This is a genomic window from Pseudomonas sp. NY8896, assembly GCF_039634505.1.
The window spans coordinates 4,408,953-4,464,073 of sequence record NZ_CP132350.1 but is presented as its reverse complement, the minus strand read 5'-3'; the positions used below and the strand labels follow the sequence as shown (position 1 = coordinate 4,464,073).

At 62.9% G+C, this 55,121-nt stretch carries 54 protein-coding genes, 1 pseudogene and 2 riboswitches (2 of these 57 cut by a window edge); of the genes and pseudogenes, 17 read left to right on the top strand and 38 right to left on the bottom strand.

Going from position 1 to position 55,121, the window contains the following annotated elements; all coding sequences use genetic code 11:
* Positions 1-152, top strand: the final stretch of a protein-coding gene (locus Q9451_RS19990) for a CusA/CzcA family heavy metal efflux RND transporter (protein WP_012271696.1). The gene continues 2,995 nt to the left of window position 1, outside the view; the window shows 152 of its 3,147 coding nt (coding positions 2,996-3,147); its start codon lies off the left edge, out of view; it ends in the stop codon at positions 150-152.
* Between the two features lie 116 nt (positions 153-268).
* Here Q9451_RS19990 and Q9451_RS19985 read toward each other — a convergent pair whose 3' ends face one another.
* The 7 genes from Q9451_RS19985 to Q9451_RS19955 form a co-directional block, all read right to left on the bottom strand.
* The gene (locus tag Q9451_RS19985) at positions 269-1,606 is read right to left on the bottom strand and encodes an MFS transporter (protein ID WP_012271697.1); all 1,338 of its coding nucleotides are present in this window, start codon (positions 1,604-1,606) and stop codon (positions 269-271) included.
* A 151-nt stretch (positions 1,607-1,757) separates the two neighbouring features.
* Entirely contained in the window at positions 1,758-2,516 is a 759-nt protein-coding gene (locus Q9451_RS19980) for a hypothetical protein (protein ID WP_012271698.1), read from the bottom strand.
* Positions 2,517-2,669: 153 nt separating this feature from the next.
* The gene (locus tag Q9451_RS19975) at positions 2,670-4,820 is read right to left on the bottom strand and encodes a TonB-dependent receptor (RefSeq protein WP_012271699.1); all 2,151 of its coding nucleotides are present in this window, start codon (positions 4,818-4,820) and stop codon (positions 2,670-2,672) included.
* A gap of 66 nt (positions 4,821-4,886) precedes the next feature.
* A complete protein-coding gene (locus Q9451_RS19970; protein ID WP_012271700.1) occupies positions 4,887-5,297 on the bottom strand; it encodes a DUF2946 family protein in 411 nt (136 codons plus the stop codon).
* A gap of 115 nt (positions 5,298-5,412) precedes the next feature.
* Positions 5,413-6,189 carry a ParA family protein gene (locus tag Q9451_RS19965; RefSeq protein ID WP_012271701.1) on the bottom strand — a complete coding sequence of 259 codons (777 nt, stop codon included), beginning with the start codon at positions 6,187-6,189 and terminating at the stop codon, positions 5,413-5,415.
* 104 nt (positions 6,190-6,293) lie between these two features.
* Positions 6,294-7,865 carry a sensor domain-containing diguanylate cyclase gene (locus Q9451_RS19960; protein ID WP_012271702.1) on the bottom strand — a complete coding sequence of 524 codons (1,572 nt, stop codon included), beginning with the start codon at positions 7,863-7,865 and terminating at the stop codon, positions 6,294-6,296.
* Positions 7,866-7,923: 58 nt separating this feature from the next.
* Positions 7,924-8,403 carry a hypothetical protein gene (locus Q9451_RS19955; RefSeq protein WP_012271703.1) on the bottom strand — a complete coding sequence of 160 codons (480 nt, stop codon included), beginning with the start codon at positions 8,401-8,403 and terminating at the stop codon, positions 7,924-7,926.
* Positions 8,404-8,534: 131 nt separating this feature from the next.
* Here Q9451_RS19955 and Q9451_RS19950 point away from each other — a divergent pair, with 131 nt between their 5' ends.
* Together Q9451_RS19950 and Q9451_RS19945 are read left to right on the top strand one after the other, a co-directional pair.
* Complete coding sequence (locus Q9451_RS19950) at positions 8,535-9,032, top strand: GNAT family N-acetyltransferase (protein WP_041166460.1); 498 nt, start codon at positions 8,535-8,537, stop codon at positions 9,030-9,032.
* Between the two features lie 122 nt (positions 9,033-9,154).
* A complete protein-coding gene (locus Q9451_RS19945; protein WP_345960716.1) occupies positions 9,155-9,478 on the top strand; it encodes a hypothetical protein in 324 nt (107 codons plus the stop codon).
* Positions 9,479-9,524: 46 nt separating this feature from the next.
* On the opposite strand, the gene Q9451_RS19940 is transcribed toward Q9451_RS19945, so the two are convergent.
* The 10 genes from Q9451_RS19940 to lpxO form a co-directional block, all read right to left on the bottom strand.
* Positions 9,525-10,862 carry an OprD family porin gene (locus Q9451_RS19940; RefSeq protein ID WP_012271706.1) on the bottom strand — a complete coding sequence of 446 codons (1,338 nt, stop codon included), beginning with the start codon at positions 10,860-10,862 and terminating at the stop codon, positions 9,525-9,527.
* Complete coding sequence (locus tag Q9451_RS19935) at positions 10,859-11,293, bottom strand: pseudoazurin (RefSeq protein WP_012271707.1); 435 nt, start codon at positions 11,291-11,293, stop codon at positions 10,859-10,861. Before Q9451_RS19935 ends, Q9451_RS19940 begins: the two co-directional genes overlap by 4 nt.
* Positions 11,294-11,310: 17 nt before the next feature.
* On the bottom strand, positions 11,311-12,099 hold the full coding sequence (locus Q9451_RS19930; RefSeq protein WP_012271708.1) for an ABC transporter ATP-binding protein: 789 nt from the start codon (positions 12,097-12,099) through the stop codon (positions 11,311-11,313).
* Positions 12,096-13,112: an iron ABC transporter permease gene (locus Q9451_RS19925; protein ID WP_345960715.1), complete on the bottom strand. Its 1,017-nt coding sequence runs from the start codon at positions 13,110-13,112 to the stop codon at positions 12,096-12,098. The genes Q9451_RS19930 and Q9451_RS19925 overlap by 4 nt, the downstream gene beginning before the upstream one ends.
* Positions 13,112-14,122 (bottom strand): ABC transporter substrate-binding protein, encoded by a 1,011-nt coding sequence (locus Q9451_RS19920; RefSeq protein ID WP_012271710.1) that lies wholly within the window; start codon positions 14,120-14,122, stop codon positions 13,112-13,114. The genes Q9451_RS19925 and Q9451_RS19920 overlap by 1 nt, the downstream gene beginning before the upstream one ends.
* A 110-nt stretch (positions 14,123-14,232) precedes the next feature.
* Positions 14,233-14,432: riboswitch (cobalamin riboswitch) on the bottom strand.
* 28 nt (positions 14,433-14,460) lie between these two features.
* Positions 14,461-15,627, bottom strand: coding sequence for a DUF1624 domain-containing protein (locus Q9451_RS19915; RefSeq protein WP_012271711.1), 1,167 nt, complete (start codon positions 15,625-15,627; stop codon positions 14,461-14,463).
* Positions 15,628-15,768: 141 nt separating this feature from the next.
* Entirely contained in the window at positions 15,769-17,895 is a 2,127-nt protein-coding gene (locus tag Q9451_RS19910) for a TonB-dependent receptor (protein ID WP_012271712.1), read from the bottom strand.
* 108 nt (positions 17,896-18,003) lie between these two features.
* Positions 18,004-18,212: riboswitch (cobalamin riboswitch) on the bottom strand.
* A 64-nt stretch (positions 18,213-18,276) separates the two neighbouring features.
* Entirely contained in the window at positions 18,277-18,846 is a 570-nt protein-coding gene (locus Q9451_RS19905) for a GNAT family N-acetyltransferase (RefSeq protein WP_012271713.1), read from the bottom strand.
* 78 nt (positions 18,847-18,924) lie between these two features.
* Entirely contained in the window at positions 18,925-19,269 is a 345-nt protein-coding gene (locus Q9451_RS19900) for a carboxymuconolactone decarboxylase family protein (protein ID WP_012271714.1), read from the bottom strand.
* A 133-nt stretch (positions 19,270-19,402) separates the two neighbouring features.
* Entirely contained in the window at positions 19,403-20,302 is a 900-nt protein-coding gene (lpxO, locus tag Q9451_RS19895; protein WP_012271715.1) for a lipid A hydroxylase LpxO, read from the bottom strand.
* 158 nt (positions 20,303-20,460) lie between these two features.
* Here lpxO and thpR point away from each other — a divergent pair, with 158 nt between their 5' ends.
* Positions 20,461-21,006 (top strand): RNA 2',3'-cyclic phosphodiesterase, encoded by a 546-nt coding sequence (gene thpR, locus Q9451_RS19890; protein ID WP_012271716.1) that lies wholly within the window; start codon positions 20,461-20,463, stop codon positions 21,004-21,006.
* A gap of 7 nt (positions 21,007-21,013) precedes the next feature.
* On the opposite strand, the gene Q9451_RS19885 is transcribed toward thpR, so the two are convergent.
* The 4 genes from Q9451_RS19885 to Q9451_RS19870 all read right to left on the bottom strand — a co-directional run bounded on the left by Q9451_RS19885 (position 21,014) and on the right by Q9451_RS19870 (position 25,699).
* Positions 21,014-23,443, bottom strand: a complete 2,430-nt coding sequence (locus tag Q9451_RS19885; RefSeq protein WP_012271717.1) for a TonB-dependent receptor — start codon at positions 23,441-23,443, stop codon at positions 21,014-21,016.
* 93 nt (positions 23,444-23,536) lie between these two features.
* Positions 23,537-24,511 carry a FecR family protein gene (locus Q9451_RS19880; RefSeq protein ID WP_012271718.1) on the bottom strand — a complete coding sequence of 325 codons (975 nt, stop codon included), beginning with the start codon at positions 24,509-24,511 and terminating at the stop codon, positions 23,537-23,539.
* Positions 24,508-25,014: a sigma-70 family RNA polymerase sigma factor gene (locus tag Q9451_RS19875; RefSeq protein ID WP_012271719.1), complete on the bottom strand. Its 507-nt coding sequence runs from the start codon at positions 25,012-25,014 to the stop codon at positions 24,508-24,510. The genes Q9451_RS19880 and Q9451_RS19875 overlap by 4 nt, the downstream gene beginning before the upstream one ends.
* A gap of 88 nt (positions 25,015-25,102) precedes the next feature.
* Positions 25,103-25,699, bottom strand: coding sequence for an NAD(P)H-dependent oxidoreductase (locus Q9451_RS19870; protein ID WP_012271720.1), 597 nt, complete (start codon positions 25,697-25,699; stop codon positions 25,103-25,105).
* 92 nt (positions 25,700-25,791) lie between these two features.
* Between Q9451_RS19870 and Q9451_RS19865 the strand changes: the two genes are divergently transcribed.
* Positions 25,792-26,388: a TetR/AcrR family transcriptional regulator gene (locus Q9451_RS19865; RefSeq protein WP_012271721.1), complete on the top strand. Its 597-nt coding sequence runs from the start codon at positions 25,792-25,794 to the stop codon at positions 26,386-26,388.
* A 49-nt stretch (positions 26,389-26,437) separates the two neighbouring features.
* Here the strand turns inward: Q9451_RS19865 and Q9451_RS19860 are convergent, their stop codons facing one another.
* Positions 26,438-27,343 (bottom strand): AraC family transcriptional regulator, encoded by a 906-nt coding sequence (locus tag Q9451_RS19860; protein ID WP_012271722.1) that lies wholly within the window; start codon positions 27,341-27,343, stop codon positions 26,438-26,440.
* A gap of 181 nt (positions 27,344-27,524) precedes the next feature.
* On the opposite strand from Q9451_RS19860, the gene calA reads away from it, so the two are divergent.
* Complete coding sequence (gene calA / locus Q9451_RS19855) at positions 27,525-28,577, top strand: vanillin reductase (protein ID WP_012271723.1); 1,053 nt, start codon at positions 27,525-27,527, stop codon at positions 28,575-28,577.
* A gap of 79 nt (positions 28,578-28,656) precedes the next feature.
* On the opposite strand, the gene Q9451_RS19850 is transcribed toward calA, so the two are convergent.
* Positions 28,657-29,973: a hypothetical protein gene (locus tag Q9451_RS19850; protein WP_012271724.1), complete on the bottom strand. Its 1,317-nt coding sequence runs from the start codon at positions 29,971-29,973 to the stop codon at positions 28,657-28,659.
* A 204-nt stretch (positions 29,974-30,177) separates the two neighbouring features.
* Here Q9451_RS19850 and Q9451_RS19845 point away from each other — a divergent pair, with 204 nt between their 5' ends.
* On the top strand, positions 30,178-31,377 hold the full coding sequence (locus tag Q9451_RS19845; protein ID WP_012271725.1) for a sugar transporter: 1,200 nt from the start codon (positions 30,178-30,180) through the stop codon (positions 31,375-31,377).
* A gap of 50 nt (positions 31,378-31,427) precedes the next feature.
* On the opposite strand, the gene Q9451_RS19840 is transcribed toward Q9451_RS19845, so the two are convergent.
* Genes Q9451_RS19840 through Q9451_RS19830 form a run of 3 tightly spaced genes read right to left on the bottom strand, consistent with a single transcriptional unit; the run spans position 31,428 to position 33,865 of the window.
* Entirely contained in the window at positions 31,428-32,012 is a 585-nt protein-coding gene (locus Q9451_RS19840) for a LysE family transporter (RefSeq protein ID WP_012271726.1), read from the bottom strand.
* A gap of 50 nt (positions 32,013-32,062) precedes the next feature.
* Positions 32,063-32,893 carry an AraC family transcriptional regulator gene (locus Q9451_RS19835; protein ID WP_080516246.1) on the bottom strand — a complete coding sequence of 277 codons (831 nt, stop codon included), beginning with the start codon at positions 32,891-32,893 and terminating at the stop codon, positions 32,063-32,065.
* A 48-nt stretch (positions 32,894-32,941) separates the two neighbouring features.
* Positions 32,942-33,865, bottom strand: coding sequence for a LysR family transcriptional regulator (locus Q9451_RS19830; RefSeq protein ID WP_041166461.1), 924 nt, complete (start codon positions 33,863-33,865; stop codon positions 32,942-32,944).
* 103 nt (positions 33,866-33,968) lie between these two features.
* Between Q9451_RS19830 and Q9451_RS19825 the strand changes: the two genes are divergently transcribed.
* From Q9451_RS19825 to Q9451_RS19815, 3 genes are all read left to right on the top strand, one after another.
* Entirely contained in the window at positions 33,969-34,622 is a 654-nt protein-coding gene (locus tag Q9451_RS19825) for an oxygen-insensitive NAD(P)H-dependent nitroreductase NfsB (RefSeq protein WP_012271729.1), read from the top strand.
* 109 nt (positions 34,623-34,731) lie between these two features.
* Positions 34,732-35,181 carry an antitoxin Xre/MbcA/ParS toxin-binding domain-containing protein gene (locus tag Q9451_RS19820; RefSeq protein WP_012271730.1) on the top strand — a complete coding sequence of 150 codons (450 nt, stop codon included), beginning with the start codon at positions 34,732-34,734 and terminating at the stop codon, positions 35,179-35,181.
* Positions 35,178-35,615, top strand: a complete 438-nt coding sequence (locus Q9451_RS19815) for an RES family NAD+ phosphorylase (RefSeq protein WP_012271731.1) — start codon at positions 35,178-35,180, stop codon at positions 35,613-35,615. The genes Q9451_RS19820 and Q9451_RS19815 overlap by 4 nt, the downstream gene beginning before the upstream one ends.
* A gap of 7 nt (positions 35,616-35,622) precedes the next feature.
* Here the strand turns inward: Q9451_RS19815 and Q9451_RS19810 are convergent, their stop codons facing one another.
* Together Q9451_RS19810 and Q9451_RS19805 are read right to left on the bottom strand one after the other, a co-directional pair.
* The gene (locus tag Q9451_RS19810) at positions 35,623-36,777 is read right to left on the bottom strand and encodes an aminotransferase class V-fold PLP-dependent enzyme (protein ID WP_012271732.1); all 1,155 of its coding nucleotides are present in this window, start codon (positions 36,775-36,777) and stop codon (positions 35,623-35,625) included.
* Positions 36,778-36,971: 194 nt separating this feature from the next.
* Complete coding sequence (locus Q9451_RS19805) at positions 36,972-37,898, bottom strand: LysR family transcriptional regulator (protein ID WP_012271733.1); 927 nt, start codon at positions 37,896-37,898, stop codon at positions 36,972-36,974.
* 140 nt (positions 37,899-38,038) lie between these two features.
* On the opposite strand from Q9451_RS19805, the gene Q9451_RS19800 reads away from it, so the two are divergent.
* From Q9451_RS19800 to Q9451_RS19790, 3 genes are all read left to right on the top strand, one after another.
* Positions 38,039-39,268, top strand: coding sequence for an acyl-CoA dehydrogenase (locus tag Q9451_RS19800; RefSeq protein ID WP_012271734.1), 1,230 nt, complete (start codon positions 38,039-38,041; stop codon positions 39,266-39,268).
* Positions 39,269-39,566: 298 nt separating this feature from the next.
* On the top strand, positions 39,567-40,967 hold the full coding sequence (locus tag Q9451_RS19795; RefSeq protein ID WP_012271735.1) for a PAAR domain-containing protein: 1,401 nt from the start codon (positions 39,567-39,569) through the stop codon (positions 40,965-40,967).
* A complete protein-coding gene (locus Q9451_RS19790; RefSeq protein WP_345960714.1) occupies positions 40,960-41,400 on the top strand; it encodes a hypothetical protein in 441 nt (146 codons plus the stop codon). Before Q9451_RS19795 ends, Q9451_RS19790 begins: the two co-directional genes overlap by 8 nt.
* On the opposite strand, the gene Q9451_RS19785 is transcribed toward Q9451_RS19790, so the two are convergent.
* Positions 41,372-42,352: an IS5-like element ISPa41 family transposase gene (locus tag Q9451_RS19785; RefSeq protein ID WP_014003920.1), complete on the bottom strand. Its 981-nt coding sequence runs from the start codon at positions 42,350-42,352 to the stop codon at positions 41,372-41,374. The genes Q9451_RS19790 and Q9451_RS19785 overlap by 29 nt on opposite strands.
* A gap of 169 nt (positions 42,353-42,521) precedes the next feature.
* Here Q9451_RS19785 and Q9451_RS19780 point away from each other — a divergent pair.
* Both Q9451_RS19780 and Q9451_RS19775 read left to right on the top strand, forming a co-directional pair.
* A pseudogene (locus tag Q9451_RS19780) lies at positions 42,522-43,319 on the top strand (PAAR domain-containing protein); the annotation flags it as partial.
* Complete coding sequence (locus tag Q9451_RS19775; protein ID WP_049773230.1) at positions 43,312-43,704, top strand: hypothetical protein; 393 nt, start codon at positions 43,312-43,314, stop codon at positions 43,702-43,704. The pseudogene Q9451_RS19780 and the gene Q9451_RS19775, both read left to right, overlap by 8 nt.
* A 6-nt stretch (positions 43,705-43,710) precedes the next feature.
* On the opposite strand, the gene Q9451_RS19770 is transcribed toward Q9451_RS19775, so the two are convergent.
* The 7 genes from Q9451_RS19770 to ribBA all read right to left on the bottom strand — a co-directional run bounded on the left by Q9451_RS19770 (position 43,711) and on the right by ribBA (position 51,759).
* Positions 43,711-44,775, bottom strand: coding sequence for a TerC family protein (locus tag Q9451_RS19770; RefSeq protein WP_012271738.1), 1,065 nt, complete (start codon positions 44,773-44,775; stop codon positions 43,711-43,713).
* Positions 44,776-44,941: 166 nt separating this feature from the next.
* Positions 44,942-46,249: a substrate-binding domain-containing protein gene (locus Q9451_RS19765; protein ID WP_012271739.1), complete on the bottom strand. Its 1,308-nt coding sequence runs from the start codon at positions 46,247-46,249 to the stop codon at positions 44,942-44,944.
* 113 nt (positions 46,250-46,362) lie between these two features.
* Positions 46,363-47,511 (bottom strand): ABC transporter ATP-binding protein, encoded by a 1,149-nt coding sequence (locus Q9451_RS19760; protein ID WP_012271740.1) that lies wholly within the window; start codon positions 47,509-47,511, stop codon positions 46,363-46,365.
* Positions 47,512-47,528: 17 nt separating this feature from the next.
* Positions 47,529-48,335, bottom strand: coding sequence for an ABC transporter permease (locus tag Q9451_RS19755; RefSeq protein ID WP_012271741.1), 807 nt, complete (start codon positions 48,333-48,335; stop codon positions 47,529-47,531).
* Positions 48,336-48,341: 6 nt separating this feature from the next.
* The gene (locus Q9451_RS19750; RefSeq protein ID WP_012271742.1) at positions 48,342-49,259 is read right to left on the bottom strand and encodes an ABC transporter permease; all 918 of its coding nucleotides are present in this window, start codon (positions 49,257-49,259) and stop codon (positions 48,342-48,344) included.
* Positions 49,256-50,281, bottom strand: coding sequence for an ABC transporter substrate-binding protein (locus Q9451_RS19745; protein ID WP_012271743.1), 1,026 nt, complete (start codon positions 50,279-50,281; stop codon positions 49,256-49,258). Before Q9451_RS19745 ends, Q9451_RS19750 begins: the two co-directional genes overlap by 4 nt.
* 356 nt (positions 50,282-50,637) lie before the next feature.
* Positions 50,638-51,759, bottom strand: a complete 1,122-nt coding sequence (gene ribBA, locus Q9451_RS19740) for a bifunctional 3,4-dihydroxy-2-butanone-4-phosphate synthase/GTP cyclohydrolase II (RefSeq protein WP_012271744.1) — start codon at positions 51,757-51,759, stop codon at positions 50,638-50,640.
* Between the two features lie 78 nt (positions 51,760-51,837).
* On the opposite strand from ribBA, the gene Q9451_RS19735 reads away from it, so the two are divergent.
* Positions 51,838-52,131, top strand: coding sequence for a DUF1330 domain-containing protein (locus tag Q9451_RS19735; protein WP_012271745.1), 294 nt, complete (start codon positions 51,838-51,840; stop codon positions 52,129-52,131).
* A gap of 64 nt (positions 52,132-52,195) precedes the next feature.
* Here Q9451_RS19735 and Q9451_RS19730 read toward each other — a convergent pair whose 3' ends face one another.
* Complete coding sequence (locus Q9451_RS19730) at positions 52,196-53,215, bottom strand: alpha/beta hydrolase (protein WP_012271746.1); 1,020 nt, start codon at positions 53,213-53,215, stop codon at positions 52,196-52,198.
* A gap of 146 nt (positions 53,216-53,361) precedes the next feature.
* On the opposite strand from Q9451_RS19730, the gene Q9451_RS19725 reads away from it, so the two are divergent.
* Complete coding sequence (locus Q9451_RS19725) at positions 53,362-54,246, top strand: LysR family transcriptional regulator (RefSeq protein ID WP_041166463.1); 885 nt, start codon at positions 53,362-53,364, stop codon at positions 54,244-54,246.
* A 7-nt stretch (positions 54,247-54,253) separates the two neighbouring features.
* On the opposite strand, the gene Q9451_RS19720 is transcribed toward Q9451_RS19725, so the two are convergent.
* Positions 54,254-55,121, bottom strand: partial view of a cyclopropane-fatty-acyl-phospholipid synthase family protein gene (locus Q9451_RS19720; protein ID WP_012271748.1) — the 3' portion only. 395 nt of this gene lie beyond the right edge of the window; only the last 868 of its 1,263 coding nucleotides appear in the window; its start codon lies off the right edge, out of view — the gene reads right to left on this strand; the stop codon is at positions 54,254-54,256.

Sequence of the window (55,121 nt, the reverse complement as noted above, 5' to 3'; positions counted from 1 at the left end):
TGGCCTTGGCCACGGGGACCGGGGCTGAGGTGCAGCGGCCGCTGGCGACGGTGGTGATTGGTGGGATCCTGTCTTCTACTGCGTTGACGTTGCTGGTTCTGCCTGCGTTGTATCAGTGGGCGTATCGGCGGGAAGAGGCGCAAGAGGGCTGAGAGCCAGGGGCCGCTTTGCGGCCCATCGCGACACAAGGCCGCTCCTACAGGATTGCGTATTTCCCTGTAGGAGCGGCCTTGTGTCGCGATGGGCTGCAAAAGCAGCCCCGACAATCTCAGACAGTACTACGAACTCCAGACTGCACGCCGTCTACCCCCCCCTCATCATGCAACGAAATCCGCGAAGTCTCCGGCAACGCCAACCCGCCCACCAGCGCCACCAGCGCAATCACCACCAGGTAAAACGCCGGTGCCAGGCTGCTGCCGGTCTGCCCGATCAGCCAGGTCGCCACCAGCGGCGCGGTGCCGCCAAACAGCGTATAGGCCACGTTGTAGGTAATCGCCGAAGCGGTGTAGCGGGTGCGGGTTGGGAAGCTTTCGGACAGCAACGCCGCAGTGACCACGCCACTGCACAACGCGCCCACCGCCAACAGAATCACCCCCAGCAGTGCACCCGACATCGAGCCAGAGCTGGCCAGCCAGTATGCCGGGAACACGCACAGCATCACCCACAGGCAAGTAAAGCCGATGGTCTTGCGCCGCCCCACTCGGTCCGAGAACGCGCCGGCCAGCGGGCAGCCGACGGCGGCGAACAGCAGGGCCACGGTGGTCACCAGTAGCGACTGTGCGCGGGTCAGGTTGCCTACCAGTTGCAGGTACGTGGCGAAGTAGGTGGTGAACATGTAGAACGACAGGGCGGTCAGCGAGATGAACGCCCCCAGGTTGCGAATGACCCGGCCATGGTGACGCAGGGTGTATTTGAGCGGCGAATGCTCATGTTCCTTGCCTTGGGCGACGGCTTCGCGGAATGCCGGGGTTTCTTCCATGCGCCAGCGCAGGTACAGACCGACCAGCCCCAGCGGCGCGGCAATCAGGAATGGAACGCGCCAGCCCCAGGCATTCATTGCCTCGGCCGACAGGCTGGCTTCCAGCCCATAGGCGATCACTGCGGCGCAGGCGAAGGCGGAAAAGGTCGAAACCGGCACGAAACTGCCGTAAAACGCACGCCTGTCGTTAGGTGCGTGCTCCATCAAGTAGGCACAGGCCCCCGCGTACTCGCCACCGGCAGAAAAGCCCTGCAGGCAGCGCGCCAGGGTGAGCAGCACGGGGGCTGCCAGGCCAATGCTGGCGTAGGTCGGCAGCAGGCCGATCAGGGTGGTGGAGCCGGCCATCAAGAGGATTGTCAGCGACAGGATGCGCTTGCGCCCCAGGCGGTCGCCCAGCGCGCCGAACACGATCCCGCCCAGCGGGCGAAGGGCAAAGGCCACGGCAAACACCGCGAACGTTTTGAGCAACGCCACGCTGGGGTCTTCGCTGGCAAAGAACTGGCTGGCGATCAGCGTGGCAAGAAAGCCATACACGGCGAAGTCGAACCATTCGACGAAATTGCCGATGGCCGAGGCGGCGATCACCCTGCGCAGGGTGGCGGGGGATACCTCGTGAGGTGCGGACATGCGGGTGCTCTCCGGTTCCATTGGCAGCCATGATGAACGTGGCGCGGTCGGGCCGCGCCATCATTGTTGTGCTTGCCAGTAGATAACCGGGTGCAAAAAGGTGCTTTGTCGAGGGCGACCTCGGGATACCTGATTCAACCGGTATAACGGTTTACAGCCGGCCGACCTTCCAGGGGGCGTACTCCAGTTCGCTGTAGCCTTCGGCTTTGCCGTGCATGTCGGCCTTGAAGCCCGGCAGGCTGCTCAGGTCAAGCGCCATGCAGCGGCTGGTGAGTTCGGCTTGCAGCCTGCCATCGAGACGAAAGTCATCCGGCCGGTTCGGGTGGGGATAGATTTGTACCAGGCAGCCTTGGACCTTGCCCTGCGCATTCGCCTCGTAATAGAGCGAGGCCCGGCCGATGCTGTTTACCGGCTGGTCGCGCAACAGGTGCTGCCAGAAGAACTCACGTTGTGCATTGGCCTGGCGCCGTGGGGTATCCAGTGCCTGGGCGGCAGCGGGCAGATCCACGAACAGCGGCGCTCGTATTTCCGTCGTGCCGTCCTCGTCGCGCATCGACTTGGGCACCACGGGGTAGATGGTCTTCCAGCATTGCGCCTCGACCATGTTGGCCAATGCGTTGAAGTCTGAGCGGACCAGGTCGGCCGGTAATGCTCTTTCGTACTTCATCGGTGCTTTACTGGTTTTGCAACTGATGGGGGCGGAGTGCTGGTCGAGTTTGACATTCAGCATCACCACGCCAACCTGCTTGCCTGTATCTGCTGTGGCGATGCCCAGCTTCAGTACGTGTTGCATGTCGCTGACGAATGCCTTGCGCGCCTGTTTGTCCTCCTCGGAGGCAGGGCGGTTCTGGCAACCCGCCAAGGCGATGAGTGCAGCTGCCACGATTGCCGGAGACAACGGTCTGAGCACAGAAACTTCCTTGATGTGATAGAGCCGGCGTTAATGCCGGCGGTAATGAGAACCAATATTATCACTCGAAATGCTTGAGGGCTTTGTGTGGTTTGTGTGTAGGAAATGTATGGTTTTGCGGTATCGGCGCGATGGCCGATACCGCCCTGTGCATCAGAAGCGCATGTCCAGTGCCAGTTCGAAGGTGCGCGGCGGCCCCATGTAGTACTGGCTGTTGTAGGCCTGCTTGGCATACACCTCGTCGGTCAGGTTGCGCACCCGCCCGGTCAGCGTAGTGTGCTCATCCAGCCGGTAGCGGGCGAACGCGCCAAACAGGGTGTAGGCCGGGGCCTTGAGGCTGTTGGCATTGTCGGCATACACCGAGCCCACATAGCGCCCGTCCGCGCCCACCGACCACGCCGACGACAGGCTGTAGGTCAGCCACAGGTTGGCGACATTGGCCGGCACGTTGGTCGGTGCATTGCCTTTGCGCGACACCGATACGCCGTTCACCGCCTCGTTGAACTCATCGTACTGTGCATCGACATAGGCATAGTTGGCCTCGGCCAGCAGTTTCGGTGTCACCTGCAACCGCCCGGACAGCTCGATACCGCGTGAGGTCTGCTGCCCGGCCTGGACCGTGAGGTTGGCGTCGTTGGAGTCGCGGACGGCAAAGTCCTTGCGCACGATCTGGTACAGCGCCAGCGTCGCGGCACCGCGCCCATCGAGGAAGTCGAACTTGCTGCCCACTTCCCATTGCTCGCCCTTGGACAAGTCGAAAAGGCCGACATTGGAGTAGGTCGCCGCTGCCAGCGAGCCGGCCGGCAAGTCGGCGGAAGAGCTGTACTGTACGTACACGCTGGCCGAAGGCGTCAGCGCATAGGTCAGGCCGATGCGCCCGGACAGCGGCTCCCAGCGCCGCTCGAAGTAGGCCGGCGAAGTTGGCGTCACTGCGCCGTAGTTGGTGACGTCCATATCCAGGTAGTCGTAACGCAGGGCGGTCAGCAGGGCCAGGCGCTCAGTCAGCTGCAAGCGGTTTTCGGCGAAAACCGCGCGGTTGATGACCTCGTGGCGGCGTTGCTTGGTCAGGCCGGCATTCACACCAGGGATGTCATCGAAGCTGCCGGGGTCGAAGTGCTCGGCATCGACCACGTCACTCCAGCTGCTGGAGGTGGGGTAGAGGGTCTGGCGCATGCGCGAGTACTCCAGCCCCAGCGACCACTGACTGGCCAGGCCGAACAGCTGGTTGTCGTGGCGCAGCTCGATGCGGTCGCCCAACAGGTTCTGGTCGTGGCGCTGCAAGTAGGGGCTGCTGCGCTGCACCTTGCCATCGCGGGTGTAGGTGTAACGTTCGAGGTTGCGGTAATCGCGCTGGGCGTTGTAGTGGTACAGCGTGTTCTGCACGCTGGTGCTGTCGCTGATCTGGTAGTCGAGGATCGAACGCAGCCAGCGCACCCGCTGCTCATAGCGGCCATCGCCAACGTTGTAGTTTTCGAAGCGGCGGCTGTTGTCGATTTTCATCGTGCTGCGCCCCGGCAAAATCGGCGAGCCCCAGTACGGGCTGTCTTCGCGGTCTTCCTGGTATTCCAGCGCCAAGGTGTGGGTGAGGTTGGGCGTCAGGTCGCTGAGCAGCGAAAAGGCCAGGCTGTCGGTGTGCCGTTCGTTGCGGTCGACATAACCGTTGCCATGCCCGCGGCTGAAGTCCAGGCGCATGAAATGCCGGGCATCGGCGGGGTTGCTGGCCAGCGCCTGGTTGATGCCGAAGGCCACTTCGCTGTCGTCGAAGCTACCGTAGCGAATACGCCCGTCAATGATCTGCTGGTCGCGGCTGGCGAGCTTGGTGATGTAGTTGATCGAGCCGCCCACCGCCCCCGCGCCATGCAGGAACGAAGACGGCCCGCCAATCAGCTCGACGCGGTCGAGCACCCAGGCATCCACCGGGCGAGTGGCGCTGCTGTAGCCCAAGTTGATGCCGTTGTACAACTGGGTGACCTGGTTCTGGGTGAAGCCGCGGTAGGCGACGAAGCCGCCAAAGCCAGGGTTGGCCGAAGCGTTTACACCGGTCATGGCGTTGATCACGTCCTGGCTGTCCTTGGCGCCGCGTTCTTCGATCAGGCGGCGGTCCGAGACGCTGACCGAGGCGGGCGTTTCTCGCGCGGTGAGGCCCAGGCGCGAGCCGGTGCGGATCGGCTCGTCCAGTTGCACGCCGCTGGCGGCGTCGCGTTCGCCGTCGATGGTGGTGGCGCCAAGTTCTACAGGGGCGCTGTCGGCCCAGGCAACGCTGCAGGTGCCCATGATGAGCAGCAGGGAGGTATTGCGAAGCATGTTTGTGTGTCTTCCACGCAAGGTTCATGGCTGACGGCGAGCGCGCACAGGTGCGCCCGGCTGAAGTCAGGCGAAATGAAGTGAGGCTGCGGGGAAGACGGCAGGGGAGGCGCGGGGGTTGAGGGCGGGGCGTTGATAGCGCGGTGGCGGTTGTGCCCAGCTGCGCACCACGATGGGCGAGGTGGCCACGGCTTGCGCCGGGGTGAATGACCAGCCACCACTGCTGAGCGGTACCGCCAGGCCGAACGATGAGCACACCGGGCAGTCGAGCTGAGCCATGTGCTGGTCGCCGCCGGCGCCGTCCAGGTCGATGGCCACGCCATGCTCGCTGTTGACGGAGCAGAAACCACCTTCCAGGCCGGCCAGGCGCAGGCCGCCCATCTGCCCATGGTGCAAACCGCACAGCAACAGGCTGAACAGGACGCTGGCATAGAGCGCCCAGGCAGTCAGCGTGCGAGTGTGCCGGGTGGTTTTCATGGCGGCGAATCTACCATTCGGATGAACGGTCGGGTAGTGCTTTTGCTGCAGCACGATCGCTTGTAGGAGCGGCCTTTTGTCGCGACAGGGGCGCAAAGCGCCCCCCCAAGACCTGTCAGGCCGCCCGCTCCAGCGCATCCAGTAAGTCGACAAACTCCATCGCCAGCTTGTGCCGTGGCGCCAGATGTACCAACGGCACCGACGCCTGGTGCGACTCCCGCATCTTGATCGAGCTGCTCAAGTACACCGGCAGCACCGGCAGGCCTTCGTTGCGCAACTGCTCGACCAGGGTCTGGTGCAGCGCGGTGCGCCCGGCGAACTGGTTCACCACTACACCTTCCACCTGCAGTGCCGGGTTGTGGTCCTGGCGCAGCTCCTCGACCTCGGCCATGACGCAGTGCAGGGCCTGGCGCGAAAAGCTGTCGCAGTCGAACGGGATCAACAAGCGCTCGGCCGCCACCAGCGCGCTGAAGGTGTAGAAATTCAGCGCCGGCGGGGTGTCGATGTAGATCCGCTCGTAGTCCTCGCCCAGTTCCACCAGCAGTTTGCGCAGCTTGTTGATCTTGAACTTGCTCTCCAGCTTGCTCTGCAGATCGCTGAGGTCAGGGCTGGCGGTGACCAGGTGCAGGTTGCTGTAGCGGGTTTCGGTGATCGCCACGCGGTGCTTCTTGCCAGCGGCGGTAACCGGCGACAAGGTTTGACGGAAGAAATCGGCGATGCCGGCAGGTATGGCGTCATTGACCAAGCCGGTCAGGTAGTAAGTGGCATTGGCCTGCGGGTCGAGGTCGACCAGCAAGGTCCGATAGCCCTCGGCGGCACTGGCTGCGGCGAGGTTGCAGGCAATGCTGGATTTGCCCACGCCACCTTTCTGATTGAAAACCACACGACGCATGAGACGCTCATCCATGAAGTGTAAATGTCAGGTTGGGGTCAATCCTATGACTGAAACACTGCAGTTTTATGACAAAGATTGTTACAAGCTCACAATCAGGGGGCTCAGGCGATGGCCACCCGGTTGCGACCTTGCTGCTTGGCCTGGTACAGCGCCCGGTCCGCCAGGCCCAAAGCTTCCATAGGCTTGCTGCCCGCATCACCATCCCAGCGCGCCACCCCCAGCGAAATCGTCACTGCCCCCACGGGCTCCACAGGCGTGTCCTGCACTGTCACCCGCAGCCGTTCGGCCACCGCCGCCGCCACTTCCAGGCTGGCCCCTGGCAGCAGCATCAGGAATTCTTCGCCCCCGGTGCGGCAAAGCAGGTCACCTTCGCGGCAACAACGGCGCATCAATTCCGCCAGCCGGCGCAGCACCTGATCACCCACCTCATGCCCATGGTTGTCGTTGACCCGCTTGAAGTGATCGATATCCAGCTCGATGGCCGCAAATGCTCTTCCTTCGGCTTCCAGCAGCGACAGGCTGAACTCCAGGCTGCGGCGGTTGCCCAGGCCCGTCAGCGGGTCGGTCTGGGCGTCACGATTGAGCCGGCCAATCCGCTCTTGCAGCAAGTTCAAGCCGAACAGCAACGCGCGCTTGAGTTCTGCTGCCTCGAAGTACCAGGCCCGCACCTGATGCAAATGTTCGGCGGTGCCGGCGCGGTCCATCGAGCGGGCACCCGCGGCCAGTTGCCACAGCGGCCGGGCGATGGTCATGGCCAACCACCACAGCAGCAGGCTGCCAACCAGCGCCAAGGGTGCCGAAGTGCCGACGACGTTCAGCACCAGGTGGCTCAGTGGCGTCACCGTCTGCGCCAAGGGCTGCTGCGCGACCACGCCCCAGCCGGCGCTGGGTACGGTGGCGAAGCCGGCGAGCATTTCCACGCCCAGGCTGTTGGTCAGTTGCCGAGTACCGCTGTCCAGTGTCGCCAACTGGTCTACCAGCGCGTTGCCCTCCACCACGGTGCCTACCCGTTCGCTGTTGGGGTGGTACAGCAGGCGGCGGTTGCGATCGACTACGTACAGGTAAGAACCGTCCTTGTAGAAGTGCTCGCCCAGCAGGCTGTTGAGGATATTGCGCTCACGCAGGTACAGGCTGCCGCCCACATAGCCCAGGTAGCGGCCGTTGCTGTCGAAAATGGGTTGCGAGAGCGCCACCACCAGGTTGTCGGCCGCCGACAGGTAGGGCGTGGAAACCAGTGGACGGCGTTCGTGCAAGGCTTCCTGGGCACCGGGCGACTGCACGTGGGTGCCGACCAGGTGGCGCAGCGGGGCTGGGGATACTGCCAACAGCACGCCGTTGGCGTCGATCACGAAGGTGGAGTTGAAGGCCATGCTCTGGCCCAGCACACGCTCGGTTTCCACCTGCAGCGCAGCACCATCGCTCAGCTGACGGCCCTGCAGGCTGGCGCTGAACGCCAGTTGCTGCAGGGCGTTGCCGATGAAGGTTTCGGTGATGCTGGCCAGCTTCGTCGCATACACCCGGTTGGCTTCCAGCGCGTTGTCGATCAGCAGTTGGCGCTGCACTCGGTAGCTGGCGAAGTAGCTGGCGCACAGCATGACCACTGCGGTAAGGGCGCAGAGCACCAGAATGAGTGTACGTAAATCCAGGCGCAATCCATGCTTGGCGTGTGGCAATCCTGACCTCGGGTGATCGAAAAGGGCTACTGAACGGGAGTGGCCTGGTGCGCCGCGGTCAAGAACCTGCCTTGTCCAGTGCGTCGAGTTCGTCCTCCACCTGCTGCATGCGCTGTTCGACCAAGGCCTGAACGTTTGCATCTTGGGCGGTTTCACGCATCAGGGTGGTGAGTTTTTCGCTTAGGCGTTTGCCGGCTTCGGTGTCTTCCAGGGCACGGGCCTTGGCCGGGTCCTGGGTGGCGGCGACGATGGTGGCGAACTCGGCGTCGCTGAAGTTCCTTTCGCTGTACAGGCGGAACAGGTCCTGGCGCTGGTCCTCGACGGTGAGGTGCTTGCGCAGTACGTCCTGAATGCTCGCCTGCGACAGCTGTGGGTGAGTGCGGCCCAGCAGTGCGGCCATGCGCTCGATGTTGTGTGTGTAGGCGTCCTGCAGCGGTAGCTGGGCAAGGATCTGTTCTTCACGGGAGGGTTTCTGGTCGCAGGCGGTGAGTGCGGCAGTCAGCAACAGGGGCAACAGCAACTTCTGGAAGCGCGACATGGCATGGCCTGGTTGGGCAGTGAAGACCGCTGATTATACCGATGTCCGCCTGGCCACGACGAGCCCTGTGATTTGCCTTGTGCGGCGCGCTGGGGTAGAACCTTGCCCTCCCGATCATGGGCAGTAACCCGATGCCGAACTGGACCCTGCAACCCGTGGCGCGAGACGCCATTGCCGAAGTGCTGGCGTTTGTCGACAGCGCCCGCCGCGAGCTGTTTCCGATGCTCGCCAACGCGCCATTGCCGCGTGACCTGGCGCATTTTGCTGAAACGTACCTGGACGGCGTGGGCTGTTTCCTGGAGGCCCGTGATGCTGGGCGGCTGGTCGCGGTGATCGGTTACCTGCCCTATGATCATCGCTTTACCCAGTTTGATTACCACGCAGTACGGGTCGTCGAGGTGGTGCGCCTGTTCGTGTTGCCGGGGTACCGCAGGCATGGTTTGGCTGCGGCCCTGTTCTGCGCATTGCGCGAGCGGGCGATGCTGGCGGGTATCGACCTCCTGTACCTGCATACTCATCCGTTTCTGCCGGGTGCGATTGCATTCTGGGAGCGACAAGGGTTTGCGGTGGTTGATGTGGAGAAGGACCCGGTCTGGCAAACCACACACATGCAATTGCGATTACGCTGATCTGTAGGAAAGCCCCTACGACGGTGCTTTGGGTGTGATCGACGCGTTCATTTCAAAATCTACCTGGCTTGCTAACCTTCCCTCGTGTATGGCTTTTTAACAGCACCCAAGGGAGATTCACAATGGCGCACATGGCCCTGTACAAACTCAAACTGCTGGACGAGTTCGAAGACCGCACAGACCTGTGGACCTTCGGTGATTTCGAGAGCAGGTTGATGGACCTGTGGCGCGGGGCGACGCGGCATGATGCCAAAGGCATCATCAATGCTGCACACAAGGAACGGCGTTGGCCCAGGGCGGTGAAGCGCTATTTGCTGACGAATTATCGGGCGTTTGGCAATGTCAGTTCGGAGGTGGAGCGCACGTTTGACGAGGTGCTGGCGGCGATGAGCGCACAGGAGAGGGCCCAGTGGGGGGTGCTGCCTGCTGGTAATTCAGTTGCCTGAAAAACCCAGGGGCTGCGCAGCAGCCCCACTCAGGCGACGCATTGCATCAGAACCCGCCTGACAACGGCCATTCCACCGCCAGCCGTATCTGGTCGCCATCCAGCTCCGCCTGCGCCGTGTTCCCCCGGTGCACGTTATGCCTGACCGAGAACGTCGTGCCTTTGGCCTTGCCACTCTGCACCACGTAACGCGCTTCCAGGTCGCGCTCCCAATGCTTGCCACCCTTGCCATACCCCAAGTACGCATACCCGCCATTGGGGTCGACGTGTGTGCCATCGATATCGAAGCCACGCACATACAACGCCACCAGGTTCAACCCCGGCACGCCGTAGGCGCCCATGTTCAGGTCGTAGCGCGCCTGCCATGACTTCTCGTTCGGTGCGTTGAAGTCCGACATCTGCACAGCGTTGGCGATGAAAATCGCGCCGCGCGTCACGTAGTCGAAGGGCGTGTTGCCGTCCACTTGCTGCCAGCCCAGGCTGAAGCTGTGTGGGCCCTGGTTGTAGCGCGAGAGCAGGCTCCAGGTGGTGTTGTCGATGCGCCCGGACAGCGCTTTGCCGGTGTCGGTGGTGCGATACAGGTTGAGGTCCAGGCTGATGCTGCGCTGGTCATCCAGGGCGTGGCTGAGGGTACTGCCCAGGTAGTGCTGGTTCCAGCTGTCCTCGTAACGTGAGGTGTACAGGCTGCCGCTGAAGGCGGCGCCGGGGTTCCACACGGCACCGGCCAGGTCGAAGCTGTTGCCCTGGCGGCCGTTGGAGTAGTTCACCACAAAGCCCTGATCGTGGCTGGAAGCGTTGCGGTCGGTGCTTTCGTTGAAGTGCCCGGCTACCAGCTTGAGGTTGTCGACTTCATTGCTGGTGAGAAAGAAGCCCGTGGCAGTCTCGGGCAGCAGGCGACTGTCGGAGGAACTGAACACCGGCGTCTTGACCCGTTGCTCGCCGTAAGACAGCACCGTATCGGACACGCGCAGTTTCAGTGCCGCACCTGCGCGGCTGTACTCGTTTTTAGGATGCCCGTCGTTATCGACCCCGAGCAAGCGCGCCTTGCCCGCCCGCCCGCCACCACTGTCGAGTTGCACGCCCAGGTAGGCATGGGCATCGACCCCGACACCGATCAGGCCTTGGGTGAACCCGGACTGGAAGGTACCCATCAAACCATAGGCCCATTCCTCGGCCTTGCCATTACGCTCGTTGCGCGGTTTGTAGGCATTGCGCGCTGCGCTGTTGCGCCCACCGTGCTTGTAGTCGCGCTGGTCGAAAACGCTGCGGTTGAGCAGGTTCCAGCTGCTGTCCGCGAGAAAACCATTACTCTGCGACTGGGCAGTGTCGGCCAGGGCGAGCGGGGCCAGGCCCAGTAGCGGCAGTGCCAGCAATAACCGGTTCATTGCCTGGCCTCGAGCTTTTGCAGTTGTGCGGCGAAGCGGGCTTTGGCCCGCGTCGGCAAGTTCGCCGGCAACGCCGCTGCGGGCGCATCACCTACCTGGATCACCATCACCATGCCCATGGCCAGGTGGGGAATGCACTGAATACCGTACACACCAGGCACGCTGAAGGTTTGCTCGAACACCTGGTTCAGTTTGCTCTTGAACGGCTCGGCACCGGCGGGCAGCAGGCCCGCCACGCTGGCGGCATTGTGCCCGCTTTGTGTGGGCAGAAAGCGCACGCTGTCGCCGGGGGCAATGTGCAAGTGGTCCGGTTCGTAGACCATGGCGCCGTCGCTGCCGCGGTTGAGCATTTTTACTTCATGCACTTCGGCCAGCACGGCCGGGGCAAGCAGGGCGCTGGCAAGCAGCAGGGCGACAGGGCGAAACAGCATGGGCAGAACTTCCGGGTTCAGGGGGCGCGAAAGCGCAGAATGCGCGCGCCGTCGTAAGGGTCGGTAAGGTAGTGGGCGTGGACGCCGAAGGTACTCAGCAGGCGCTCGGGGGTGAGTACGTCGAGTGGTTTGCCAAGGGCGACCAGGCGGCCCTTGTCGAGTACCGCCACACGGTCACAGGTGAGCGCCTGGTTGAGGTCGTGCAAAGCCACCAGGGTGGTTACCGGCAGGGCCTGCACTTGCTGCAGCAGGCTTAGCTGATGCTGGATGTCCAGGTGGTTGGTCGGTTCGTCCAGCAGCAGTACCTGCGGGCGTTGGGCCAAGGCGCGGGCGATGTGCACACGCTGGCGCTCGCCACCGGACAGCGAGCCCCACAGGCGCGTACGCAGGTGCAAGGCATCAAGGTCGGCCAACGCTTGCTCGACGATGTCGCGGTCCTGCCGGGAGAACGGCGCCAGGGCCGAGAGCCAGGGCGTGCGGCCCAAGGCAACCGCGTCGAACACGCTGATCGCATCGAGGGTGTCGGCCTGTTGTTCGACCAGTGCCAAGGCCTGGGCTACATGGCGGCGAGGCATCTGCGCCAGCGGTTCGCCCATCAGCTGTACGTTGCCGCAGGTGGGTTTGCGCAGCCCTGCCAGCAACTTCAGTAGCGAGGATTTGCCCGAGCCGTTGGGGCCGACGATACCCAGGGTTTCACCAGCGACAACGCCAAGGTCGATACCGCTGAGTACGGCATTGCCGGCCAGTTGCAGCCCCAGCCCCTGGCAACTCAGTGGGTGCACTTGTACAGCAGCCAGGAGGGTCATGGGCGCCCCCGGCGGCTGACCAGAATCAGCGCGAAAACTGGCGCGCCGATCAGCGCGGTAACCACACCTACCGGGATCACCTGGCCGGTGATCAGCGTGCGTGAGAGGATGTCTGCAGCAATCAGGAACAGTGCGCCACCCAGCGCGCTGGCAGGCAGCAGGCGGCTGTGCCCGGGGCCTAGCAGCAGACGCAGGGCGTGGGGTATTACCAGCCCGACAAAACCGATGGCACCGACAATGGACACCATCACCGCCGTGACCAGCGCTGCACAACTGATCAGCAACAACTGGGTACGCCGCACCGGAATGCCCAGCGAGGCTGCCGAATCGGCACCAAACGTGAAGGCGTCCAGCGCACGGCGATGCCACAGGCACACCAGCAAGCCGAACAGCGCCACCGGCACAGCCAGCCACACCGAAGGCCAGCGCACGCCGCTGAGGTTGCCCAGTAGCCAGAACAGGATACCGCGCGCCTGCTCGGCGGTGGCCGACTTGGTGATCAGGAAGGCGGTCAGGGCATTGAACAGTTGCGAGCCAGCGATACCGGCAAGGATCACCTGAGCGTTGTTGCTGCTGGGGCCGGCCGCGCGGGCCAGCAGCAGCACCAGGGCGAATGCGGCCCCGGCGCCGATGAAGGCCCCGGCGGACATGCTCAATGCCAGGCTACCCAGGCCCAGCAGGCCGACCAGCACCGCGCCGGTCGAGGCACCGGCAGATAGCCCGAGCAGGTACGGCTCGGCCAGGGGGTTGCGCAACAGCGCCTGGAGAATCACGCCGCAGGTTGCCAGCCGGGCGCCGCACGCGGCTGCGACCAGGGTGCGGGTCAGGCGGTAGTTCCAGACGATGCCGGCGTCGATCGGGTCGACCGGGTAGCCGGCCTGCCACAGGTGGTTGGCCAGCACCTGGCCGACCACGCTGGGCGACAGGCTGGTTTCGCCGATGGCGGTACCGGCCAGCAGGGCGGCCAACAGGGCTGCCAGGGCAACCACGATGCAGGGTAACAGGCGCATCATCACTGGGCTGCTTTACCGCTGGCGAAGGCTGTGGCTAGCGTCTGCACGCCGCGGAACAGGCGGATGCCGGCTTGCATGGCGTCGGCGTCAAGAATGATGATGCGATCGTACTTCACCGCATCCATGTTGCGGGTTACCGGGTCGCTGCGCAGGAATTCGAGCTTTTTCTGGTAGTCGTCGGCGGGGAAGCGGCGGCGGTCCATGCGGGCGATGATCAGCCAGGTGGGGTTGGCCTTGGCCAGGGTTTCCCAGCCTACGGTCGGCCATTCTTCGCTGGACTCGACCACGTTGCGCACACCCAGGGTGCGCAGCATGAAGTCGGCGACGCCCTGGCGGCCGGCCACATAAGGGTCGATGTCGAGGTCGGCGCTGGAGAACCAGAACAATGCCGAGGTGGCCGACAGGTCCTTGCCGGCCAGTTGCGCCTTGGCACTGTCCAGGCGGCCTTTGAGCTCGGCATTCAGAGCATTGCCGCGGTCCTGCACATCGAAGATCTCGGCCAGCTGGCTGATGCTCTTGTAGATGCTGCTGACCTGGAACGCCTGCAGACGGGTGCCGTCGGCGCCGACCAGGTTGTCCTTGCCTTCGCAGTCCGACGGCAGCAGGTAGGTGGGGATCTTCAGTTCATCGAACTGTTCGCGGGTGCCGACCACGCCCTGGGCACCGACCATCCATTCGAACTGCACCGCCACCAATTGCGGGCGCTTGCCGACCACGGCTTCGAAGCTGGGGTCGTTGTCGGCCAGGCGCGGCACCTTGGCGTTCACTGCCTGGTACTCGGGCAGCACGTTGTTGAACCACAGCGAGGTGCCCGCCAGTTTGTCGCCCAGCCCCAGTGCATAGAGCATCTCGGTACCGGCCTGGCCGATGGTGACGGCGCGCTGTGGCGCCTGGGCGAACGTCTGCGGCTTGCCGCAGTTGTCGAGCGTCAGCGGGTAGTGGGTGGCCGCGGCCTGGGCCAGGCCGGTAAGGCCTAGGCCGGCGAGCAGGGTGGCGAAACGGGGCAGCATGCTGGGCGATCTCCTATCGGACAGTTCGGGTGAGGAACGCGCGGACAGGCATCGCCGAGCCCCTGCCGGTGGCAGGGGCAACACTGATGGCCAATCCCGGACACCCCGCCGGTTGGTGAATGTAGGCCGGCAGGTCTCCTGACTGGTGCGTCATGGCCCGGCTCCGGCCTTCCCGGGCGGTCTGGCCCAGTGGCATCGATGGAGCAGGCTCGGCACCTACAGTTGCGGGGGCAGTTCCGTTTGGCCCGTATTGGCGGGCCTGGGATTCCCTATTAGTTCCGTGGTGGAAACCGGCGGCCCGCATGGTAGACCATCGCGCCGCCGGGTGAAAACGCTTTTCAGAAGTACTTCAGCCAGGCGATGTCGCGGCGCCGCTGCTTCAGTTGGGCGAACCCGCGTACTGGCAGGTACAGCGAAGCCGCCAACAGCACCGCGCTCAGCCACACCGCTGCAATGCTCTCGAAGCCGAAGTAGTCGCCCTGGTTGAGGCCCAACAGCGCCACGCTGGCCAGGTACAGCAGCTTCAGCACATACAGGTGCAGCAGGTAGAAGAACATCGGGGCCGCACCGAACACCGCCAGGGCACTGATCCAGCGCGCCTGGCCGGCCCGCTCGAAGGCGCGCAGCAACACAAGGCCGCAGCCCAGGGTCAGGGCCAGGAACAGTAGCGACGGTGGGTATTTGGTGATGTTGAAGAAGCTCATCAACGTTTGCGTGAAGGTGGGGTAACCGCTCCACGGCGCCTCACCATAGCCGTTGAACATGCGCAGCAGGACAAAGCCCAGGAGTGCGAGCAACCCGGCCGTCAGCAGGCGTTGCTGGCGTTGTCCGGCCTCGCTGCCGCGCGCGAACCAGGGGCCCAGGCCATAACCCAGGGCAATGACGCCGATCCACGGCAGCACCGGATACGACGTGCGCAGGCGCAGGTTTTCCGACCATTCAAGCCAGCCGCGGTCGTGCAGGATTGCCCAGGGCACGTGCAGGGCTGACCCCACGCCAAAGTGCAGGCCGTCGAGCAGGTTGTGGCCGGCGACGATGATGGCGCCCAGGGTGAGCAGTGCGGCGCGTGGCAGCCACACCAGCAGGGACAAGGCGATCATGCTGACGCCGATGGCCCAGATCACTTGCAGATAGATCACGCTGGGCGGCAACTGGAAGGTCCAGGCGAAGTTGACCAGGGTGAACTCCAGCACCACCAGGAACAGCCCGCGCTTGAACAGGAATGCCGAGACATCGCTACGGCCCTGATGCTTCTCGCCGTACAGCCAGGCCGACAGGCCGGTCAGCAGGACGAACACCGGTGCGCACAGGTGGGCCAGGGTGCGGCTGAAGAACAGCGAAGGCTCCGTGGCGTCGATGGCCATGGGGTCGCTTACCTGGCGGTGCAGGAAGAAGGTCTCGCGGACGTGGTCCAAAAGCATGAACAGGATCACCAGGCCGCGCAGGGCATCGATGCTCTGCAGGCGCTGGGTGATCAAGGTGGGCGTGGCGCTGGCGCTTGTCATGGAGGGTCGCTGATAGGAATGAATGTCATGTGAAACGTTATCTTATAACTAATTTATTGGAGGCTGGTAGAGGTTTTTGTGTTGCCTGTGCAGGCCTCTTCGCGGGCGCGCCCGCGAAGAGGCCGGTTCAGGCAACTCAGGTCAGAAGGTGTAATCCACCGTCGCAAAATACGAGCGCGGCATCCCCATCAACCACTGCTGCCCGCTGAACGCCGACTGCACATACTCGCGATCGAACAGGTTGTTCAACTGCAACCCCAGCCGTACATCAGGCAACACCTGCCAGGCGATGTTGGCATCGACCACGGTGTAGCCGGGGGCGCTTTGGGTATTGGCGGTGTCGGCATAACGCTCATCCACATAGCGCGCGCCAATGCCGGCTTCCACCTGTTGGCCGAAACCTTTGCTCAACCACAGGTTGGCGGTACGCCGTGGCACGTTGGCCGGCCGGTTGCCGGCACGGTCCTGCGCCACGCCGCCGACCATCTCGTCGAAGTCGTCATACCTTGCGCGCACCAGCGATGCGTTGGCAGACACCTGCCATTGGTGCGCCAGCGCCAGTTCCAAGGTCGCTTCGAGGCCATCGGAGGTCTGCTGGCCAGCCTGTTGCTTCTCGTGGGTGATCGGGTCGTCTACCAGCAGCTTCTTCTTGACGATGTGGTAGGCGGCCAGTGTCCATTCGCCACGGCCTTCCCAGAAGCGCTGCTTCAGGCCTACCTCGGTCTGCTTCGCTTCGGTCAAGTCATAGTGCATCTGGGTGGGGCTGAGGCTGATGAGGTTGTTGACCCCTTCCTCGCTGGTGGAGTACTGGCCATACAGTGACAGGTCGTCAGTGACCGCGAACACCAGCCCAGCGCGCCAGTTGCCACCTTGCAGGCTGCGGTCACTGCGGCTGTCGTTGGTCAGGTTGTCGCGGTCGATGTGGTTCTGGTCGCGGCGCACGCCGGTTACCAGCGACAGCCGGTCGCTGAGCTGCAGGCGGTTCTCGGCGAACAGGGCAAAGGTATGGGTGGTGGACAAGGTTTGCGGTCGCAGCGGCGAGGCACTGTGGAACCCGCCGGGCTGCGGTTGCCATGGGTCGATGTAGTCGCCGCCGACATCGTTGTAGGGTGAATTGCTGTCGACGTTGAAGCGCACCTTGTTGTACTCGGCCCCGACCACGGTCTTGCTGGCCAGGCCGAACAGGGTGTGGTCGAAGGTGAAGGTCTGGCGGTCGCCGAACTGTTCCTGGTTGTGCTTGATCTCCAGGTAGCTGCCGCGCAGCAACTGCTGACGCTCGGCGTCCCAGCTGTAGTCTTCGGCGTTGCGCCAGTGGCGGCGGCTCTTGATGTAGTACAGCTGGTTGCTGGCGCTGAGGTGGTCGTTCAGCGTCCAATCGGTGGTCAGCCGGGTCCACTCGTCGTCATAACGCTGCACGTCATTCTGTACGTTGTAGTTCTTGTTGCGCAGGCTACTGCGATAGTGGCCGTCGATCAGCGGCGTGCCGTAGTAGTTGGCGGGCTGCGCCTCGCCACGGTCGTGGGCGAGGGTGAAGCTGAGGTCGTCACTGGCATCGAAACGCAGCGCTGCGCTAACGGCCAGGCTGCGCGAATGGGTGCGGTCGACCCAACCATTGCCATCTTGCTGGTTCAGCGTAAGGCGATAGCTCAGGCGCTCGCTGAGGCTGCCGCCGCTGTCCAGGCCGAGCTGCTGACGGTCCCATGAGCCGTAGCCCAGACGCAGGTGGTTGCGCACTTCGCCGGCAAACGGTTTTTTCGGGATCACGTTGACGACCGCGCCGGTGGCGCCTTCGCCATGCAGTACCGAAGCCGGGCCGCGAATCACATCGATACGTTCGACCATCCACGGGTCGACAGGGAACGTTTGCGTGCCGGCGCCGGTGTAAAGGCGCGTGCCGTCGAACAGGGTCATCACCGAACTGTGCCCGGCAAAGCCGCGGGCGGACAGGCCGGTGCCGCCGTCGCCTGGGGAGCCGACGAAGGTGATGCCCGGCGAGCGGGTCACCGCATCCTGCACGGTGAGGTTGTTGCGCTGCTGAATCTGCTCGGCACTGATGCTGCTGGTACTGGCGGGTGTTTCCAGGGCACTCAGGCCAAGGCGCGAGCCGGCCTGGGTAGGCGTGGCCAGGTCGATGGCGTGGCTGTCGAGGGTGTCGGTGATGGCCGTGGAAGGCAAGGCCAGAGGCGGCGGGGCACGGTCATCGGCCAAGGCCGGCAGGGCGACGGCCAGGCAGGCCGCCAGGGGGTGAAGCTTGAACATACGGGACATGTCGTTCCACTGCTGCAGGAATGAATGCATCCCGGTGGAAAACACGCAAAGGCGAACCATGCAGGCAGGCGCGCGCACGGATTCCGGCCTGCGCCCGCCCACCGCGGGTTGCCAAGTGAAGCTCCAGGCCGGTCTCCGGGCTTGCGAGGGGCATGAAACCTTCACCTTCCCATGCCGGAGCACAGTGGTATCTCGAAGGGTTCGCTCGCTTACCGTTGCGGGGGCAGCGCCGGACTTGTCGTGGGCAACACGACGCACCGGCTTCCCGTTTCACCCTGCGCGCGGCGGCGCAGGACACCTGAAACTGGCGCGCATCTGACCATTGAAACGCGGGGGCGTCAAATTTGCTTGGGCAATGGAGGTGGGTTAGCCCTGCAAAGGCTAGCGTCCGCGGCGCCGCGAAACCCGTGCCTCGATGTTCTTGCGCCCGATCAACAGCGGGGGCTTCTCTACCACCGGCTCATCCGCCAGCCATTTGTACATCACCAGGCAGTCCACCAGCCCCAGGCGGGCATGGCGATAGGCCTTGGGCAAGCGGCCAACGGTCTCGAAGCCGAGCTTGTGCCAAAGCGCCACGGCCACTTCATTGCTGGCCACCACCGAGTTGAACTGCAGGGCCAGAAAACCTTCCTGGCGCGCCAGCTTCTGCGAGTGTTCGCACATCAGGCGCGCCACGCCCCGGCCGCGCGCCTGTTCGCAGACCATGTAGCCGCAATTGCCCACATGTGCGCCAGGCCCGGCAGCATTGGCCTTGAGGTAGTAGGAACCCAGCAGCTCGCCATCTTCTTCAGCCAGCAACGTATGCAAGGGCAGCTCCAGCCACAGCTGGCGAGCCTGTTCGACGCTCAGGGCTGGCTCGAAGGCGTAGGTTTCACGGGCCTGGACAATGGCTTGGAAGGTAGGCCAGAAACGGTCGAAGTCTTCGGGCGTCATGGGGCGAATGTGGATCATGCGGGTTCCTGCGCGGGCTAAGCCGCCCAGTCTGGGTGGCGCGGCGCCGTCGCGCAAGGGCGGCGACGCCGTTTGTGCTCAACCGTTGGCCTTGCCCACCGCGTCCATGGCACGCGCTGAGTAGACCAGTGCGGCCCCAGCATTCATCGCCACCGCTACGCCAAGCGCTTCGGCAATTTCCTCGCGGCTGGCGCCATGCTTGACCGCCTGTTGCGAATGCACGGCGATGCAGCCGTCGCAGCGGGTGGTCACGGCCACGGCCAGGGAGATCAGCTCGCGGGTCTTGGCGTCCAGGTGGTTGGTCTTGGCCCCAGCACCGCTGGCGGTCACATAACCGGCCACGGTGTCGGGTGAGAGTTGCTTGAGATCGCCGATGCCGGCCATCAACTGCTTACGGTAGGCGTCCCAGTCCATCATGCTCATCGTCTTCACCTTGGGGGGGTTGCGAGTGGAGCTTTCAGGCTAGTCGAAGAGTGGCAAGTGCGAGGCTTGTACTTTGGTGGTCATGCAGTGGGCCTTTGGCAGCGGGCTTGCACCAAGCCCGCGCCTACACGGTTCAGATGTAGATGAACACCAGCACCAACGCTGCGACCACTGCCCATTTCTCCAGGTAGTAACGCATGCGGTTGCGCTTCTTCAGCGCCTTGCCACGCTCGCGGATCTTGTAGATGCGGGTGAACAGGCGGTTGATGCCCCCGGTCTTGTCGCTGGCATCGTTGGGCGCAGCGGCGGCGGCCATGACATTTCGGCTGAACCAGCGGTTGAACGCGGTTGCCCAGCGGTACTTGAGCGGGCGTTCGACGTCGCAGAACAGGATGATGCGGTTATGCTCGGTGGTGTTGGCCGCGTAGTGGATGTAGGTTTCGTCGAAGATCACCCCCTCGCCATCGCGCCACGAGTACTTCTCGCCGTCCACGTCGATGTAGCAGCCGTCGTCGTTCGGCGTGTCCAGGCCAAGATGATAGCGGTACGAGCCCGCATACGGGTCACGGTGGCGCACCAGCTTGGCACCCGGCGGCAGGGTGGCGAACATGGCAGCCTTGACTGTGCCGATACCTTGCAACAGCTCGGTGGTGCGTGGGCACAGCGCCATCGCCGACGGGTGGCTCTCGCCGTACCACTTCAGGTAGAAGCGCTTCCAGCCGGTTTTGAAGAACGAGTTGAAACCGACGTCATCGTAATTGTCGGACTTCTTGATTTCGCCTACGTGCAGCAGCTGGCGGCCTTCCTCGCGGATCTCCTGCCAGTGGTCCTGCAGCGGTTTCAGTTCGGGAAAAGCCTCAACCGGCAGGTAAGGCTTGGCCGGGTGCTTGGAAAACAGGTACAGAAAGCTGTTGACCGGGGCCAGGAAGCTGGAGTGGTCGCCCAGCTGACGCGTCAGCTTGTGGCGAACCCGACCGCGCAGGTGAACATAGGCGATCGAGAGGACGAAGATAAGTACGAGTGCAATTTTCATGGACGTTTACTTGTCGAAAAATGGCCATGCGCCATGGCATAAGCTCGCCAGCATAAACAATCATGGGGGCAGTTTGTACTTATTGTTACGAAACGGTGGGGCGACATTGGTGTAATGCCCTACAGTCTTGCGCAAACGTTTCATGTCAGGGAGTTTGTATGGTTCAGGATATACGCCCCAGCGGTAGCCCGTTCAAACGGCTGTTCTTCGCCTTGCCGGTCAACGATGCCCAGCGCAGTGCTCTGGCCCAATGGCGCCGGGACCTGAGCCTGCGCAGCGGCAAACCGGTGCCGGCAGCCAATTTCCACGTCACGCTGCTGTTCCTCGGTGATGTGGACGCCGCCCAGCTGCCAGCGATCTGCGCGGCGGTCGATCAACTGGCGCTGCCGGCCACGGCGCCGCGGCTGTTGCTCGACCGTTTGCAGGTGTGGCAGCGGGCCGGGGCCCTGGTGCTGGAGGCACAGCAGACACCGCCGGCCCTGTTGCACCTGGTGTACGGCTTGCAGCAGGCGCTGCTGCCGCTGGGGGTGGAGGCGGCCAGCCGTGAGTATCGGCCGCACCTGACGCTGTCCAGGGACTACCACGGCCAGCCACCCGAGGCCAGCAGCGCGCCGGAGTTCTACCTCACCGCGCGACACTTCACGCTTTACGAGTCGCGCAAGGGCGCCTACTGGCCATTGGCGCAGTGGCCGCTGGCGCAATGACCTGGGGTTAGAGCTCTGGGGTGTACTTGACCGTCAACAGGAAGTTACGCGGCTCGCCATAGTTGTTGCTGCCATTGAGCTGGTTGAAGCCTGCGACCCAGTACTTCTTGTCGAACAGGTTGTTGGCGTTGACGGCAACGTTCACTTCCGGGGTCAGCTGATAGGCCAGGCGCGCGCTCCACACCGTATAGCCCGGCACGGTGTAGGTGCGCTCGTAACCCAGGGTATGGCTTTGGGTGGTGAAGCCAAGGCCTGTACTCCAGCGCTGGCCGTCCAGTGGCAGCGTGTAATCGGCCCAGGCGCGCAGCATGTGTTTGGGTGTCCACTGGCTGAATGTGCGGCCTTTGTCGACAGGGTCTTCAAGGAATTTGGTGGTGTTGTAGGTGTAGCCTGCGAACAATTGCAGGCCACTCAGCACTTCACCGCTGATCTCGGCTTCGACACCCTGGCTGCGTACCTTGCCCGACGCTGTTGAACAGTACCAGTCATCGCAGGCGAACCCCGAGGTTGTATCGGTGACCGCGCGGTTTTCCTGATCGTAGCGGAACAGCGCGATCGAAGCGTTGACCCGGCCGTCAAGCAGTTCGCCCTTGAGGCCCGTTTCGTAGTTGCTGCCAATCACCGGTTTGAGCGGTGTATTGCCAACGGCGCGTTCGGTTTGCGGTACGAAGACGTCTGTGTAGCTTGCGTACCAGGCCCATTCGCGGGTCAGGTCGTAGACAAAACCTGCATACGGGGTGACCTCACCCGTTTCGGTCATGCGGCTGGTGGGGTTGACCTGGCCCGGGTTCAGCCCGCGGTACGTGGTGCTTGCGTAGCTGTAGTCGAACCAGCTGACGCGTGACCCGAGAATCAGCGTCAACCTGTCGGTCGGTTTGACGCGCCAGGCACCGTACAGTCCTTTCTGGCGAATATCATAGCCACTGCTTTCGTGGCGCCCGAAGGGCGCGGCAAGCAGGCTGTCACGGCTAGGCTCGGGGCGGTCATGGTCGATGTCGAAGATGCTGTCATTGCCACCAAAGGTGCGCCAGTAACCATCATCGCTGGTGAGCTTGGAGTAGTTGCCGCCAAAGGTCACTTCATGTGCTACGGGGCCTGTGTCGAAGTGGCCGACCACGTTCATGTCCAGGCCCAGCTTGGTGGAATGGAAGTCGGTGATCCAGTCTGCATACTCGACGCCACTGCCGTCAGGCTCAAGGCCTTCACCGACGGTCTGGGTGCGCTGGTGGGTCGACGTGTTGGTCTCGTCCATGCGCACTGCAGCGGCCTTGAAAGCCCAGTCCTCGTTGAAACGGTGCTCCAGGTCCAGGTAATAGGTGGTGACGTCGGTCTCGGCACGGCTCCAGCGAGCGCCGGTGTAGGTCGAGCGCGGTACGTCGACCGGCTTGCCCGTGGCGTAGCGGGGGATACCCCGCAGCATCGGTCGCGACTGCTGGCGGTTGTAGCTGATGCCAGCACCCACGGTAGTGGCGTCATTCAGGTCGATGTCCAGCGCGCCGTACAACGAATGCGATTTGCTCCACTGGTAGTCGATGAAGCTGTCGCTTTGGTCTTCGTCGGCCACGAGCCGTCCGCGAACACGGCCATCGGCGGTCAACGGGCCACCGGCGTCAAGCTGCAGGCCGTAATGGTCCCAGGAGCCAGCTTTGCCGGTGAGGGTAACGGTCGGGGTTGCCTGGCCGCGCTTGCGCACCAGGTTGATCGCGCCGCCGGGGCTACCTGTGCCCTGCAGCAGGCCTGAAGCACCGCGCAGGATCTCCACTCGGTCGAAGAACACCAGGTCCTGGGTTGCCCAGTTGCCCAGCGAATAGTTGTTTCGCGGAATCGGCACACCGTCGTACTGCCAGTCATCGATCTGGAAACCACGCGAGGTCACCACCACGCCAGGGCCAATGCCCTGCGCGCCGACAATGCCCGTGGTGTGGTTGAGCGCGTCCTGCAAATCGGTGATGCCCTGGTCATCCAGTTGCTTGCGCGTGATGACGGTGACCGACTGGGGGATCTCCTTGAGAGTGTGCGTGCCTTTGCCGAGGGTCACCGCACGGGCGGCATAGGAACCTGTGCCTTCGCTGGTTGCATCCACGTAGTTGTCGGTGATGCTGGTGCTGCCCAGCTCCATGACGTCGCCGCCCAGGCTGGCGGGGGCGACACTGAAATGCCCCTCGCTGGAAACCCGCAGCTGCAGGCCGCTGCCGGCCAGAGCAGCTTGCATGGCCTGTTCGGCACTCATCTGGCCGACCACGGCAGGTGCTTGCTTGCCGCGCACCAGTGCAGGCTCCAGCGCGATGATGTGGCCGCTTTGGCTGGCGATGCGGTTGAGCGTTTGAGCCAGGCTGGCGGGCGGCAGGTCGAACATCTGGGTTTGCGCCTGGGCTAGCACGTTGAAGCTGGCCAAGGCGGCGACCAGAGGCAGGGCGCGGGGCAAGGGGTTGTACACGGATTACTCCCGAATGAAGTGGCTGTCAGGAGGTATGTGGGACGAACAAAAAAAACTTGCCACCATTGCGAATGATTTTGATAAATATTTTTATCAAGAGGTTTTCAGGTCGATCAGCATCAGCCACGGGCCATAGCGTTCCACGCTGATTGGCAGCGCTTCGGCCAACGCCTTCAACGCCTGTTGTGGCTGGTCCAGAGGAAATACGCCTTGTACCCGCAGACCGCGTGCCGCGGGGGCGAGCCGAATGTAGCCACGCTGGTAGGGGCGCAGCGCGTCGACCACCTCATGCAGGGGCTGGTCGAGGACTTCCAGGCGGCCCTCCAGCCATGCAGCGCGTTGCTGTTGTTCGCCCGTCAGCCGTTCGAGGGTGTTACTGCGCAGCAGCGCGGCCTGCCCTTGCTGCAGCTCGGCCCATTGGCCATCGGCCAAACTGGCGCGGACACTGTGCTGCAGTACCACCACCCGGGTGGCATCTTCCTCCTGGCTGACCAGAAAGCGCGTTCCCAACGCCTGCACTTGCCCTTGCGCGGTGCGCACGCGCAGGGGACGCAGCGGGTCGCGCGCGACTTGGATCAGCAACTCACCGTGACGCAGCACCACAAGACGCTGCCCGGCATCGAACTGCACGTCGACCGCACTGGCGCTGTTCAGGCTCAGGCGACTGCCGTCCGCCAAAGTGAAGCTGCGTCGCTCGCCACGGCCTGTGTGCAAGTCGGCCAACCAGCCTTGGGCAGTGTCACTGCGCCATCCACCCCACAGCGCCGTGCCCAACAGCCCCAGGCTTGCCATGGCGCCCAGTACGTCACGCCGTGAGCGAGTCGGCTGCATCAGCAATCGGCGCGCCTCTGCGGCTTGGCCAGGGGCCCGTTGATCGAGGGCGTGCAATGCGGCGAGCGGATGGCCAAGGCGTTGTTCCAGGCGGTTCCAGGCCTGTTGATGAGCGGGGTCCTGCTGCAGCCAGAGCCTGACCCGTTGCAGCAGCGCTGCATCAGGCGTAGCGGCCCTGAGCTCGACCATCCAGTCGATGGCCTGCTCGCTGACCCGGTCGAGGGCTGGCCTGCTCATGCCTGCACCTCGCACAGGTAACATTGGCGAAGCGCCTGTTTCATGTAGCGGCTGACCGAGCGCTCGCTGATCTGCAGCTTTGCGGCGATGTCGGCGTAGTGCATGCCGTCGAGCTGGCTATAGAGGAAGGTGGCTTTGACGACCGCGGGCAAGCCGTCCAGTGCCTGATCGATGGTCACCAGAGCCTCGATCAGCAGCAGCTGCTCCTCGGCCGATGGCGCTACGGCCTCCGGCAGCCGCGCCAGATGTTCCAGATAGGCGTGCTCGAGCTGGCGACGACGGTGGCGGTCGAAGATCAGCCGGCGAGCAATGATGGTGAGGTAGGCGCGAGGCTGCTGAATGCTGTCTGGATCGACACGCGCGCCGAGCATCTGGCAGAACGTTTCGGCCGCGGTATCTTCGGCGTCGGCGTGGTTACGCAGGCGTTTGTGGATATGCTGGAGCAACCAGCGATGGTGGTCGCTGAAGAAAAAGCCCAGTTTACGGGTCGATGTGCTGTCCAACGCCTGGTATCCGGTCGTGAGTGAAAATCGTTCTCAATAGTAGCTGGGTCGTTTGATTTCCTGCAATGGGAAGGCACTCTCGTAGGGATCAGGCAGCGGCCTGAGATTCGGCAAACAGCTTTTTGCCCAAGGCGTTGGCGTGCTGCAAATGGCGAACCTGGCTGGGGCCTTCGCTGTCGTCCAACAAGGTCGAACCCAGTACTTCGGCGCCGCAGTAGTCGAAGATGCCGTGCTCGATCTGCACGCGCATGGCCTCGGCATAGCCATGCCGATCGAAGGTACCGCTGTCGGCGCCGGCAACACCGACCAGGTGCACCTTCATGCCGCGCAGCTTCTTGACGCTAACGCCCCCTTCGTAGTCGAACGCCCAACCATTGCTGAATACCCGCTCGACCCACCCTTTGAGCAAAGCCGGCAACGACCACCAATAGATGGGGAAAACCAGTACCAGGGCATCGGCGCGGTCGATGCGCGCCTGCTCCTTCAGTACGTCAGCCGGTGGCGCTGCCTGGCGGCGGTGCACCGCGTGATCGGCCAGGCCAAAGCGTGGGTCGAAACCTTCACTGGCCAGGTCGGCGATTTCGCCAGTGTGCCCAGCACTGGCAAGGCCTTCGGCGACTTGGCGGGCAAGGGCGTGAGTGAGGGATTGCGGGTCGTGATGACCGACGACGATCAAGGCGTGCATGGTGGGTTCTCCAAGACGGGATGCGGAATGACCCTGAGCGCTATATACTCGAGGTAAGTTACGTTTAGTAAGTTGCTTTTGGTAGGTAAGCAATGTCAAGCGACGATCGCACCCCGGTGCGCAAACGGCTGAACCGCGACGAACGCCGCAGGCAGTTGCTGGATGTGGCCTGGCAACTGGTGGGTGTGGAGGGGACGGATGCCCTGAGCCTGGGGCGCCTGGCCGAACAGGCTGGGGTAACCAAGCCGGTGGTCTATGACCATTTCGATACCCGCACCGGGCTGCTGGTGGCGCTGTACCAGGAATACGATGCGCGTCAGTCGCAGATGCTGGCGCAGGCCCTGGCCAACTGCGAAGACAGCCTGGTCAGCCGAGCCCAGGTGATTGCCGAGGCCTACGTGGACTGCGTGATGAGCCAGGGCCGGGAAATACCGGGTGTGTCGGCAGCGCTGGCCGGGTCGCCGGAAATGGAAGCGCTGAAACGGGCATATGAGCAGCCGTTTCTGGACAAGTGCCGCGAAGCGTTGGCCGGTTTTTCGCCCAGCGGCAATGTGGGGGTTGCCGGCATGCGCCTGCTGGTGGGGGCGGCGGATGCGCTGTCCCAGGCGGCTGCAGCAGGGGAGTTGGAGGCCGGGCAGGCCAAGGCCGAGCTCAAGGCCGCAATTATCGCTATGGTAGAGCGGCAGTGAAGGCCTGAGTTCGTGGGGGAGGCGCAAAGCGGCCACGAGGCCCATCCCGTCAAACTGGCAAGCTCTGGTACGGCAGTTCATCCCCTGGGCTGCGCTCGAACTGGCGCTTGTACTCGCGGCTGAACTGCGACGTGCTCTGATAGCCCACCCGGTGCGCGGCCTGCGCCACCCCCAGGCCTTCGCCAATCAGCATCTGCTGCGCTTTCAGCAGGCGTAAGCGCTTCAAGTACTGCATCGGCGCCATGTCGGTGCAGCGCTTGAAGTGTTCATGGAAGGTAGAAACACTCATGTTGGCCCGCGTGGCCAGTGCCTCCACGCTCAGCGGCTCGGCGTAGTGCTCGCGCAGGTGGGTGAGGGCTGCGCCGATGCGGGCGAAGTGCCCCTGTTGCTCCACCAGTGCTCGCAACACACCGGCCTGCGGGCCGCGCAGCGCGGTATACAGCACCTCGCGTACGCGCCCCGGGCCCAGCACCTTGGCGTCCAGCGGGTCCTGCAGGCAATGCAGCAGCCGTTCCACACTGTCGCGCATTGGCGCATCCAGTGCTGCCGAGGTCATCGATTGCGGTGTTTGGGCCTGTACTGCAGCGTCCGGCACCATGTCCATGCTCTGCACCAGTTCACCCAGCACGCCACGGTCGATGTCCACCGCCACGCCCAGCAATGGCGCGTCAGGGGTGGCGAAGGTTTCGCACATGAACGGCACCGACAACGCCTGCACCAGGTAATGCCCGGCGCCGTACTCCAGAGTGCGTGGCCCCAGCCGCGCCAGCTTGCTGCCCTGGGCCAGGATCATCAGGCTGGGTTCGTAGATCTGTGGGCTGCTGGCGACATAGTGGTCCCAGCTCAGCACCTGCACCTGGGGCAGGCGTGTAGGTACGAAGCCCGGGCGTGTGGCGAGGGTGCGGATGAGCGCGCAGAGCGGCGCATTGGCGTCGACGTGGCGGGTCAGTTGCATGGTGAACCAAGGGCAGAGAATCAGACAGCTTAATCATCGCAGACTGGTGGCGTGGCGCTAGATGCTGGGTGGCATCTTCGGAGGATCAGGCATGCATGCCGGAGAATCAGCCGTGGGCGAGGCGGCAGGCGACGCGCAGAATGCGTCGCCTGAATCGTTTCACTTAAATGCGAGGTCCTGCATGTACACCGCCATCGGCTACGCCGCCCAAACCCCCACCAGCCCCCTGGCCCCCATGACCTTCGAGCGCCGCAGCCCGCGCCCGGACGACGTCGCCATCGAGATCCTGTACTGCGGTGTGTGCCACTCCGACATCCATCAGGCGCGCAACGAATGGGGCATTGCCGTGTACCCGCTGATGCCTGGCCACGAGATCATCGGCCGGGTTACAGCGGTGGGCGACAACGTCACTGCGCACAAGGTCGGTGACCTGGTCGGCGTCGGCTGCATGGTCGATTCGTGCCGCACCTGTGAAGCCTGCGCCAAGGACCTGGAGCAATATTGCCTGGAAGGCCCGACCATGACCTACGCCACCCCGGACCGGGTCGATGGCAGCAACACCATGGGCGGTTACTCCAGCAGCATCGTGGTCAGCGAGCATTTCGTGGTACGCATCCCGGCCGGCATGGACCTGCCCAGCGCTGCACCTATTCTGTGCGCCGGCATTACCACTTACTCGCCACTCAAACATCACGGCGTCGGCCCGGGCCACAAGGTCGGCATTCTCGGCATGGGCGGCCTGGGCCACATGGGTATCAAGCTTGCCAAGGCCCTGGGTGCGCAAGTGACCTTGTTCACTCGCTCCCAGGCCAAGGCCGAGGAAGCCCGCCGCCAGGGTGCCGACCATGTGATCGTGTCCACCGATGTCGAGCAGATGCGCGCCGCTGCTGGCCGCTTCGATTTCCTGCTCGATACCATTCCGGTGCAGCACGACCTCAACCCGTACCTGGAAACCCTGAAGTTCGATGGCGTGCACATCCTGGTCGGGCTGATCGAACCGATCGACCCGGCGGTGCATGCAGCCAACCTGGTGATGAAGCGCCGAGTACTGGCGGGGTCGTTGATCGGTGGCATCGCCGAGACCCAGGAAGTGCTGGACTTTTGCGCTGAGCACGGTATCCGTTGCGATATCGAGATGCTGGATATCCGCAATATCAACCAGGCGTATGAGCGGATGATCGCCGGTGACGTGAAGTACCGGTTCGTGATCGACATGGCCACGTTGCACGGCTGATCGATCGGTTGCCTGTACTGGCCTATTCGCGGGGGCACCCGCGAGGAGGCCAGTACAGGCAACATGAATGATCGGTCTTTTACCAGGCCATCGCCTTGTCCCAACCCTTCCAGAACAACCACCGCCGCACTTCGCCGTGTGCTCCGGTACCGATCTGCCACTCGGGCCGCCCGCTCTCCAGCGCAATTACCGACACAACCCCCGCATGGCTTGCCGCCACCAGTGTTCGCCCGTCGGCACTGATGTCCATCGCACTGATGGTCGACCCCAGGTAGTGCTGCCAATGCTCCTCGCCATCTTCGCCAAATGCCCGCAGGTACCCGTAGGCATCACCCACGATGTACTCGCCATCGCGCACCACCCCGGCGTACACCCGTGCGCCATCCTGCACCAGCGGGGTGCGTGGGTCCTGGCTGTAGTAGTCGGTATCCAGGCCGGGCAAGTCCGCCACCCTGACCGCCAGCGTGGCGCCGCTGTAGAAATGGCAGGCATTGACGATCAACTGGTCACCGGTGCGGTTGAACAAAGCAAAGTGCGGGTATTCGCTGCCTGGGCCGATGTGTGCCAGCGGCCTGAGCTGATCGTCGAGGACCAGGTGCCGGCTGCCTTGCTCACCCACCACGATCAAGCCGCCATCTGCCGACACCGCGCCATGCTCCATGCTCAGCCCCAGGTTGATGTCGTCTGGCTCGGTACCTTCGGCCAGCTCATCGAGCACGCGCGTCTGCTGCGGCAGCAGGCGCGTTGCACCTTGACCGGCCAGCACGAAGATACCTTCGGCACTCACCAGCAGCACGCGTTGGCCGTCCGGGAAGGGGATAAGCGCGGTGGGTGTGGGCGGCAGGTCGAACGGCTCGAACGGGTAGCCCGGCGGCAACCCCTCCAGCCCGGTTGGCCAGGCCAGACGGCGCACCTGCGGGCCACCCCAGCCATCGGTCACACGTATGCCCTCGGCATTGGCCAGGGCGAAGTAGCGCCGGGCCGGGCAGCGGCCAAAGTGTTCGATACCGATGACCGGGGTTACCCCATGGTGGTCGATACGCACCACCTGGCCTTTGTCGTACGGCATGCCGATGCGTGCCAGCAGGCTGCCATCCTCCAGCAGCAAAACATTGCTGATGCCTTGGGCGTGGTCTTCGAGCAACGGTACCAGGGGATGGTGCGCGGGGGGCCAGGCCTCACGGAAGGCCCGGCGCTGCTGTTCGTCGACACCTGGGCAGTTGGCTGCCTGCAGGGCTGCCAACCAGGCGTCGAGCAGGTGCCTGGTGGCTGGCGCCTGCGGTTCTTCGAGGTTGTCCCAGCCTTGCGCACGGCCTTGCGCGACGTAGTCGTTGACGGCCTGGGCGTAGGCGGTAACCGCCTGCTGCCATTGCTGCTGGGGGTGCTGCTTGTCCATGAGCGGATCGGGCTCCTTGTCGCACACGCGTTTCACACAAAGCGCGCATGGTACTCCTTCTACCTGCCTCGCGGTTGTGAGGCCCCGGCTTGACGCGTACCATGCCGGGCATTCCTGTCAATAACAACGCGCACGTTGGCACCCCGGCAAGCGGGTGGCTGGCGTGCGACCTGTTGCCTGTCTGCGGAGAAGCACTTTCCACCCATGAACGGACCCACACCTACCCACATATCGCCCGCAACGGGCAGCGGCAGCTGGCTTAGCGTGATCGCCCTGGCCTTGGCGGCCTTCATCTTCAACACCACCGAGTTCGTTCCGGTGGCGTTGCTCAGCGACATTGGCCGCAGCTTCGACATGAGCACCGCCCAGGTGGGCCTGATGCTGACCATCTACGCCTGGGTGGTGGCGCTGGCCTCGCTGCCGATGATGCTGCTGACCCGCAACATCGAACGGCGGCGTCTGCTGCTGTTCGTGTTCCTGGTGTTCATCGTCAGCCATTTGCTGTCTTGGTTGTCGCAAAGCTTTGCCATGCTGCTGGTCAGCCGTATCGGCATTGCCCTGGCGCATGCGGTGTTCTGGGCCATCACCGCTTCGCTGGCGGTGCGTGTGGCGCCACCAGGGCAGCAGGCCAAGGCGCTGGGCCTGTTGGCCACCGGTACTACCCTGGCCATGGTCCTGGGTATTCCGCTGGGCCGCGTGGTAGGCGAGGCGTTGGGCTGGCGCATCACGTTCCTGAGCATCGCCGGGGTGGCGCTGGCCACCATGCTGTGCCTGATGAAATCGCTGCCGCTGCTGCCCAGCCAGAACTCCGGCTCGTTGCGCAGCCTGCCGATCCTGTTCAAGCGCCCGGCGCTGGTGATCACCTACCTGCTGGTGACGCTGGTGATTACCGCGCAGTTCACTGCCTACAGCTACATTGAACCGTTTGCACTGCACGTGGCGCAGATTGGCGGTGAGCGCACCACGCTGGTGTTGTTGCTGTTCGGCGGTGCGGGGGTATTCGGCTCGTTGCTGTTCAGCCGCTACAGCGACCGTTTCCCCCATGGCTTCCTGGTAGGCTCGATCGGCTTGCTCGCCGCGTGCCTGTTGCTGTTGCTGCCGCTCTCGGGCAACTTCTACGCGTTTGCGGCGCTGAGCATGTTCTGGGGTGTGGCGATCCTCAGCTTCAGCCTGTCGCTGCAGTCCAAGACGCTGAAGCTGGCGTCGGATGCCACCGATGTGGCCATGGCGCTGTTCTCGGGTATCTACAACATCGGCATTGGTGGTGGTGCGCTGCTGGGCAGTATTGTCAGCAGCCAGATGGACGTGGCGAATATTGGCCTGGTGGGCGGTAGCGTGGCGGTGGTCGGGCTGGTGCTGGCCGTTGCCAGCACTCGGCGCTTCCGTGAGGCGCTGACACGCTGACCCCCAGGCCAGCGCTCCCACATGTCCCGCCCAGGCCTGTGGGAGAGCGCTCAAGCCAGGACGGCAGCCCATGCAGAGATCAATAGCGCCCCCGCCAACACCTGGTTGAACACCTGTAGCCGCCGTGGCGCCTGCAACCACCGGGCGCTACCCACCCCCAGCATCGCCCACGCCGCCATGCACGGCAGGGCGATCAGCAAAAACACCAGCGCCAGCAGCCACACCGGCAACGACGGTGCGGCAAAGACCCCGACCACCGCCACGGCCATCAACCAAACCTTGGGGTTCACCACCTGCAACGAGGCAGCGCTGAGCGCACTGAAGCCTTGTGCTGTGGCCGTCTGCAGCGGGGCGGCGGCACTGCGCAGCATCTTCCACGCCAGCCAGCTCAGCCACAGCACTCCGGCCCAGCTCATCAGCTGTTGGGCCAATGGGTGACGCAGCAACAGCTCGCCCAGCCCCAGACCAACCAGTAGCACGATCGCGGCCGCCGCACCGCAGGCTGCCACGATCGGCGCTAGGCTTGCGCGCAGGCCCACGCGCGCGCCATGAGCCAGGATCAACAAGTTGGTCGGCCCCGGGCTGATGCTGGACACCAGGGCAAAGAGGAAGAAGGGCAGCAACGACTGCGACATGGTTCAAGGCTCCGTGAAATCGAAGCACCATGCTCGCCGCCCGCCGGCATTCAGTCTGGAAGGTTTGAGCAGCGCCTGCGGTAGTCGGCGGGGGTTAGCCGATAGGCGCGGCGGAACCAGCGGCCCAAGTGGCTCTGGTCGGCAAAGCCCAACGCCACGGCCACTTCGGCAGGGGTCTGGCCTTGGGCGAGCAGGCGCCGCGCCCGTGCCAGGCGCAGCTGGATCAGGTAGGCATGCGGTGCAATGCCGAATGCGGCCTTGAACGCACGGGTCAGGCGAAAGCGGTCGATGCCGCAGGCGTGGGCCAAGTCTTCCAGGCCGATGTCACGCTCCAGGTTGGCGTGCAGGTAGTCCCGTGCGCGCTGTGCCGTCAGCGGCAGGCGCGGGTCGGGGTTGATGCGCCGGCGCCAGTGCAGGTGGCGGGTCAGGCAGGCCAGCAGGTCGTCCATGGCCGTTTGCCGGACGATGCGCAAGTCCTGCGTGTGCACGGCCTGGAAGGCGAGGGCGGTGGCCTGGGCCAGGCGTTCGTCATGGCACAGGGTATCGGCAAAACTGGGCAGGCTGTCGTCCGGTGCGTGCTCGAACTGCGCCCGCAGCTGTTGGTCGAGCCAAGCGGACTCCAGGTACAGCGTTGAATAGGTGAAGCCTTCATCGGTAGGCGCCAGCCCATCGTGGATGTCGCCAGGCTCGAGCAGAAATACCTGCCCCGGCGTGCTGCGGTGGCGCACCCGGCGGCAGTTGAACTGCTGCACACCCTGTTCGGTGACGCCGACCAGGAAGCTGTCGTGCCAGTGCGGGTCGTAGGCATGCCCGACGAAATGCGCACGGACCGACTCGATGCCGGTGTCGGCGTCTTGCTTGAGGTCGATCCAGTTGCTCATGTACATGCGCCGTCGGGGTAAATGGCTACCTTAGCGCAACACTCCGGCTCAGTCTGGAACGATTGTGCAGCCGTTGGTCAGGGCACGGTTGCGCAGGGCCTCGAAGCGCTCGCGCAGCCACAGGTGCAGTTGCGAAACCGCAGGTGTGAGCTGCTTGCGATGCGGGCAGACCAAGGTGACCGGGGTGGGCTCGCCGAGCATTTCGGGCAGCACGATTTCCAGTTCACCGGCCGCGATGTTGGCGCTGACATCCAGCCACGACTTATAGACGATGCCTTCGCCTTGAATGGCCAGGCGTCGGATGACATCGGCATCGTCGCTGACCAGCGGCCCACGCACCTGCACGGTGCGGTTGCCCAACCGCCATTTGTCGTACACCCGGTTGTGTTGCATGTACAACAGGCAGGCGTGCTGCTGCAGCGCGTCGGGGGTGAGCGGGCGGCCGTGGCGGGCCAGGTAGTCGGGCGAGGCGACCAGCACCCTGCGATTCCAGTCGGCCAATGGCAGGGCGATGTAGTTGGCATCCTGGTTGAGGCCATAGCGGATGGCCACATCCACCGGGTCGCGGTTAAGGTCGGCAATCTGGTCTGACAGGAAGAAGCGAAGCTGCAATGCCGGGTGCTCGCGGCGGAAGGCACTGAGCCAAGGCAGCAGCATGTTGCGGCCCAGGTCGGAAGGCGCCGATACCTGCAGGGTGCCGCGCAGGGTATTGGGGTTGCCATGCAGGTCCTCATGGCCCTGGCGCAGGCTCTCCAGCACATTCAGCGCGGTTGGCAGGTAGCGCTCGCCCTCGGCGGTCAGGCGCAGGCTGCGGGTGGTGCGGGCGAACAGGCGTACATCCAGGTCGCGCTCCAGGCGCTTGATCGCGGCAGCCACCTGGCCCGGTAGCAGGCCTGCTTCATGGGCCGCTGCAGTGAAGCTGCCCAGCACACTGCTGCGGGCGAACAATTCGAGATCAGTGATGCGCAGCATTTTCATTCCAGGGATGAAAGTGTTGCTGCATTGTGCCGGTTTTTCTTTTCTACCGGAAAGATAAGATGCACGGCACATCCACTGTTCATACCGGAGTTCTTGCATGGATACCGTCTCGCTGGCCAAGCGCCGCTACACCACCAAAGCTTACGATGCCTCGCGCCGTATTCCCCAGGCCACTGTCGATGCCCTGCTCGAGCAACTGCGCCACAGCCCGTCGTCGGTCAATTCCCAGCCCTGGCATTTCATCGTCGCCGATACTGCCGAAGGCAAGGCTCGCCTGGCAAAGAGCACCACGGACGGTTATGCCTACAACTCGCCGAAGCTCCTTGATGCTTCGCATGTGATCGTGTTCTGCACCCGCACCGAAATGACCGAAGCGCACCTGAACACGGTGCTCGACCAAGAGGCTGCCGATGGTCGTTTCCGTGACGAGCAAGCGCGTGCCGGGCAAAACCAAAGCCGCCGGCACTACGTCAACCTGCACCGTTACGACCACAAGGACGTGCAGCACTGGATGGAAAAACAAACCTACCTGGCCTTGGGCACGGCGTTGCTGGGGGCTGCGGCGCATGGTTTGGATGCAACGCCGATCGAAGGCTTTGACAGCAAGATCCTCGACGCCGAATTGGGGCTGCGTGAGCGTGGGTTTACCAGCGTGGTGATCCTCAGCCTGGGTTACCGCAGTGAGACGGACTTCAATGCCGGGCTGAACAAGTCGCGCCTGCCGGCGTCGCAAGTCTTCACGTTCCTGTGAGATTGCAGGGGGCGCAAAGCGCCCCTGACTCGCCCGGGTGGCCGGGCAAACTGGCAATGATTCGGCATATACCGCATACTTGTCGGCAAACGCCGATAAGGAGCATGCCATGCTTGCCGAAGTGCTTCGCGACAACGGTTACCATGAGTACCGGGCGCGTTTGAACGCGCTGCTGGAAATCCCCGAGCTTGCCAGTGACTTTGAAATCCACACCCGCATCACCCATGGTTTTGCCGCCACCTGGCTGGTAAAGCTGACCGAGCGTGGTGTGCTCACGCCGGTGGAGCGCGACCAGATCATTCCCCTGCGCACCCTGAAAACCCGCATTGAGCGCGACCAGCCGTTGACCGTGGATGAAAGCGACCGTCTGTTCCGCTCGGCCCACATCACCGCCATGGCCGAAGCCGTGTTCGGCGAGGCGGACAAGGCCAAACGTTGGTTGTCCAAGCCCAAGGAGCGCTTTTCGGGGCTCACCCCGATGCAGATGCTTACCACCCAGCAAGGCACCACTCAGGTTGAAGAGATGCTGCTGCAGATTGCCGAGGGCTTTGGCCTGTGATTCTGTGGCGTATCAGCGCCTACGCAGACTTGAGCGGCACGGGAGGCTTGCGGGTAAGCGGCCGTTGGCACCAGGCGGGCCGGCCGGTGGTATATGCCGCCACCAGCCCTCCAGGGGCGATGCTCGAGGTGTTGGTGCACCTGGAGATCGACCCTGAGGATTTCCCCACTACCCTGCGCCTGATCCGCATCGAATTGCCCGACACGGTTTCACAAGCGCGGTTACCCACCTTGCAGCCAGGCTGGTCCGCTCAGCCGGAGTTGACCCGGGCACTGGGCAATCGCTTTCTGGATGACTGTTCGGCATTGTTGTTGCCGGTGCCGAGCGCGATCATGCCCAGTACCACCAACTACCTGTTCAACCCACGGCACCCGCAGGCGCAGAGCGCGAAAATACAGGTCGAGGATTTCACCCCGGACAGCCGCTTGTTCTAGTGCCTGTTCACCACAGCGCCGCCGATGCCGTCGTCAGCACCCGACCGAACACTTCGACAGCCTTGTCCACTTCAGCGTCGGTGCTGAAGCGGCCGATGCTCAAGCGCACGCTATTGCGTGCCTGGCGCTCATCCAGCCCCAGTGCCAGCAGCACATGGGAGGCGGCGTTACTCGCCGAGTTGCAGGCCGAGGTGGTCGACAAGGCCAGCTCGCCGGCCAGTGCCGCACTGTTGAAGCCCTTGCTGTCGATGCACAGGTTCAGCGTATGGGGTATGCGGTGGGTGACGCAGCCGTTCAGGGTGACGCCGGGTAAAGCCAGCAGGCCTTCGCGCAGGCGTGCAGCCAGTTGCTCAAGGCGCTGGTGCTCGCTGTCGCCAGGCTGGCCGGCCAGGGCAAAGGCGCTGCCCATGCCAGCAATCTGATGGGTCGCCAGGGTGCCGGAGCGCAGGCCCTGTTCATGGCCGCCGCCGTGCATCTGCGCGCGCATCAGCGTACGGGCGCGTGGCCCGACATACAGCGCGCCGATGCCTTTTGGCCCATAGACCTTGTGCGCCGAGAATGACATCAAGTCCACGCTCATCGCATTCAGGTCGATGACCAGCTTGCCCACAGCTTGCGCGGCGTCTACGTGCAACAGGGCACCGTGGGCACGCACCTGCTCGCCAATTGCGGCAACGTCGGTGACCGTGCCCAGTTCGTTGTTGACCGCCATCAGCGATACCAGGCGGGTATCGGCGCGCAATGCTGCCTGCACGCTGGCGGGCTGGATCAGGCCGGCGGCATCCGGCGCCAGGCGGGTAACGGCCCAGCCTTGGCGCTCCAGTTCGGCCACCGTGTCGAGCACGGCCTTATGCTCCAGCTGGCTGGTGATCAGGTGGCCGGGCTGGCCGATGCCTTGGGCAATGCCTTTGAGTGCCAAGTTGTTGGACTCGGTCGCGCCCGAGGTCCACACCAGGTTTTCGGCCTGCGCGCCGACGCGCTCGGCCACTTGTTGGCGAGCCTGCTGCACGGTGTGACGGGCGGCTTGGCCGAAGGCGTGGCCACTGGACGCCGGGTTGCCGAAGTTGGCTTGGTTACCCAGGCAGGCGAGCATGGTTTCGATGACCCGGTCGTCGACTGGGGTAGTGGCGGCGTAATCGAAGTAGAGTGGGGCGCTAGGCATTGGGGCGGGTCCGTGTCAGTTGCCATGAAATCGGCGATCGTTGACCTAAGCGTACCCGCCAGCTGTGAGATATTTTTCGCTTCCCACCGCTGTCTTCTCGATCCCAATAGAAAAAATTTCCCCGCGGCATTGGTTTTGTAGGATTTTTTTCTTCAGCTGGCGAAGCGTTGCGATCGGCCCCGCGCCAGCTACCTTCAGGCAGGGTCCAGAGCCTTCTCTTCCTCCGCCACCACGCGCTCGCATAACTCGGTGATCTGCTCACGCATCCAACGGTTGGCAGGGTCCTGGTCGGTACTTTCATGCCAGTAAAGGTGCGTCTCCAGCGCTGGCACTTCCACCGGCAGTGGCTGGTAACGCAACTGATGGCGACGGGCAAAGCGCTCGGGAACGGTCATTGCCATGTCGGTCTGCTGCAACACCTGCGAGGCCATCAGGTAATGCTGCGAACGCAGGGCGACCTTGCGTTGCACCCCCATCTTGCCCAGCGCCAGGTCGACATAGCCCAGGCCGTTGCGGCGGCTGGAAATATGGATGTGGGTCATGCCCAGGTAGCTGTCGAGGGTCAGCTTGCTGTCGGCCAGCGGATGGCCCTGGCGCAGGGCGCAGACATAGCGGTCTTGCATCAGCTTGACGTGGCGCACTTGCGGGTCGGTGTTCAGGGGGGCGTCGATGGCGAAATCCAGGCGGCCGGCGGCGAGTTCCTTGGTGGTCTCGCGGCGCTTGCACAGAAAGCTCTCGATCAGCACCGCTGGCGCCAGGCGGCGCAGACGCTGGAACAACGGCGGCAGAATGACCGCTTCGGTCAGGTCGGTCATGCTGATGCGGAAGGTCTTGTTGGCCTGTTGCGGGTTGAAAATGCGGCTTTCCTGCACCGACGTGCGCAATAGCGCCAAGGCGTTGCGCACCGGGCCGATGATGTTCTGCGCCATGGGCGTGGGCACCATGCCTTGCGCGGTGCGCACGAACAGCGGGTCGTTGAAGGTTTCGCGCAGCCGTGACAGGGCGTTGGACACCGCCGGCTGGGTAATGCCGACAATTTGCCCGGCGCGGGTCAGGTTGGCTTCGGTGTAGATCGCATCGAACACGATGAACAGGTTGAGGTCGACCTTGCTGAGGTTCATGGGCGCCGCTCTTTGTTGGAATTATCGGTCGATCATATATCGGTTATGAATGTTTATACACGCGGAAAATAGACTAGGTGGATTGGTCCGCGCTGCTCTAGGCTCTGGCCCATGTACTCCGAACCGTGAAGGTAGCCCCGATGGATTTCGCCTATTCGCCCAAGGTCCAGGCACTGCGCGAGCGCGTCAGCGCGTTTATGGACGCTTATGTCTACCCCGCCGAAGCGGTGTTCGAGCGCCAGGTCGCCGAGGGCGACCGCTGGCAGCCGACCGCTATCATGGAAGAACTCAAGGCCAAGGCCCGCGCCGAAGGGCTGTGGAACCTGTTCCTCCCAGAGTCGGAATATGGCGCCGGCCTGAGCAACCTGGAATACGCCCCGTTGGCGGAGATCATGGGCCGTTCGTTGCTCGGGCCAGAGCCGTTCAACTGCTCGGCACCGGACACCGGCAACATGGAAGTGCTGGTGCGCTATGGCAGCGAGGCGCAAAAACGCCAGTGGCTGGAGCCGTTGCTGCGCGGCGAGATCCGCTCTGCGTTCGCCATGACCGAGCCAGACGTGGCCTCTTCGGACGCCACCAACATGGCTGCCACCGCCGTGCGTGACGGTGACGAATGGGTGATCAACGGCCGCAAGTGGTGGACCTCCGGCGCCTGCGACCCGCGCTGCAAAGTCATGATCTTCATGGGCCTGTCCGACCCTGAAGGGCCACGCCACCAGCAGCATTCGATGGTGCTGGTGCCCACCGATGCACCAGGCGTGAAGATCGTTCGCCCGCTGCCGGTGTTCGGTTATGACGATGCACCCCATGGCCATGCCGAAGTCCTGTTCGAGAACGTGCGGGTGCCGTACGAAAACGTAATCCTTGGCGAAGGGCGCGGCTTCGAAATTGCCCAGGGCCGCCTGGGACCTGGGCGCATCCATCACTGCATGCGTTCTATCGGCATGGCCGAGCGCGCGTTGGAGCTGATGTGCAAGCGCTCGGTCGAGCGCACCGCCTTCGGCCGGCCGCTGGCACGCTTGGGCGGCAACGTCGACAAGATCGCCGACTCGCGCATGGAGATCGACATGGCCCGGCTGCTAACGCTCAAGGCGGCCTACATGATGGACACCGTGGGCAACAAGGTGGCCCGCAGCGAGATCGCGCAGATCAAGGTGGTAGCGCCGAACGTGGCCTTGAAGGTGATCGACCGGGCGATTCAGATGCATGGTGGGGCAGGGGTGAGCGGCGATTTCCCGCTGGCCTACATGTATGCCATGCAGCGCACACTGCGCCTGGCCGATGGGCCGGATGAAGTGCACCGGGCGGCGATTGGCAAGTATGAGATTGGCAAGTATGTGCCGGTGGAGATGTTGCGTAGCGGGCGATGATTTAGCGAACCTTACGCAAACTTGATGTCATGTGCAGTACCTGGCGCGACCCTGTGCCGCGACAGGGCTGCTCCTGCAATTGATCGATTGTCTTTGCTATTTTTCAATTCTCTGTAATCAGATGAATGTTCTTCTTTCTATAGGGAAACTAACTTTAGCTATTAAGAAAAATCCAGTCAGGCCGCAATAATTAAGCTTCTTGTATTTTGTAGGAAATATCTGGTTTTCTCCCCAGGGCATTTGAACCTCCTTTGCGGATGTTAGGTTTTGACCTCAATCATGCACAGGGAGTTTGTATATGCGCGCCAGTCTAGATGGAAAAGGTCAGGCGGTAGATGGCGATGTCACCACGACGGGGGCGGTCTGTATTGCGACTGGGGCCGGCTATCTCGACGAGGGCCGAATGGTACTCCGCGAAGGTGACCACACCACGGCATGCCCACTTTGTGGGCAGGAAGGAACCGTCGCCGAAGGGGTGGATTTTTTCATTTCTGATGGCCAGCGAGTCGCCATGGATGGTGCGCTGGTTCTTTGTGGCTGCTCGCCGGGCAGCAATCGGGTGGTCGCTCCATTGTATGAAGCACCGCCTTCCCGGCATCCCGTTGTGGCGCGTGCAAATAGCCATTTTGCCGAGCCATCAACCGCTGTTTACCCCGAACGTTTCTCCCAACCTGTAGCAGGTGCATTGCCCGGTACGCTGGAGCCTGGCTTTTACGTGGTCCCTCGAAGCATGTCGTTCCCCCAGGTGCTGCTGCAACTGGCCGAGTACGATACCACGTTGCCGATCTCACGGTTGCAGCGACTCAACCCGACGTTCGAGCAAGGCTTCAAGGCAGGGGAAATCTTCGTTATCGGTGATCCGGACAACGCAAATGCCTGCACGCGCGAGGAGGGAGAGCTGATGGCGGCTGCCCAGTATTCACGCCGCGCGCTGGAAGTACTCGACCACGCCGAAGCGGATTTCATGATGCAGCACCAGGCCGAAATCGCCGGCTTGCTCAGCGACGCAAGCCTGTCGATGGGCGTGGGCAAGGACATGCTGGATCAAGGTTTGAAGCAGGTCAGTCAGACACTGACCAGTATTGAGCGATTACACCAAAGGGAGTTAATGCGCCACGGCCACCTGAACAGCCCGAGCTTCTTCGCTGAGCGGCAACGGCTTCTGCAGCAATTGGATGGGCAGTTGAAAACGGCATTTCTGAACAAACAACTGAACCTTGGAAATTATGAGCGTTTGAGGAAGAGCTTGAATATTTCGACCAAGAGCCTGGTACATCATTGGTCGAAAGCGGGCGGGCCGGGGCAGATTCCGGGGTATGCGACGCATCTGGATAAGGTGGCGAAACTTAGCAATTACCTCAAATATGGCGGACATGCTGCAATAGGGATAGGCGGCGCTTCGTCTTACTTGAACGTGCAGGAGGTGTGTCGGGACGGCGAAACCCAAGCTTGCAAGAAGGTTCGTTATACCGAAATGGGTAGCTTCGCAGGTGGTCTGGGGGGCGGCATGCTTGGAGCTTGGGGAGGTGGTGCTGCTGCAACTGCTCTATGCGGTGTTTTCGCGGTCGGTACTGGTGGGCTTGGCGTTCCGGTATGCGGGATTGTCATCGTAGGCGCCAGCTCTGCGGCAGGCTCTATCGGCCTTGGTGCATTCGGAGAGAAGACTGGAGAGGTGCTTTATGAGGTGATAGATGATTAACTTCGAAAGTTGGCCGCCGTTGCTTAAACTAGCCTTTCTTATTGTTCCGTTTATCACTGGATTTTCAGGTCTTGCCATAAATGTGCGGATTGCAATGTCCCGTGATTTTCAAGTCGCCTTGTCAGCTATCACAAGCAACCCCTATCTGGAGCAGATGAAACCCGTTTGGGGGGGAGGAAGCCTGAGGTCTCGCTGTCTGCTGATGAGCGCGGTGAGCGCTTTGGTCACGTTTCCTAGGCTACATCTGCATATGGGCTGGCTGGATGAAGAGGAACTTAAGGATGCTCCGATCAACTTGTCGTGCAGCCGCGGCAAGTTGCAATTTTCCAGGCACCTACAGCGTCATTGGACGAAAAGTGACCGAAAAATCATGTACGGAGAGCTTTTTCGACCGGTTCTCCGTGTTAAACGCGAACCTCACCCATACCCATGAGCTGTTTTCGAACCCTCCACAGGTTTGCCAGGGCGAACAGCGTGGTCAACTGAGCCGTGTTTTTCATCAGCCCACGAAAACGTACTTTCACGTAACCAAACTGCCGCTTGATCACGCGAAACGGATGCTCGACCTTGGCCCGTGTCTGAGCCTTGCAGAACTCGATCTTGCGCTTGGCTTTGTACAGTACGCTGCGCTGGTTCAGCTTGGAATAGGTGCTGCGACGCGCTGCAATCTGCCAGATCACCCCCCGATTTTCATGCTCTTCGCGCCTTTCGACACCGGTGTAACCGGCATCTGCATACACGGCGTTTTCTTCGCCATGCAGCAGTTCAGCCACCTGCGTGACATCGGCCACATTGGCAGCGGTGCCATGGACGTGATGCACCAGGCCGGACTCGACATCGGCACCGATGTGCGCCTTCATCCCGAAGAAATACTGACCGCCTTTCTTGGTCTGGTGCATCTCGGGATCACGCTTGCCTTCTTTATTCTTGGTCGAGCTGGGGGCATGAATAATGGTGGCATCGACGATGGTGCCTTGGCGCAGCGACAGGCCTTTTTCCTGCAGATAACCATTGATGACCGCAAGGATTGCCGGTGCGAGCTGATGCTTCTCCAGCAAGTGCCGGAAGTTCATGATCGTGGTGTCTTCGGGGATTGGCGCGCTCAGCGTCAGGCGTGCGAACTGGCGCATGGGCGTGATTTCGTAGAGCGCTTCTTCCATGGCCGGGTCGCTCAGGGAGAACCAGTTCTGCAACAGATGGATGCGCAGCATGGTTTCCAGAGGATAGGGTTTTCTACCGCCGCCGGCCTTGGGGTAGAACGGTTCGATCAGCTCCAGCAGGCCTGCCCAGGGCACCACCTGATCCATTTCGGCGAGGAAGCGCTCTCGGCGGGTTTGCTTGCGCTTGCCGGCGTACTCAAAGTCGGAAAAGCTCATCTGGCTCATGGGCGGCTCGGATCAGGTGTTGCGGGGATTCTCGCATAACTGAAGGCTTGTTCGGAGATTCCTTAAGCATTTTCCGCCGTACTTGAAGCGAAAAATGGCTATCGCGCTATGGCTGATATTCATCGCATTACTTTGGTCGTTGATGGGTTACTTTATCATTAAAGAGTGAGGGGAAATCTTCGTTATCGGTGATCCGGACAACGCAAATGCCTGCACGCGCGAGGAGGGAGAGCTGATGGCGGCTGCCCAGCATGCACGCCGCGCGCTGGAAGTACTCGACCACGCCGAAGCGGATTTCATGATGCAGCACCAGGCCGAAATCGCCGGCTTGCTCAGCGACGCAAGCCTGTCGATGGGCGTGGGCAAGGACATGCTGGATCAAGGTTTGAAGCAGGTCAGTCAGACACTGACCAGTATTGAGCGATTACACCAAAGGGAGTTCATGCGCCACGGCCACCTGAACAGCCCGAGCTTCTTCGCTGAGCGGCAACGGCTTCTGCAGCAATTGGATGGGCAGTTGAAAACGGCATTTCTGAACAAACAACTGAACCTTGGAAATTATGAGCGTTTAAAGAAGAGCTTGAATATTTCGACCAAGAGCCTGGTGCACCATTGGTCGAAAGCGGGCGGGCCGGGGCAGATTCCGGGGTATGCGACGCATCTGGATAAGGTGGCGCGGCTTAGCAAGTACCTTAATTATGGTGGGCATGCTGCAGTTGGGCTCGGTGGGGCTTCGTCCTACATGAAAGTGCAAGAGGTTTGTCGCGCTGGTGAGACTGAAGATTGTAAAAAGGCCAGGTTGACCGAGACGGGAGGTTTTGCTAGTGGAACTGCCGGAGCGGCAGGTCTGGCTGCGCCGGTATGCGGCATAGTGCTGGTGGGCGCCAGCGGCATGGCTGGAGGAGCGTTGGGCGGGATGCTCGGTGAGTCGGTAGGCGAGTTTATTTACGAGGCAACAAGTGATTGACATTACTGACTGGCATCCACTCGCTAAAGTGGCGATTCTACTAAGTCCCTTTGCTATAGGTATACCAGGGCTAGTCCTTAGTGCTGTCTCGACGTTGACCAAAGATTATGACGTCGCCTGCTCGGCCATCACGAGTAACCGCTATTTTGAAAGCATCAAGCGCGCCTGGGGTTCTGGGTCATTTAAGTGGCGCTGGATGACACTTTCTACGGTAAGTGGGTTAGTTGCATTTCCGTGGCTAGCGCTGCGAATAGGTCAACTGGATGCTGGCGAGTTAAATGCGTTTCCGCAGAAGCTTAAATTCAGGTTGAAGATTTCAGCGTGGCTAAGCATGACTGGATTCATCTGGATGGTGATTGTATGGGTGTTATTTAAGGTCAAGTAGTGGAAATCAGACCCGCATCTGCGGGTCTTCCTCTTTCTGGCTGACCGAACAATCGGCATTAGAAGGCTGCTCTGGCGAAGAATCCACGACCGTCGCCTTCTCCCCCCGCGTCTTGACCAACGAAACCACCACCCCACCCAGCAACAACCCGAATGTCACCCCCAACGACAGCAACGCAGGCACCTTGCCGACCATGCCGTGGTAGAAAATCTTGCAGCCAATAAAGATCAACACCAACGCCAACGCATACTTGAGGTAGACAAACCGGTGCATCAACGCCGACAGCGCAAAGTACAGCGAGCGCAGCCCCAGAATGGCAAAGATGTTCGAGGTGTAGACAATGAACGGGTCCTGGGTAATGGCGAAAATAGCCGGGACGCTATCGACCGCAAACACCAGGTCGGCCAGTTCGATCAGTACCAGCGCCAGGAACAACGGAGTGGCATAACGCAGCGCCTTGCTGTGCCCAGGCGGGGTCTGGCGGATGAAGAAGTGCGAGCCATGGATCTGGTCGGTGACCCGCATGTGCCGGCGCACGAACTTGATGATCGGGTTGTTGGCCAGGTCCGGGTGGCTGTCTTCCTTGGACAGCGCCATCTTCACCCCGGTAAACAGCAGGAAGGCACCGAAGATGTACAGCACCCAGGCAAAGTTCTGCACCAACGCCGCGCCTACGCCGATCATGATCGCCCGCAGCAACACCACCCCCAGGATGCCCCAGAACAACACGCGGTGCTGGTAGCGGCGGGGGATGGCAAAGTAGCTGAAGATCATTGCCATGACGAACACGTTGTCCATCGACAGCGACTGCTCGACCAGGAAACCGGTGTAGAACTCCAGTGCCGACTGCGCGCCCAACTGGTACCAGACCCCGGCGCCGAACAGCACGCCGACGCTGAAGTAGCCGGAATACAGCAGCAGGCTTTCGCGCATTTCGATTTCCCGGTCGTGGCGGTGCAGCACGCCCAGGTCGAGTACCAGCAAACCGATGACGATGGCCATGAACACCAGCCACAACCAGGCGCTGGTACCGAGGAACGGGGTGGTGAGAAATGCTTGCAGAGCTGTCATGAGCCCCTCCTTGAATGTCGACGTTGCTTGGCAACAGTGATCCGACATGGCGGCTTGGCAGCCGTCAGAGGGGCCCGGTATCACATGATTTTGAGCCTAGACCCGTTTACCAGTGATGCCGAACAGGGAGCTGTTACATTTCTTTGCCAGGGCTCGGATCTGGCCTTCAATACACCCACACCTCGACCCGTCGGTTACGTAACCGTCCTTGCTCCAGCTCATTGCCGGCCACGGGTAGTTCATCGCCCATCCCAGTCACCTCCAGCACCTCCACACCATCGCGCGCCAGCTCGCGCCGCACTGCTTGCGCGCGCAGGCGTGAGAGCAGGGCCGCGCGCCCGGGTGTCTCCTTGGGGTCGCCAAACCCCACCAGCACCGCCTTGCTCTGCAACTTGCCAGCCTGGCGCAGGTACTCGGCTACCCGCTGCACATCGCGCAGGGCCTTGTTGTCGAGGCTGGCGCTGCCTTCCTGGAAGCGAAAGTTCACGCTCAGCCGCTGCGCCTGCTGGGCGAGGGTGCGATAGCGCGGCGGCATATCAGACTGGGGAGGGACAGGTTGAGCCTTGATCTGCTGCGAAACGAAACCCTGCTGGGCGACGATCGCCTGGCCCGCGGGGCTTTGGGCGAAATCGGCCAGGGCCTTGGACTGGGGCTTGGGGTTGGCCGGCAGGTAGAAGTACAGGCGCCGCGATAGCGGGTAGTCTTCGCTGGCCACCAGTGCGCGTTCAGGCAGCATGGCCGGTGCGTCGCCCTCGGCCACTGCCAGCACCTTGGCCCCGTGCACGGCGGCCAGGCTGCTGAAGCCGATGGCCTGGCGGTCGGCACCTACCTGGGCCGCCAGTTCGTCACTGGACTCGAAGCGCTTGGCCTTGGGCGACAGTTCGCTGTGCAGAGGTTCCAGCACCAGTGCCTTGAAGGTCTCGAAAGTACCGGAACGGTCATCACGGGCATACAGGTGAATGGCCCCGCCAGAAACACCTAATTGTTCCCAGCGCTGGATCTGCCCGGAGAAAATCTGCGCCAGTTGTTTTGTGGTGAGCTGCGGCAGTGGGTTGTCGGGGTGGACGATGACCGCGACGCCATCCAGGCCGATGACTTGTTCAGCGCTGGCAGCACGCAGGTCGCCCAGGGCCTGCAGCTGGCGCACTTCACTGTCGTTGATCGGCCGCGATGCCGCTGCCAGGTCGGCCTCGCCCCGGCCCAGGGCAACGAAGCCGGTGCTGGAGCCGTGGGCGGCGATGTCCACGCGCACGGGCTGCCCATGCGCATCGCGCGCACTGATCACGGTTTCATTGGGCAGTTTGCCCGGCTGTTGCGCGATGGCGCTGGCTTGCTGCGCGCGCAATTGCCCCTGCACCAGCGCCGGCAGCAAGGCCGCACCAATCGTGTTGGAACCTTGCACGCGCAGGTGCTGGGGCTCGGCCAAGGTCGCAAGCGGTAGCAGGATAAGCAGCAAGACAAGCAGGCGGGGCATGCCGGATGGCCCTGTGGCATAGAGTTGGCCGGCAGATTACGACAGTGGCGTGATGATAATGTGACAGTCCGTAGGGGAGGGCTTTGCCCCTCCCTTCTCGGTGGCTGGCGAACTCAATGCGCCCCGGCAGACTTGCTCAAATCGCTCTCGGCCCACTCGGTATAGATGCACGCATCCGCCACTGCCCAACGCACCTTTACGCTGTCGCCCGGCTGCATCGGCATGCCTGCGGCTGACAGCGCCTTCACCGTCAGCTCGGTACCCCCTGCAGTCACCACATGGCAGGTTTGGCTCTCACCCAGGAACAGCACCTCGCCAACCTTGGCGCTGACCTCGTTCCAGCCCGCTGGCAGTGGCGCGCGCGCAGCCTGTTCGGCGGTCAGGGCCAGGGCCTTCTCCGGGCGCACCATGATCAGTGCATCTTGCGAGGCGGCCAGCCCTGGGGTCAGGCGAATGGCTACCGGCTGCCCCTCGAAACTGCCTGCGCCATTGCTGCTGGCCTTGATCCGCAGGAAGTTGGAGTTGCCCAGGAACGAAGCGACAAAGGCATTCGGCGGGTTTTGGTACAGGTCGTAACCGGTGCCCAGGCCGACGATCTTGCCGTGGCTGAAAATGGCGATGCGCTGGGACAGGCGCATGGCTTCTTCCTGGTCGTGGGTGACGTAGACGATGGTAATGCCCAGTCGGCGGTGCAACTGGCGCAGTTCGTCCTGCAGGTCTTCTCGCAGCTTCTTGTCCAGCGCGCCGAGCGGCTCGTCCATCAGCAGGATACGCGGCTCGTACACCAGCGCCCGGGCAATCGCCACACGCTGCTGCTGGCCGCCAGACATTTGCGAGGGTTTGCGGTGGGCGAACTTCTCTAGCTGCACCAGCTTGAGCATGGCGTCGACGCGCTTGGCCGTCTCGGCAGCGCCGAGCTTGCGAATGGCCAGCGGGAAGGCGATGTTGTCGCGCACGTTCAGGTGCGGGAACAGCGAATAGCGCTGGAACACCATGCCGATGTCACGCTTGTGTGGTGGTACGTTGACCAGCGATTGGCCGTCGACCAGGATCTCGCCACTGCTGGGTGTTTCGAAGCCGGCCAGCATCGACAGGGTGGTGGACTTGCCCGAGCCGCTGGAGCCGAGGAAGGTCAGGAACTCGCCGTCCTGGATCTCCAGGTCGAGGTTGTCCACGGCGGTGAAGTCGCCGTAGTGCTTGTTCAGGCCGCGCAGGCTGACCAGGGTCTTGCCGTGCGCGTTGTCTTTGATCACTGCACTCATTGTTGTTTTCTCCGCGCTCAGGCGTTTTCGGTGCGCCGGCGCAAGGCGGCGGCAATGAACATGACAAGCAGCGACAGGCCGATCAGCAGGGTCGAGGCCACGGCAATGACCGGGCTGAGGTCCTGGCGCAGGGTGGTCCACATCTTCACCGGCAGGGTCTGCAGGTCGGGGCTGGCCATCATCACGCTCAGCACCACTTCATCCCACGACACCAGGAAGGCGAACAGGCCGCCGGCGATCATGCCGGGGCGGATGGCCGGGAAGGTGACCTTGAAGATCGCCTGCAGGCGCGAGGCACCGCAGATCACCGCGGCATCTTCAATCGACTGGTCGAACAGCTTCAGCGAGTTGATGATGGAAATGATGGTAAAGGGCAGGGCGACGATCACGTGGCTGACCACGAAGGCGAACAGCGTGCCGGTGTAGCCAAGTTTGAGAAACAGCGCATACACCGCCACGGCAATGATCACCAGCGGCACGATCATCGGCATGGTGAACAGCCCGTACAGCAGTTCGCGGCCCGGGAAGCGGCCACGCACCAGGGCGAACGCGCTGGGCAGGCCCAGCAGTACGGCGGCGAGGGTGGTCAGCACGGCCACCTTCAGGCTGGCCAGCGCAGCGTCCATCCACTCCGGGTTGGAGAAGAACTGGCCGTACCACTTGAAGGTCCAGCCTGGCGGCGGGAATACCAGCCACTGGGACGAGCCGAACGACAGCAGCACGATGAACACGACCGGCAGCAGCAGGAAGGCCGCGATGACCCCGGTGGTCAGGTACAGGCCCGTACGCAGCGGGCGACCCATGGCATTGGGAGACAGGAGCATGGCGGTTTACCTCGCGTTGCCAACCGGGGATTCCGGCTGCAGCTTCAGGTACAGGTAGAAGAGCACCAGGGTGATCGCCACCAGCAGTGCGGCGGCGGCGCTGGCCAGGCCCCAGTTGAGGAATGACTGCACCTGCTGGATGATGAATTCGGGCAGCATCATGTTCTGTGCACCGCCCAGCAGCGCCGGGGTGACGTAGTAACCGAGCGACATCACGAACACCATCAGCGCGCCGGAGAACAGCCCCGAGCGACACAGCGGCAGGAATACCTTCCAGAAGTTGGTCCACGGGCTGGCGCCGCAGATGGAGCCCGCCTGCAGCACCATCGGGTCGATGGCGTGCATGGTCGCCTGCAGCGGCAGCACGATGAACGGGACCATGATGTAGCTCATGCCGATCACCACGCCGGTGAGGTTGTGCACCATTTCCAGCGGGGCATCGATGATGCCCATGGCCATCAGCGCCTTGTTGATCACCCCCGAGCTCTGCAGCAGCACCAGCCATGAGTAGGTGCGTGCCAGCAGGCTGGTCCACATCGACAGCAATACGATGTTCAGCAGCCAGCGGCCCCAGCCCTTGGGCACCAGGGTGATCGCCCAGGCCAGCGGGAAGCCCAGCAGTACGCTGATCAGGGTGACCACGCCAGCCACCGAGAAGGTGTTGAACAGTACCCGTGCGTAGGCCGAGTTGGCGAACAGTTGCTCGTAGTTGCCCAGCCCAGGGGTTGGCTCAAGCACCCCGCGCAGCAACAGGCCGACCAGCGGGGCGAAGAAGAACAGGCCAAGGAACAGCATGGCCGGCAGCAGGTTGCGGCTGCCTTTCCAGCGCTGGCTCAGGCTGGCGCGGCGGGGGGCGGTGCCCGGCGCGCCGGCACCCGTGGGGGCACCTTGCGCGTTATGCAGGGCGTTGATGGCGACTTTCATTTGACCAACCACTCATTCCAGCGGGCCGCGATGGCTTGACCGTTCTTGGCCCAGTAGGCGAAGTCGAGGGTGACCTGGTCCTGGGCGTAGGCTGTTGGCAGGTTCGGCGCCAGGTCTTTGTCCAGCTTGGCCACGCTGTCGACGTTGACCGGCGCGTAGGCGGTCTTGTTGGCGAACTCGGCCTGGCCTTCGGCGCTGCTGGCGTTGGCCAGGAATTTCATGGCCGCATCCTTGTTCTTGGCGCCTTTGGGAATGACCAGGAAGTCGGCCATGACCAGGTTCTGCTTCCAGCTCACGCCCACCGGTGCGCCATCTTGCTGCAGGGCATAGACGCGGCCGTTCCAGAACTGGCCAAGCGAGGCTTCACCCGAGGCCAGCAGCTGTTGCGACTGGGCACCGCCGCCCCACCAGACGATGTCTTTCTTGATGGTGTCGAGCTTCTTAAAGGCGCGGTCCAGGTCCAGCGGGTACAGCTTGTCTGGGGCTACGCCGTCGGCCAGCAGGGCCAGTTCCAGCACGCCGGGGCTCGGCCACTTGTACAGGGCACGTTTGCCGGGGTAGGTCTTGGTGTCGAACAGCGCGGTCCAGTCCACCGGTTTGTTGGCACCGAGCTTGCCTTCGTTGTAGCCGAGTACGAAGGAGAAGAAGAACGAGCCGACGCCGTGGTCGGAGACGAATCGCGGGTCGATCTTGTCGCGCTTTATCTGGTTGAAATCGAGGGGTTCGAGCAGGCCTTCGCTGGCGGCACGCAGGGCAAAGTCGGCTTCGACGTCAACCACATCCCACTGCACGTTGCCGCTCTCGACCATGGCCTTGAGCTTGCCGTAGTCGGTGGGGCCGTCCTGCACGACCTTGATGTCGGTGGCTTTGCTGAACGGTACGGCCCACGCTTCTTTCTGGGCGTCCTGGGTGGTACCGCCCCAGCTGACGAAGTTCAGGCTGTCGGCGGCCTGGGCGGCCTGACATGCCAGGGTCAGCAGGCTGGCGGACAGCACTGCGGTTACACGTTTGCTCAACAGCATGGTTACGCCCTCGTTGCTTTTGTTATTCGAGGCGGGGCTTGTGGTGCGCCCGCCAACAGTGTTCGGGGAGCAGCAAAAACAAAGTGTCCGGGTGGCCGTTTTTAAGTGTAGGTGCCGGCCTGCAGATTTAAGGTCTACGGGATATCATATTATGGTATTCCAAACTTTTGGCAAGAGGTGTGAGGCGACCGGCCATCACTCCGACCTCTTCAATTTGTCGCGGTCTGCTTTTGTAGGAGCGGCCTTGTGTCGCGAAAGGGCCGTGAAGCGGCCCCAGGATTTCAGCAGATGCACAGATTGCTGGGGCCGCTCTGCGGCCCTTTCGCGACACAAGGCCGCTCCTACAAGGGGTGGTGTCAGCTTGGAAGACCTGGCTCGAACGGGATGCTCTGCACCACTTCCAGCTCATATCCCGCCAGGCCCGCGTATTTCAGCGGTGGCCCCAGGTGACGCAGTTTGCCAACGCCAAGGTCCTGCAGAATCTGCGCGCCGGTGCCCACCTCGGAATACACCTTCGACTGCCCACGCTGGTAAGGCCGTACCGGCTGAGTCAACTGCGGTATGCGTTCAAGCAATGCCTGGGAGGACTCATGGTTGGCCAGGATTACCACCACGCCAGCACCTTCCTCGGCCACCTTCTGCAACGCCGCCCACAGCGTCCAGTTGGCCGGGCCTGCATATTCAGCACCGACCAGGTCGCGCAGCGGGTCGATTACGTGCACCCGCACCAAGGTCGGTTGTTCGCGACGGATGTCGCCCATGACCATGGCCATGTGCACACCACCTTCGATGCGGTCTTCATAGCTGACCAGGCGGAAAATGCCATGCACGGTCGGCAGCTCGCGTTCGCCGATGCGCTTGATGGTCTGCTCGGTGCTCAGGCGGTAGTGGATCAGGTCGGCAATGGTGCCGATCTTGATGCCATGCTGGGCAGCGAACACTTCCAGGTCCGGGCGGCGGGCCATGGTGCCGTCGTCGTTGAGCACTTCGACGATCACCGAAGCCGGGCTGAAGCCTGCCAGCCGTGCCAGGTCGCAGCCGGCTTCGGTATGGCCGGCGCGGGTCAGCACGCCGCCTTCGCGGGCGCGCAGGGGGAAAATGTGGCCCGGTTGCACCAGGTCTTCGGGGTGCGCGTTGGGGGCCATGGCCGCTGCCACGGTGCGCGCCCGGTCGGCAGCGGAAATACCGGTGGTGACACCCGTGGCCGCCTCGATCGACACGGTGAACGCGGTGCTGAAGACGCTGCCGTTAGCCGGTACCATCTGCTCCAGGCCCAGGCGCTGGCAGTGCTCGTCGGTCAAGGTCAGGCAGATCAGCCCACGCGCTTGGCGGGCCATGAAGTTGATGGCCTGGGCGTCGCAACGCTCGGCGGCGATCAACAGGTCGCCTTCGTTTTCCCGGTCCTCGTCATCCACCAGCAGGACCATCTTGCCTTGCCGGTAGTCCTCGAGAAGTTCCTCGATGGTGTTGAAAGCCATGTTGCACGCTCACTGTGGTGGGGTGATTATTATGGTATACCATCATACATAAATATCGCCTTAAGAGGAGAGCAGCAGATGAAGGCTTACTGGATCGCCCATGTGGACGTGACCGACCCCGAGCAATACCAGCAGTACACCCAGCGTGCCCCGGCTGCCTTCAAGGCGTTCGGCGGCCGCTTCCTGGCCCGTGGTGGGCGCAGCGAGGCGATGGAAGGGCGGTCTACCCCCCAGCGTAGCGTGGTGATCGAGTTCGATTCGTACGAGCAGGCGGTGGCGTGTTACCGGTCCGAGCTGTACCAGCAAGCGTGCAGCCATCGCCAAGGTGTGGCGAAGGCCGAAGTGATCATTGTCGAAGGGTTCGAGCCTTGAGTGATGGTCTCACGGCTCTCCCGGACCGGCAGGGCACCAGGCCCTGCCGCATGGGTGGATAAGGTTATTGAAGGTGTACTTTCAGTTCACCGGCCGCCTGGCGCATCGCCGCCTTCACTGCCGGCACCTGGCTCAGTGGGTTGAGCAGCCCATAGTCATGGATCATGCCGTTGTAGCGCACTGAGGTAACCGTCACACCGGCAGCATTCAGCTTGCGGGCATAAGCCTCACCTTCATCACGCAACACATCGAACTCAGCCGTTTGTACCAGTGCTGGCGGCAAGCCTTTGAGCTGCTCAGTGCTGGCCCGCAGCGGCGATGCGTAGACCTGCGCACGGGCACTGGTATCGGAGGTGTAGCTGTCCCAGAACCACTTCATCATCCCTGTGGTCAGGAAGTGCCCTTCGGCAAATTGCTTGTACGAGGCAGTCTCGAAACTCGCATCGGTCACCGGCCACAGCAGCAGCTGGAAGCGCAGCGCAGGGGTGCCGGCCTCTTTGGCTTTCAGCGCCACGACTGCCGCCATGTTGCCGCCGACGCTGTTGCCGGCCACGGCCAGGCGCTTGCCGTCCACGCCGATCGCCTTGCCATGCTCGGCCACCCAGCGGGTCGCGGCGTAGGCCTGGTTGATGGCCGTCGGGTAGTGCGCTTCCGGCGATGGGGTGTAGTCCACGTAGACCGCCACCGCACCCGAGCCGACTACCAGGTCGCGGATCAGCCGCTGGTGGGTGGGGAAGTCGCCCAGCACCCAGCCGCCCCCGTGGAAGAACATGAACACTGGCAGGTCACCCTTCGCGTTGGCCGGGCGCACTACTTGCAGCTTGATCGACTCGCCATTGGCCTGGATGGTGCGCTCCTTTACCTCGATGCCCGAAAGGTCGACCTTGACCGAGGCCTGAGCGCCGGTCAGCACTGCGCGGGCGTCTGTTGGGCTGAGCTGCTCCAGCGGCTTGCCACCCCCTTTTTCCAGGGCTTCGAGGAAGGCCTGAGTGTGTTGTTCGACACCAGGGCTGCCAGCGGCGAAAGCGCTGGAAACGGACAGGGCCAAGAGGGAGGCGGTGAGGGCCTTGTGGACAATGTTCATGAGCGAATCCTTTTCTATGCAAGTGGTGGTAGTGGGCGTCTTGCCTGGCCTGCTGGGCCATCGCTGCGACTTGTGCGTAGATTAGGCAGGTGCACTTGCAGGAAAAAGCCGCTATAAAGCGTTTGACTGTCACTATGAGCGAGACAATGAACCCTTACGAAGACATGCGGATCTTCGCCCAGGTCATGGAGGCTGGCAGTTTCACCGCCGCCGCCGACCGCCTGGGCATGTCGAAGCAATCGGTCAGCCGACGCCTGATGCAGCTCGAGGAGCGCCTTGGCGTTCGCCTGCTCAACCGCTCCACCCGGCGCCTGGATGCCACACCGCTGGGCCAGCACTACTACCAGTCGGCCTTGCGCTTGTTGGGTGAGGTGCAGCAGGTAGAGCACGACATCAGCGGCCAGGCCCAGGCCTTGCGCGGCACCTTGCGCCTGAGTGCGCCGCTGTCGTTCGCCATGTCGCACCTGGGTTGCCTGCTGACCGAGTTTCTTCAACTGCACCCGCTAGTAGATGTAGAGGTGGACCTCAGCGACCGCGCCGTGGACCTGATCGGCGAGGGCTACGACCTGGCGCTGCGCATTGGCGCGCTGGAGGACTCCAGCCTGATTGCGCGGCGTATTGCCAATGTCGAGCGCGTCTACTGCGCGAGTCCGGCATACCTGCAGGCGCGGGCAGTACCAGTAATACCGGAGGATCTGGCCGGGCATGACTGCCTGCCCTATGGGCATTCGCGACAGGTGCAGTGGCAGTTTCGCCAGGGCGGCAAGGCGCAGGCGATTCAGGTGACAGGGCGCATGCGTGCCAACAACGGCGAGTTGCTCAGGGATGCGGCCATCGCCGGCATGGGGGTGACCTACCTGCCGACCTTCATCGTTGGCCAGGCGTTGGCGGATGGGCGGCTGGTGAGTGTGCTTGAAGAATGGACGCCGCCGGCGTTGCAGTTATCAGCGGTGTATCCGCAGCACCGGCAGGTAGCGCGGCCGGTGCAGGGTTTTGTCGACTTCTTGCGTGAGCGGTTGGTGCAATTATAGGTTTACCTCAGCACAGGGCCAGCAGTGGTGCCTTGCGCGCCTGTGGCCCGGCCCAGAGCAGTTGCGCCACGCCGATGGTGCGTTCTTCGAAACCGCCCTGGCAATAGCACAGGTAGAACTCCCACAAGCGCTGAAAGGTATCGTCATACCCCAGCATCGTTAGTTCCGAGCGCGCCAGGCGCAGGTTGTCGCGCCAATGGCGCAGCGTGCGCGCGTAGTCCTGGCCGAAATCCTCCAGATGTACCAGGTTCAGCGCGGTCTGGCGGCTGGCGGTGTCCAGCAGCACGCTCAGCGAAGGCAAGGCGCCGCCGGGGAAAATATAGCGCTGGATAAAATCCACCGAGCGCCTGGCCTGGGCGTAGCGCTGGTCGCGGATGGTGATGGCTTGCACCAGCATCAGGCCATCATCCTTGAGCAGCGACGCGCACTGGCGAAAGTAGGTCGGCAGGTAGCGGTGGCCGACAGCTTCGATCATTTCGATCGATACCAGCTTGTCGAAGCGCCCGCGCAGGTCGCGATAGTCTTCGAGCAGTACGGTGATGCGCTGCTCCAGGCCCAGGGCCTTGACCCGCTGCAGGGTATGGGCGTACTGCGCCGCCGAGAGCGTGGCGGTGGTGACCCGGCAGCCATGCTGCAGTGCGGCGTGGATGGCCAGGCTGCCCCAGCCGCTGCCGATCTCCAGCAGATGATCGTCGGGCTTGAGTTCAAGTTTCTGGCAGATGCGTCGCAGCTTGCTGGTCTGGGCCTGCTCCAGGGTTTGCCCGGGGCTGTCGAACTGCGCAGCGGAGTACATCATGGTGGGGTCCAGCAGGCGCTCGAACAGGTCATTGCCCAGGTCGTAATGCGCCAGGATATTGCGCCGCGCGCCGCGCCGG

What these genes read in the sequence shown, in the direction of transcription:
- Q9451_RS19985 (WP_012271697.1), bottom strand. Translation starts at nt 1,606, where the DNA reads ATGTCCGCACCTCACGAGGTATCCCCCGCCACCCTGCGCAGGGTGATC.
- Q9451_RS19975 (WP_012271699.1), bottom strand. Translation starts at nt 4,820, where the DNA reads ATGCTTCGCAATACCTCCCTGCTGCTCATCATGGGCACCTGCAGCGTT.
- Q9451_RS19970 (WP_012271700.1), bottom strand. Translation starts at nt 5,297, where the DNA reads ATGAAAACCACCCGGCACACTCGCACGCTGACTGCCTGGGCGCTCTAT.
- Q9451_RS19965 (WP_012271701.1), bottom strand. Translation starts at nt 6,189, where the DNA reads ATGCGTCGTGTGGTTTTCAATCAGAAAGGTGGCGTGGGCAAATCCAGC.
- Q9451_RS19955 (WP_012271703.1), bottom strand. Translation starts at nt 8,403, where the DNA reads ATGTCGCGCTTCCAGAAGTTGCTGTTGCCCCTGTTGCTGACTGCCGCA.
- Q9451_RS19950 (WP_041166460.1), top strand. Translation starts at nt 8,535, where the DNA reads ATGCCGAACTGGACCCTGCAACCCGTGGCGCGAGACGCCATTGCCGAA.
- Q9451_RS19945 (WP_345960716.1), top strand. Translation starts at nt 9,155, where the DNA reads ATGGCGCACATGGCCCTGTACAAACTCAAACTGCTGGACGAGTTCGAA.
- Q9451_RS19940 (WP_012271706.1), bottom strand. Translation starts at nt 10,862, where the DNA reads ATGAACCGGTTATTGCTGGCACTGCCGCTACTGGGCCTGGCCCCGCTC.
- Q9451_RS19935 (WP_012271707.1), bottom strand. Translation starts at nt 11,293, where the DNA reads ATGCTGTTTCGCCCTGTCGCCCTGCTGCTTGCCAGCGCCCTGCTTGCC.
- Q9451_RS19930 (WP_012271708.1), bottom strand. Translation starts at nt 12,099, where the DNA reads ATGACCCTCCTGGCTGCTGTACAAGTGCACCCACTGAGTTGCCAGGGG.
- Q9451_RS19925 (WP_345960715.1), bottom strand. Translation starts at nt 13,112, where the DNA reads ATGATGCGCCTGTTACCCTGCATCGTGGTTGCCCTGGCAGCCCTGTTG.
- Q9451_RS19920 (WP_012271710.1), bottom strand. Translation starts at nt 14,122, where the DNA reads ATGCTGCCCCGTTTCGCCACCCTGCTCGCCGGCCTAGGCCTTACCGGC.
- Q9451_RS19915 (WP_012271711.1), bottom strand. Translation starts at nt 15,627, where the DNA reads ATGACAAGCGCCAGCGCCACGCCCACCTTGATCACCCAGCGCCTGCAG.
- Q9451_RS19910 (WP_012271712.1), bottom strand. Translation starts at nt 17,895, where the DNA reads ATGTCCCGTATGTTCAAGCTTCACCCCCTGGCGGCCTGCCTGGCCGTC.
- Q9451_RS19905 (WP_012271713.1), bottom strand. Translation starts at nt 18,846, where the DNA reads ATGATCCACATTCGCCCCATGACGCCCGAAGACTTCGACCGTTTCTGG.
- Q9451_RS19900 (WP_012271714.1), bottom strand. Translation starts at nt 19,269, where the DNA reads ATGAGCATGATGGACTGGGACGCCTACCGTAAGCAGTTGATGGCCGGC.
- lpxO (WP_012271715.1), bottom strand. Translation starts at nt 20,302, where the DNA reads ATGAAAATTGCACTCGTACTTATCTTCGTCCTCTCGATCGCCTATGTT.
- thpR (WP_012271716.1), top strand. Translation starts at nt 20,461, where the DNA reads ATGGTTCAGGATATACGCCCCAGCGGTAGCCCGTTCAAACGGCTGTTC.
- Q9451_RS19880 (WP_012271718.1), bottom strand. Translation starts at nt 24,511, where the DNA reads ATGAGCAGGCCAGCCCTCGACCGGGTCAGCGAGCAGGCCATCGACTGG.
- Q9451_RS19870 (WP_012271720.1), bottom strand. Translation starts at nt 25,699, where the DNA reads ATGCACGCCTTGATCGTCGTCGGTCATCACGACCCGCAATCCCTCACT.
- Q9451_RS19865 (WP_012271721.1), top strand. Translation starts at nt 25,792, where the DNA reads ATGTCAAGCGACGATCGCACCCCGGTGCGCAAACGGCTGAACCGCGAC.
- Q9451_RS19860 (WP_012271722.1), bottom strand. Translation starts at nt 27,343, where the DNA reads ATGCAACTGACCCGCCACGTCGACGCCAATGCGCCGCTCTGCGCGCTC.
- calA (WP_012271723.1), top strand. Translation starts at nt 27,525, where the DNA reads ATGTACACCGCCATCGGCTACGCCGCCCAAACCCCCACCAGCCCCCTG.
- Q9451_RS19850 (WP_012271724.1), bottom strand. Translation starts at nt 29,973, where the DNA reads ATGGACAAGCAGCACCCCCAGCAGCAATGGCAGCAGGCGGTTACCGCC.
- Q9451_RS19845 (WP_012271725.1), top strand. Translation starts at nt 30,178, where the DNA reads ATGAACGGACCCACACCTACCCACATATCGCCCGCAACGGGCAGCGGC.
- Q9451_RS19840 (WP_012271726.1), bottom strand. Translation starts at nt 32,012, where the DNA reads ATGTCGCAGTCGTTGCTGCCCTTCTTCCTCTTTGCCCTGGTGTCCAGC.
- Q9451_RS19835 (WP_080516246.1), bottom strand. Translation starts at nt 32,893, where the DNA reads ATGAGCAACTGGATCGACCTCAAGCAAGACGCCGACACCGGCATCGAG.
- Q9451_RS19830 (WP_041166461.1), bottom strand. Translation starts at nt 33,865, where the DNA reads ATGCTGCGCATCACTGATCTCGAATTGTTCGCCCGCAGCAGTGTGCTG.
- Q9451_RS19825 (WP_012271729.1), top strand. Translation starts at nt 33,969, where the DNA reads ATGGATACCGTCTCGCTGGCCAAGCGCCGCTACACCACCAAAGCTTAC.
- Q9451_RS19820 (WP_012271730.1), top strand. Translation starts at nt 34,732, where the DNA reads ATGCTTGCCGAAGTGCTTCGCGACAACGGTTACCATGAGTACCGGGCG.
- Q9451_RS19810 (WP_012271732.1), bottom strand. Translation starts at nt 36,777, where the DNA reads ATGCCTAGCGCCCCACTCTACTTCGATTACGCCGCCACTACCCCAGTC.
- Q9451_RS19805 (WP_012271733.1), bottom strand. Translation starts at nt 37,898, where the DNA reads ATGAACCTCAGCAAGGTCGACCTCAACCTGTTCATCGTGTTCGATGCG.
- Q9451_RS19800 (WP_012271734.1), top strand. Translation starts at nt 38,039, where the DNA reads ATGGATTTCGCCTATTCGCCCAAGGTCCAGGCACTGCGCGAGCGCGTC.
- Q9451_RS19795 (WP_012271735.1), top strand. Translation starts at nt 39,567, where the DNA reads ATGCGCGCCAGTCTAGATGGAAAAGGTCAGGCGGTAGATGGCGATGTC.
- Q9451_RS19790 (WP_345960714.1), top strand. Translation starts at nt 40,960, where the DNA reads ATGATTAACTTCGAAAGTTGGCCGCCGTTGCTTAAACTAGCCTTTCTT.
- Q9451_RS19785 (WP_014003920.1), bottom strand. Translation starts at nt 42,352, where the DNA reads ATGAGCCAGATGAGCTTTTCCGACTTTGAGTACGCCGGCAAGCGCAAG.
- Q9451_RS19770 (WP_012271738.1), bottom strand. Translation starts at nt 44,775, where the DNA reads ATGACAGCTCTGCAAGCATTTCTCACCACCCCGTTCCTCGGTACCAGC.
- Q9451_RS19765 (WP_012271739.1), bottom strand. Translation starts at nt 46,249, where the DNA reads ATGCCCCGCCTGCTTGTCTTGCTGCTTATCCTGCTACCGCTTGCGACC.
- Q9451_RS19760 (WP_012271740.1), bottom strand. Translation starts at nt 47,511, where the DNA reads ATGAGTGCAGTGATCAAAGACAACGCGCACGGCAAGACCCTGGTCAGC.
- Q9451_RS19755 (WP_012271741.1), bottom strand. Translation starts at nt 48,335, where the DNA reads ATGCTCCTGTCTCCCAATGCCATGGGTCGCCCGCTGCGTACGGGCCTG.
- Q9451_RS19750 (WP_012271742.1), bottom strand. Translation starts at nt 49,259, where the DNA reads ATGAAAGTCGCCATCAACGCCCTGCATAACGCGCAAGGTGCCCCCACG.
- Q9451_RS19745 (WP_012271743.1), bottom strand. Translation starts at nt 50,281, where the DNA reads ATGCTGTTGAGCAAACGTGTAACCGCAGTGCTGTCCGCCAGCCTGCTG.
- ribBA (WP_012271744.1), bottom strand. Translation starts at nt 51,759, where the DNA reads ATGGCTTTCAACACCATCGAGGAACTTCTCGAGGACTACCGGCAAGGC.
- Q9451_RS19735 (WP_012271745.1), top strand. Translation starts at nt 51,838, where the DNA reads ATGAAGGCTTACTGGATCGCCCATGTGGACGTGACCGACCCCGAGCAA.
- Q9451_RS19730 (WP_012271746.1), bottom strand. Translation starts at nt 53,215, where the DNA reads ATGAACATTGTCCACAAGGCCCTCACCGCCTCCCTCTTGGCCCTGTCC.
- Q9451_RS19725 (WP_041166463.1), top strand. Translation starts at nt 53,362, where the DNA reads ATGAACCCTTACGAAGACATGCGGATCTTCGCCCAGGTCATGGAGGCT.